This is a genomic window from Streptococcus sp. 1171_SSPC (assembly GCF_001069335.1).
GTDB classification, from domain to species: domain Bacteria; phylum Bacillota; class Bacilli; order Lactobacillales; family Streptococcaceae; genus Streptococcus; species Streptococcus xiaochunlingii.
Genome location: NZ_JWAK01000015.1, coordinates 111,514 through 153,464 on the forward strand (window position 1 = coordinate 111,514; position 41,951 = coordinate 153,464).

The window sequence follows — 41,951 nt, forward strand, 5'->3', positions numbered from 1 at the left end:
AATCCAAAGACAATTGAGAGGCTAGGACTTTTGTCCCAGCCTCTTTGCTTATCATGAATTTTTGCGCATAAAGTAGAGAAGGGTTTGCAATTCACTGGTTAGATCGACATATTGGACTACCACATCTTTTGGAACTGTTAGGTGTACTGGAGAAAAGCTAAGGATTCCCTTGATACCAGCTTCAACCAGTAAATCTGCAACTTCTTGAGATTTTACACTTGGAACGGTTAAAATGGCTGTTTGAATCTCTTGTCCCTCAAGTTTTTCTTTTAGTGTGGAGATGCCGTAAATCGGAATACCATCTTTACTTTTAGTGCCGACTAACTTATGATCATCCGTATCAAATGCCATGACAATTTTCATTTTGTTTCGCTCATGGAAGCGATAGTGAAGAAGGGCACTCCCCATATTTCCAATCCCGACGATAGCAACATTGGTGATGGAGTTATCATTCAAGAGATCAGCAAAGAAATTCATTAACTTTTTGACATCATAACCAAAACCACGTCGTCCTAGCTCTCCAAAGTAGGAGAAGTCACGACGAACAGTTGCGGAATCAATCCCGATGGCTTCAGCGATTTGTTTTGAATTTGCTCGCTCAATTTTCTCTGCATTAAAGCGTTTGAAAATGCGGTAATACAAGGAGAGTCGTTTAGCAGTAGCACGAGGAATTGGATTAGTCTTATCTTGTTTCACAATATCACAACCTTTCAAATCTATTTTATAAAAAGTTTGTGAAAAAAGCAACTATCTTATACTAAAAAAACACCAAAATGGTGTTTTTCTTAGTTAATTAGAATTTCTTAAACTCTGATCAAACTGAATCAGATAGCGATAGAAGTCACCGATTCTTCCAGTAAAAGGTAAGGTGTGCCCCTTGTAGGTCACAGAAACAACCTGATAGGAATCTGGAATGGTCACACAGCCTGAGAAGGCTAATAGACAGTGATCGATGTTGTCGTAGCTAACCTGACGTTCCTTTTGGTATGCATCCAAATAGGTGAGGACTACAGGACCATTGGTCATTACTTTTCAATCCTTTCAAAGATCTCACGTTCAACTAAACTGTCCATGAGGAAGTAGAATTTTTGTTGGATAATCTTGTTTTCTGGATTTTTGAAAATATTCACCAAACGAAGGCCTGACTTATCAGTAATGTTAATTTTAAATCCTGTTAAATCCTTATTGATGATAATTTTTAACTTAAAGCCATCTCCGCTATTTGGAATAGCTTCTAATAAACGATTTAATTCGTAGTTACCAACCTTTGTTTGTGCAAAGGTATTGTCGCGTAGGGTATATTTTTTAATATTTGGATGGATTGCGTATGTGTAATCACAGTTTGTTAATGAGACAGATGTTTCAAATGCCATGTAATTCTCCTAAAATTTTATGAATGTTTGTAATAAAAATATCGACTTCATCAGAAGTATTGAATTCGGATAAACTAATGCGAATAGATTCCTTCAAGCGATGAGAATCTTCGCCGTAATACGCTGCAAGGACATGACTTGGCTGAACAGTCCCCGCAGTACAAGCAGAGCCAGTTGAGACTGAAATCCCTGCCATATCTAAACGAAGCAGTAGGATATCATTGCTGATACCAGGGAAGCCAATGTTCAAGACATGAGGAAGCTTGGAGTCTGTGCCATTCAGATAGAAATCTAAATCTTCTAGGCCAGTTAGGATACGATCAGATAAGCTCTGAATATACTGATAATTTGCGTCTAACTGATCAGTTGCTTCTTTGAGGGCTTGAGCCATTCCAGCAATTGAAATCAAGTTCTCTGTACTAGCTCGACGCTTGTCTTCTTGGTCACCCCCGTGTAAGAGATTGAAGAAGTCAGGTATTTTAGCATAGAGAAGTCCAACTCCCTTAGGCCCGTGAAATTTATGGGCGGATGCGGTTAGAAAATCAACTCCTAGATCTTCAGGGGCTACAGTAAGTTTACCAACGGCTTGAACAGCATCGACATGAAAAGCAGCAGGATGGTCTTTTAAAAGGTCAGAAATTGCCTTGATAGGCAAGAGATCACCCGTTTCGTTGTTGGCATACATGGTGGATACTAAAATTGTATCGGGACGAAGTGCAGCTCGAATATCTTCAGGGCGAATTTTTTGATCGACCGGTTGAATGATGGTTACTTCAAATCCATATTCTTTAACTAAGTACTCAATCGGTTCCAGTACGGCATGGTGCTCAATAGCCGTGGTAATAATATGCTTCCCTTGCTGTCTATGTTTGAGACAGTAGCCTTTTATAACGGTGTTATTGCTTTCGGTCCCGCCAGAAGTGAAGATAATCTGTTGACTAGAGGTCTTTAAACAAGTTGCAACACATTCCCTAGCATCTCTAAGAATCTTTTTCGCTTGACGACCATGGGAGTGGAGACTAGAGGGATTACCGAAACTAGTTTCCATCGTTTCTGTCATCACCTTGATTACTCCTGGGCTTAGGGGAGTGGTTGCCGCATTGTCAAAATAAATCACGCCATCACCTTATTTCTTGTGGTATGCAAAGAGTGGACTAACTGGTTTACGCTCTTGGATACGAACAAGGGCATCTCCAATCAATTCGCTTGCAGTAATGTATTTTACATTTTTTGGTTTTTGTTCTTTGGTTGCTACAGAGTCTGTAACTAAAATTTCTTTAATCGGTGCTTGGTCTAGTAATTCCGCAGCTCCCTTAACGAAAAGTCCGTGACTTGAAACGGCATAAATCTCAGTAGCGCCGTCGCGTTGAACAATTTTTGCAGCTTCAGAGAAGGTTTTTCCTGTATTTAGAATATCATCGATCAGGATTGCTTTTTTACCTTTAACATCCCCGATGATGTAGCCCTCATCACGACTAGAGTCGTCTTGGGCGTAGTCGATGATAGCAATTGGGGCATCTAGATATTCTGCAAGATTGCGTGCGCGTTTCACTCCAGAATTTTTAGGGCTGACAACCACTACATCTGAACCGGTTAAACCTTGTTTGATATAGTGATCAGCAAATAGAGGAATCGTGAACAAATTGTCTACTGGGATATCGAAGAAGCCTTGTACTTGAACCGCATGAAGATCGAGGGTTACAACACGGTCTACCCCTGCCTTGACAAGCATGTTGGCAACCAATTTTGCTGTAATTGGTTCGCGAGGAGCAGCAGTGCGGTCTTGACGAGCGTACCCAAAGTATGGAAGGACCACGTTTACGGTATGGGCACTTGCTCGTTGGCAAGCATCTACCATGATTAACAATTCCATTAAGTGATTGTTCACTGGGAAGCTAGTAGATTGGATGATGTAAATATCATATCCACGCACACTTTCTTCGATATTAATTTGGATTTCACCATCTGAGAATTGACGTGAAGAAAGCTTTCCGAGTGGGATGCCAGCAACTTCCGAAATTTTTTGTGCAATTTCTTGATTGGAGTTGAGTGCGAAGAGCTTCATATTGTTTTTTTCTGACATGTGTTTGATCCTCATTTAGATATTTTTGTCTAGTCTTATTTTAGCAAAAAAATTCAGTAATTTCAGCTTTTTAGCAAACTTTGGGCCAATCTTGCTACTTTACTTTTGGCTGGCTTGTATTCAATTTGTTTTTCCTTTAGAAATTCGTGAAAATAAGTTTCATCTGAGGCGTCATCTACCTCCATCTCCAACTCATAGTCCTCGATAGAGTTATAGCGACTACGGTCAAAAGCTAATAAACCTTTAGGGATTCTTTTCTCCCGTCTCTCTGTTTCTAGGCTTCCCCAGACATCTAAGGAAGTTAGAGGAATGTCTAAATCAGTGAGAAAGCTGGCAATCTCACCTTGAGGGAGTTTCTTCTTGGAGAGAAAGGTTTCTACTTGTTCAAAAGTAAGGGCTTGATTGTATTCAAAATGTCCCGCATCTTGCGGCACTTTAAGGGTTAGCTCAGCCCGATCAGCTAAGGTACGAATTCGCAAGGCCATCCGATGATTCCGGATAGCATGGTCGGGCGTGTCAATATAGTGATTGGTTTGCCGGATAGGAGGTTGGTCCTTGAAAAAGTCTTCTAGAGAATGGTACTCTTCCTTGGTTAGTAAGGTTTTAAATTCAATTTCTAAATGATTCATAGCTACGTCCTTTTCTTTCGTTTGCAAGCTCTTTATGATATAATAATAGATGTGTTTATTTTATACAAAAAACTTTGAGATGACAAGGTGATTCAATGGCGATTGATTGGGAAAATTTTTTAGATCCCTATATCCAAGCAGTTGGGGAATTGAAGATTAAACTTCGTGGGATAAGAAAGCAGTACCGCAAACAACAAAAGCATTCCCCAATCGAGTTTGTGACCGGTCGTGTGAAGCCGATTGAGAGTATTCTCGAAAAGATGGAACGCAGAAGTATTTCTGAAGAGAACCTGGCTCAAGATATGCAAGATATTGCTGGTCTGAGAATCATGGTTCAATTTGTAGACGACGTAGACGAAGTCCTAGAAGTCTTGCGAAAGCGTCAGGATATGCGCGTGGTTCAAGAACGAGATTATATTCGTCACAAGAAATCAAGTGGGTATCGAAGCTATCATGTAGTGGTAGAGTATCCAGTAGATACCATTAATGGCTATGAAACGATTTTGGCAGAGATTCAGATTCGTACTCTGTCTATGAATTTCTGGGCCACCATTGAACACTCATTAAATTACAAATATAAAGGAGATTTTCCGGACGAGATTAAGAAGCGTCTTGAAGTCACCGCGAATTTGGCTTATCAACTCGATGAGGAAATGGGTGCCATTCGTGATGCCATTCAGGAGGCGCAAGCTCTTTTTGATCCAATGCATCGTAAATTAAACGATGGCGTCGGAAATAGTGATGATACAGATGAGGACTACAGGTAAAAAGGTTTCGATTATTCGAAATCGAAAACGCCAGAGCGAAGAGGTTTTTCAACAACTTCGTTATAAATTAAAAAAGAATAATTTTATCTTAACTGAGAAGCATCCGGATATCGTGATCTCTATCGGTGGGGATGGTATGTTGCTCTCGGCTTTTCATAAGTACGAGAGTCAATTAGATCGGGTTCGTTTTGTTGGAGTGCATACGGGGCATCTTGGATTTTATACGGACTATTTAGATGATGAGATTGACAAGTTGGTAGAAAATCTCAAGTTCGATACAGGTGCTAAGGTATCTTACCCAATCCTTAATGTCAAAGTGACTTTTGATAATGGGGATACGAAGATTATGCGAGCCCTTAACGAAGCGACAATCAAACGCAGCGATCGAACCATGGTGGCTGATTTAACCATCAATGGCGTTCATTTTGAGCGATTCAGAGGGGATGGCATTACGGTTTCGACCCCTACAGGTAGCACAGCTTATAACAAATCTTTGGGAGGAGCTGTGCTTCACCCGACGATCGAAGCGCTTCAAATTGCTGAAATTGCTAGTCTGAATAATCGTGTCTATCGAACTTTGGGGTCATCGATTATTGTTCCCAAAAAAGATAAGATTGAAATCACGCCTAGCCGGCCAGGTTTTCACATTCTCTCTGTCGATAATTCAACCTATTCCTATCGAAATATCGCCCATATTGAGTACCAGATTGATAATCACAAGATCAATTTCGTAGCGAGCCCAAGCCATACCAGTTTCTGGAATCGGGTCAAGGATGCCTTTATCGGAGATATTGACGAATGAGGTTCGAGTTTATTGCAGATGAACATGTCAAGGTTAAAACCTTTCTGAAGAAACATCAGGTTTCAAAAGGCTTATTGGCCAAGATCAAGTTTTCTGGAGGCCAAATTTTAGTCAATGGCGTCGAACAAAATGCCATTTATCTTCTGGATATCGGAGATAAGGTAACGATTGATATTCCCTCTGAGGAAAGTTATGAAGCCTTGGATGCCATTGATCGTGATTTGGAAATCTTGTACGAAGACGATCATTTCTTGGCCATCAACAAACCAGCAGGAGTGGCATCCATTCCTAGCTCCCTTCATTCCAACACCATTGCAAACTTTGTCAAGGGTTACTATGTTCGCAATCAGTATGAAAATCAGCTCGTTCATATTGTCACCCGTTTAGACAAGGATACCAGTGGGATCATGCTTTTTGCCAAACATGGCTATGCCCATGCTCGCTTGGATAAGCAACTTCAGGCTAAGACGATTCAAAAACGTTACTTTGCATTGGTAAAGGGCAAGGGTGAGTTGGAAAGCAAAGGGGATATCATTGCCCCCATTGCGCGTGATGAAGACTCCATTATTACCCGAAAGGTAGCAAAAGGTGGCAAGTATGCTCATACCAGCTACCAAATTGTCCAGTCTTTTGGTGATATTCATCTAGTGGATATCCAGTTGCATACAGGCCGGACCCATCAGATTCGCGTACATTTTTCTCATATTGGTTTCCCCCTTTTGGGAGATGATCTCTATGGAGGTTCGTTAGAAGATGGAATTCTTCGACAAGCCTTGCATTGCCATTCCTTGGCTTTTTATCATCCTTTTTTGGAAGAGGAGCTCCGAATTGAAAGCTCTCTGCCAGATGATTTTAGCCAAGTCTTAAAACAGTTATCAAATATTTAATTTTTTTCAAAGGAGAAACTCATGGAAGTTTTTGAAAGCCTCAAAGCCAACCTCGTTGGTAAGAATGCTCGTATTGTGTTACCAGAAGGGGAAGAACCCCGTATTCTGCAAGCAGCAAAACGGATTGTAAAAGAAACAGACGTTACACCTGTCTTGCTTGGTAATCCAGATAAGATTCGTATTTACCTTGAAATTGAAGGAGTTTTGGAAGGATACGAAGTTATCGACCCGCATTCTTACGCAGGCTTTGATGAGATGGTAGCTTCCTTGGTAGAACGTCGGAAGGGTAAAATGACAGAAGAAGAAGCGCATCAAATTTTGCAAGACGATGTCAACTACTTTGGTGTTATGCTGGTACATCTGGGAATCGTTGATGGTATGGTTTCAGGTGCGATTCACTCAACAGCTGCAACTGTTCGTCCAGCCCTTCAAATTATCAAAACTCGTCCGAATGTCAAACGCACTTCAGGTGCCTTCCTCATGGTTCGTGGATCTGAACGCTACTTGTTTGGAGACTGTGCCATCAATATCAATCCAGATGCTGAAGGCCTGGCTGAAATTGCCATCAACTCTGCTATCACAGCCAAGATGTTTGGCATCGATCCAAAAATTGCCATGTTGAGCTATTCAACCAAAGGTTCTGGTTTCGGTGAAAGTGTTGATAAGGTTGTTGAAGCAACAAAAATCGCTCATGAACTTCGTCCAGACCTTGAAATTGACGGGGAATTGCAATTTGATGCTGCCTTTGTACCAGAAACAGCAGCTTTGAAGGCTCCAGGAAGCAAGGTGGCAGGACAAGCTAATGTCTTTATCTTCCCAGGTATTGAGGCGGGTAACATTGGGTACAAGATGGCAGAACGTCTTGGTGGCTTTGCTGCAGTAGGACCAGTTTTGCAAGGGTTGAACAAACCAGTTAACGACCTTTCTCGCGGATGTAATGCAGATGACGTTTACAAATTGACCTTGATCACAGCAGCTCAAGCTGTGGAACAATAAGAATGATTGAAAGGCTTAGGGATTTCCTAGGCCTTTTTATGGTAGAGTCAGAATCTCTAAAGTAGAAGTCATTCTATGGTATACTAGGAATATGATGGATTTAAAAGATTACGGGATTATCATGTGGGAGGAGGAAAAAATTGCCTCTTTCCGAGAAAAATTATTAGCCTGGTATGATGCCAATAAACGCGATCTCCCCTGGAGACGGACACAGGATCCTTATAAAATATGGATCTCAGAGATTATGCTCCAGCAGACACGTGTCGATACGGTTATTCCTTATTATGAACGTTTTTTAGATTGGTTTCCGACGATTGCTGATCTGGCTCAAGCCCCTGAAGAAAAACTATTAAAAGCTTGGGAGGGATTAGGCTATTACTCGAGGGTCCGCAACATGCAGAAAGCTGCCCAGCAAATCATGGAGGACCATGGGGGTGTTTTCCCATCAAGCTATGAGGCTATCTCTAAACTCAAGGGAATTGGACCTTATACAGCTGGTGCCATTGCCAGTATTGCTTTTGGCTTGCCAGAGCCAGCAGTGGATGGCAATGTCATGCGGGTTTTAGCTCGTTTGTTTGAGGTTGACTACGATATCGGAGTTCCGACTAATCGTAAGTTTTTTCAAGCCATGATGGAAGTCTTGATCGATCCAGAGCGTCCGGGTGATTTCAATCAGGCTTTGATGGATTTGGGCTCAGATATCGAGTCCCCTGTCAACCCACGGCCGGAAGAGAGTCCTGTCAAGGAGTTTAGTGCGGCCTACCAACATGGGACCATGGATCGCTATCCCATCAAGGCTCCTAAGAAGAAACCAGTACCAGTCTATCTTACAGCCTTTATTATCAAGGATAGTCAAGGGCGCTACCTGCTGGAAAAAAATGAGCGGGAAGGACTCTTGTCAGGCTTCTGGCATTTTCCCTTGATTGAAGTGGATAGTCTAACTGAGAACCTGGGCCAATTGTCTCTACTGGATGAGAAAGAACAAGCAGAGGACAATTTAGAGATTCTCTCCTTTGAACAGGACTATGACTTGGTCATTGATTGGCAAGAGAGAACTTATCCCATGGTCCAGCATGTCTTTTCGCATCGCAAGTGGCAGGTTCAACTTCGTTACGGCCTAGTAAAAGAAGGAGAACAAGCAACCAGTGAATCGACTGTTTGGTTGCAACCAGAAGAATTTTCGGCCTATCCTTTTGCCAAACCCCAGCAAAAGATTTGGACGACTTTTACAGAAAATGAAAATTGAGAGTGGGACAGAAATCGGTAATTCGTTAGAATTCGATTTCGTCGTCCCACCTCCGCACAGTTGAGGAGGGCTGTAAAAGCAGATGAAATCAGCGTAGTAGAGCCCACTCAACCACTGCGTATTGTGCTCGACAATCCAAAAACAATTGAGAGGCTAGGACTTTTGTCCCAGCCTCAATTTTTTTATAGATGAGCGAATGTTTTAATTTCTTCTTCTGACATGGATGAGTCGCAGCGAACGGTAACTTCACCGGCTTCGACATGTAAAAATCCAGGAACAGTTGGAATGCCATAGGTAGAGCGGAAGACTTGCAAAGCATCCAGTTGACTTGGTTCTTCACTATTAATGAAGTAGATATGGGCTTTAGTTTCGGCTACTACAGTTGCTAATTTAGCAGCGAACTTCCGGCAATATGGGCAAGTCTTGCGTCCAATAAAGAAGGTTGCTGTTTCTTTTTGGTCGATGGCTTCTTGCGCGCGCGCAACAGTGGTTACTTCAAGATCTTTAATATCTTCTAAAAATTGTTCCATGAGATTACCTCGCTTTCTTATAAATCTAGTATGCCATAAAGGGCGAAAAAATGCTGTATTTTGATACGAAAAAAAGATGAGATTGGTTGATCTCATCTTTTGTGGTTGCTTATTTTACAAAGGCATTGATTTCAGCTTCGATGTTAGCAATTTTAGCTTGAGAATCTTCGTTGCTTTCACCAACAACGGCAATGTAGAATTTGATTTTTGGTTCTGTGCCAGAAGGGCGAACGGCAATCCAAGAACCATCCGCAAGTGTGTATTTCAATACATCACTTGGAGGAGTTGTCAAGGTTGTTACAGTGCCATCAGCAGCAGTAGATGTTTGTGCTTTGAAGTCTTCAGTGATTGAAACTGCTGTTGCGTTAAATTCTTTTGGACCGTTTTCACGGAATTTCGCCATGATTGCTTTGATTTGCTCAGCTCCGTCAACACCAGAAAGAGTAACAGAGATTGTCTTTTCAGCATAGTAGCCGTACTCTTTGTAGATTTCTTCAATACCATCTGCAAGAGTCAAACCACGAGAGCGGTAGTAAGCAGCAAGCTCAGCAACGACAAGGACAGCTTGAATCGCATCTTTATCACGTACGAATGGTTTGATCAAGTAACCGAAGCTTTCTTCAAATCCCATCATGTAAGTGTGATTGTGTTTTTCTTCGAATTCTTGAATCTTTTCAGCGATGAATTTGAAACCAGTCAAGACGTTGAACATAGTTGCGCCGTAGCTTTCAGCAATCTTCGTTACCAAGTCAGTTGATACGATAGATTTGCAAAGGGCTGCATTTTCTGGAAGAGTGCCAGCATTTTTGTGAGCTTCCAAGATGTACTTAGCCATGATAGCACCGATTTGGTTCCCTGAAAGGTTAAGGTAGCTACCGTCTTTTTGAAGAACTTCAACACCAACACGGTCAGCGTCAGGGTCAGTTGCGACAAGAACATCAGCGCCTACTTGGCGACCAAGTTCTTCAGCAAGTGCAAAGGCTGCTTGGCTTTCTGGGTTTGGTGATTTTACAGTTGAGAAGTCTGGGTCTGGAGTTGCTTGAGCCTCAACGACCTGAACAGAGTCAAATCCTGCTTGAGCAAGAGCACGACGAGCCAACATTTCACCAGTACCATGAAGTGGAGTGTAGACAATCTTCATGTCTTTACCGAATTCTTCAATTAAAGCAGGGTTGATGTTAACATCTTTGACTTCTTTGAGGTATTCAGCATCAATAGCTTCACCGATGACTTCAATCAAACCAGATGCTTTTTCAGCTTCTACATCCGCAACTTCTACAGCGAAAGGATTGTCAATGGCACGGATATAAGTTGTCAATGCGTCCGCGTCGTGTGGAGGCATTTGGCCACCATCTTCACCGTAAACCTTGTATCCGTTAAACGGAGCAGGGTTGTGGCTAGCTGTAATCATGATCCCTGCAAAACAGTTGAGGTGACGAACAGCAAATGAAAGTTCTGGAGTTGGACGGAGACTTTCAAAGACATAGGATTTAATACCGTGTTTTGCAAGAACGGCTGCTGATTCAAAGGCAAATTCTGGAGAGAAGTGACGGCTATCGTAGGCGATGGCTACACCACGTTCTTTTTCATTTCCACCTTTAGATTCAATCAAACGAGCCAAACCTTCGGTTGCTTGACGGACTACATAGATGTTAATACGGTTTGTACCCGCACCAATCAGTCCGCGCATACCTGCAGTACCGAATTCAAGGTTTGTGTAGAAGGCATCTTCCTTCGTTTTTTCATCCATGTTTTCCAAATCACGACGAAGGTAGTCTGGTAGATCAGCAAAATCAGCCCATTTTTGGAAGTTTTCTTGATAAGTCATAGTGCAACTCCTTATTTCTATAAATTAATCGCTTACATTATAGCATTTTTTTTCTGAAAAAACTAGATTCAATAGCAATTGTTTTCAAATTTAAATGCTGAGTGTCCACAAAAAAATCACACCTTCATTTGAAAAGTGTGATAAACGAAAATGACTTATAATGAATTCTTAACTTTTGAGAGAGGTGGGATGATTGCTAGAGTCAAAATGACTGTCGCAAGGACCTCAATCAATGAGTTGGTGGTTAAAACAGCACCGAGGAAAGCTTGGATACCACCTGGATAATTTTTTGAAAAGAAGATGAAAATACCTGAAAGCACAAAGAAAGTGTTGGTGAAAGATCCAACCGCTGCAGCGATTGCCAGTCCGGATTTATTATGGATCAACTTGTACACAAAGTAGGGGGTGATCCCGATGAGGATACGGGGAACCAGTACGATAATCAGAGAGTAAAGGTTTCCTTTTTCAACAAAAGGACTGAATAAATAACTACTTGGTAGCTGAACGATGGTGTTGATGGTGAGGCTAAAGAGTCCCATCAAGAGTCCCAAGGTCCCACCAATACGAGGTCCATAAAGAATAGAGGCAATGACCACTGGAATATGGACGAAGGTCGGTGGAATTAGAAAGGGGAAGAATTGAAAGATCATGGTTGATGTAAAATGAATGGTCACCATGATAGCGAAGAAGATAGAAATTTGTGCAATGGATGAAGAAGATTTTCTCATTTAAGGGACTCCTGTATAGTAGTTAGAATGGTTTCGATGGAAGCTAAAGCGCCAGATCCCTGATCGCCACAAGCTAGTAAAGCTTCACGCGGTGGGATGATTTGGTAGCCGTAGCTTTTTAGAGTTTCAAGATTGTTTTGTGTAGCGGGGTGGTCCAACATCTTGGTATTCATAGCGGGTGCTAGGAATTTCTTCACCTCAGACGGGAGGGCCAAAGCAGTGCTTGTTACGATATTATCTGCAAAGCCGTGGGCTAATTTTGCAATGGTATTGGCACTTGCAGGAGCGACTAGAAAAAGATCAGCCTCTTTCCCCAAGTCAATATGTTGGATTTGTTTTGGATCGTCTTCTGTCATGACCTCTACCAGGACAGCTTGTTTGGAGAGGACCTGAAGTGTTAGAGGGGTAATAAAAGCTGTAGCTGCAGGAGTCATAAGAATCTTTACCTGGTGACCGAGCTTGGTCAATTGACTGGTGAGGTCTGCTGCCTTGTAGGCAGAAATGCTCCCAGTTACAGCCAGTAGTATATTCGCCATAGGTTTTATCCTTTGTTCCTAATGTGATGATAAATTTTTTGAGCAATATCCAATTTCGTTTCGGCTATTTGAGTAGCATCTTTCGTAACTAAGTAAGCTCGATGTTTTCCGTCTTGAATTTCGCTTAAGTCATTGGCAACAATCATTTCTGCCTGATTTTTTTCGAGACTTGCACGAGCAACGGCTAGGAGTTGATCCTGTGCTACACCAACCAGCAGTTTAAAGCCGATCAAGCGAATGTCTGGATTCCATGTTTTTACTAAGGAAATCAACTTAGGATTTTTCTTTAAAAAGAGAACTTGGTAATCTTCCTCTGAAGAAATTTTCGATTCCTGGTTGGTTTGATGAAGAAAATGCTCTAAATTGCTAGCTTCTTTGACAGCCTGGAAACCTGACATATAGACAGGGCTGTAGTCAGAGACAGCCATAGCATGGATGAGCACCTGGTGAGTTGGAGTTTCTTTTTCAAGGACTGTTTGAAGTTCAGCGACATCTTTGATAAATATCTTTCTTAAATGAGGATGTTCTTTAGGCTGAACCGCAGTTGGAGTTGTCACCAGAGTCACAGAAAAACCTGCCTCTAAAAAACGTTTGGAAATGATTTTTCCAAGTTGACCAGTGGAATGGTTGGTAATCGAACGAACCTGATCAATCTTTTCACTCGTCCCACCGGAAGTAATCAAAATATTCATAGGCTTATTTTACAAGAATTTTATATTTTAGTAAAGCCAAGAACACGGCTCTTGCGATTGTTGGTCAAGGGGATACAAAGGCGGTAGAGTAGACGACGAAGGGACTCATAGTTATTTCATATAGAGGGGTATAAGAAATTGGAATAAAGGCTGAAAAAGCAGAGTTACTAAGCAAAAACCGAACGAATGAGAAAAGTTTGAGATTTAAAATATATATCCTTGTGAAATTTCTGTATAATAGGATTATTAAATAGTGAGGAGATTCAGATGAAGACAGATATCGAGATTGCACAAAGTATTGAATTGAAACCAATCACAGATGTGGTAGAGAAATTGGGTATTCACTTCGATGACCTAGAACTCTATGGAAAGTACAAGGCAAAATTAACCTTTGACAAGATCCAAGCCGTTCAGAAGGAAGAACCAGGAAAGCTCATCTTGGTAACCGCCATTAACCCGACTCCAGCAGGGGAAGGAAAGTCTACCATCACCATTGGTTTAGCAGATGCTTTAAATAAAATTGGCAAACAAACCATGATTGCCATTCGCGAACCTTCTTTAGGTCCTGTTATGGGGATTAAAGGGGGAGCAGCAGGTGGAGGTTATGCACAAGTTCTACCAATGGAAGACATCAACCTTCATTTCACGGGTGACATGCATGCCATTACAACAGCAAATAATGCACTTTCAGCTTTGATCGACAATCATTTGCATCAAGGAAATGAGCTAGGCATTGACCAACGTCGGATTATCTGGAAACGGGTAGTGGACTTGAATGACCGTGCTTTGCGTCACGTATCGGTCGGTCTTGGTGGACCGCTCAATGGGATTCCTCGTGAAGACGGGTTTGATATCACCGTTGCTTCTGAGATTATGGCCATCCTTTGCTTGGCGACAGATATTGAAGACTTGAAACGTCGTTTGGCCAATATTGTGATTGGTTACCGTTATGATCGTAGTCCAGTTTATGTCCGCGATTTAGAAGTAGAAGGGGCGCTTGCCTTGATTCTGAAAGATGCGATCAAGCCAAACTTGGTCCAAACCATCTATGGAACGCCAGCCTTTGTTCATGGTGGACCTTTTGCTAATATTGCCCATGGATGTAATTCTGTTTTAGCTACCTCAACCGCTCTTCGTTTAGCCGATTACGTAGTGACAGAAGCAGGTTTTGGCGCGGATTTGGGAGCTGAAAAATTCTTGGATATCAAAACACCAAATCTTCCTGTTAGCCCATCTGCAGTGGTGATTGTCGCAACGATTCGTGCTTTGAAGATGAATGGTGGAGTTGCCAAAGATGCTCTTTCTGAAGAAAATGTAGAAGCTGTTCGTTCAGGTTTTGCGAACTTGGAGCGCCACGTAGAAAATATGCGTAAATTTGGAGTTCCTGTAGTAGTGGCTATTAATGAATTTGTCACAGATACAGAAGCTGAAATTGCAGCTCTGAAAGAACTCTGTGCTTCTATTCAAGTTCCTGTTGAATTGGCGAGCGTTTGGGCTGATGGTGCTGATGGAGGATTGGCCCTAGCAGAAACAGTAGTGGAGACACTTGAAACAAGTCCAGCCAACTACACTCGTCTTTATGATAATGACCTTTCTGTTGAAGAAAAGATCACTAAGATTGCCCAAGAAATTTACCGGGCCGACAATGTTGTCTTTGAGAAGAAAGCCAAAACTCAGATTGCTCAAATCGTGAAAAATGGCTGGGACAAGTTGCCAGTTTGTATGGCTAAGACCCAATATAGTTTCTCAGATGATCCAAGTCTCCTCGGGGCGCCGTCTGGTTTTGACATTACCATTCGCGAATTGGTACCTAAGACTGGTGCAGGCTTCATTGTTGCTTTGACAGGTGAAGTGATGACTATGCCTGGATTACCAAAACGTCCTGCTGCTTTGAACATGGATGTAGCAGAAGATGGGACTGCTTTAGGATTGTTCTAATAAAATATATAGAGGTTGGCGGACAACCTCTATTTTTGTGCTTTTGGGGTATAATAGAGAAATAGAAAGCGAGAAGACCATGCTGAAGATACGACCAGTCACCCTTGAAGATGCTCCTGAACTTGTCAGGATTTATGCTCCCTATGTTGAGAAAACAGCCATCACTTTTGAATACCAGGTTCCGACCATTGAGGAATTTGAAGGGCGTATCGAAAAGATCCTTCAACGTTTTCCCTATTTAGTAGCAGAAGTAGACGGTCAAGTCCTTGCTTATGCCTATGCCTCAAGCTATTATGATCGATCAGCATATGATTGGGCGGTGGAAGTATCCGTCTATGTGGATCAAGATCGTCGTGGGCAAGGTCTGGGTTCTCGATTGTATGAGGCATTAGAGTCGGAGTTGGAGGCGCGTGGTTATTTACGTTTCTTAGCTTGCATTGCCCTGCCAAATCCAGCTAGTATCGCCCTCCATGAGAAACGTGGCTATGTGAAAGTTGCTCATTTTCCTAAAATTGGCTATAAATTTGATCAATGGCATGATATTGTCTGGATGCAAAAGACGATCGAAGGGCCTGTGAAGCCCCTAATGTAAAAATTAGAAGGAGCTTAGCTTTGCTCAATTTCTTTTAAGTTATTTAAAAGGAAGTCTAGAACGAGCCTCTTGACTTTTTTGGGCCGTTCATGGTACACTAAGTTTATGCGATGAGTCGATTGGCTCTTAGGAGCCTTTTGCGCTGAGGAGGTCTACATTTAATTGTAACGCAGGAGCGGACCTTGAACAGTTGTGTGAACCTGCTGTTCTCATCGAAAGATGCCTCGAATCCCTTACCATGTGGTAAGGGATTTTTTTTGTAAAAATTCATAGTAAGCAAATACATAAATTTGTTTGCCTCTTATGACTACCGGTGATATAATGATGTAAATAAATGGATTCATTTGTGTTTGAAAGGAGATGGTTATAGTGTATGATCAAAACAGTCCAAACAACAAGTGGTCACAAGAAACGTTTCAACGTATCAGTGAACTGGAAAAATTAGAACAATATCAGGCTAAGTTGCTCATTATGAAGTAACAAATGAAGAATAATCTTCATTGGAGAAACGCCACTATTCTTGGTGGTATTCTAGCTTTTCTCTCCTTCCAACTTGTTAGATGGCGAGCAGCGATTGTTATCATTCTTCTTGTAGTGGTGTTTTATTATTTACCGGCATACAAAAAACGAAAAGCCTTATTCGGAGATCAGGTTCGATCCAATGAAGAGATTTATATTACAGATTTTCTTTGTCCCATCCTGAAAGAAGTTTTTCCTCAAGCGGAGCTAACTCTGACAGCTGACTACCCAATGAATGTCCTGCAGGTCATTAGTCCGAGATCGACTAAGTTTGATCTCTTTCATCAATTGTCTTTCCATGATGAAAAGAATCTCGTAGTAGCCAATCTCTATGCTTATCATATTGAGACGCGAACAAAGAGAGACTCAAGTGGGGAAACTCATACGGTCAGAGAAGAAGTTGAAGATTTTGCTGGTCAGATTTTTTCTTTAAAAGCTCCTATCTCATTTCCAGGGCACTTGAGAGTTGTTCCAACCAAGAAATCTTTGTTTTTAAAAAGAGAACTAAAAGGTGCCTATCCGGGTGCTGGACCTAATGAAGTTCAAATTGAAACAGAAGATATCCGAAACAATGAAAATTACAATATCTATTGTACAGATGAACTGGCTGCTCGAAAATTCTTAAAACCCAAGATCCTAGAATGGTTTGATCAGCAAATTTCTCAAAATGCTATGTGTGTGTATTTAGTACAAGATACACTCTATATTTCCTTATATACTAACCGCTACCTTTTCCCAACACCGAATAGAAAAGATGCAATCGAAAGTCTTTCGATTGCTGCAGAGTATCAAAAACTCTGTAGGGAGATTGATCTCATTGATGAATTAACCAATATATTTAAAGGAGAATAACTATGTTAGGATTATTTATTGCCATCGTCGTTTTTGCTCTTGTCATTGTTATGTGGTTTATCGGTGAAAGCAATCGCTTGAATCGTTATCAGGTCATGATTGAAGAAGCAAAGAGAACGGTTGATATAATTCTTGTCAAACGCTACGATACCATTTCTGAAATGTTGAAGGCAGCTAAGGCCTACGCCAAACATGAAGAGAAAGTCTTTACCGAATTAGTAGCCCTTCGTCAAGGTGCCTCTATCCAAGAATCCAACCAAGTTATTGCCAATCAAAATGATGTCTTGGCACAAATCCGAGCAGTAGGTGAGAATTATCCAGATCTCTTATCTTCTAACCAATTCTTGGCCTTGCAAAAAGAAATTGCAGACGAAAATGAAGATTTGGCAGCTTCTAAACGTATTGTTAATAGTAATATTAGCCAAATCAACCAAGCAATAGTAACCTTCCCAACTTCACTAGTGGCGGGTATCAAAGGGATGCAACAGGTGCCATTTTTATTGGAAGATACTCAAGGCAAGAAGAATTTGAATGATTTGGATTATGAAATCCATTAATTTTCAATAAAAGCTATTCGATATCTAGAAACTATCCCGGTCTTAGATCGGGATTATTTTGTTTTTATAAGTGTAAAATACACTTTTCATTTGTAGGGAAAAATAGTATAATAGATAAAATTCACAAATTTTTAGAAAATTCCGAAAGAGGTTTTATTATGGGATATACAGTTGCTGTTGTCGGTGCTACAGGTGCCGTTGGTGCACAAATGATCAAAATGCTGGAAGAATCAAGTCTTCCAATTGATAAGATTCGCTACCTTGCATCTGCGCGTTCAGCAGGGAAGGTCTTGCAATTCAAAGGGCAAGACGTGACCATTGAAGAAACAACTGAAGAGGCTTTTGCAGGAGTAGATATCGCTCTCTTCTCAGCTGGAGGATCAACTTCAGCTAAATATGCACCATATGCTGTTAAAGCTGGTGCGGTCGTAGTAGATAACACTTCTTACTTCCGTCAAAATCCAGATGTACCATTGGTTGTTCCTGAAGTAAATGCACATGCGCTTGATGCCCATAACGGAATCATCGCCTGTCCTAACTGTTCAACCATTCAAATGATGGTAGCTCTTGAGCCTGTTCGTCAGAAATGGGGCTTGGACCGTATCATCGTGTCTACTTACCAAGCTGTCTCTGGTGCTGGTATGGGAGCCATTCTTGAAACCCAACGTGAATTGCGTGAAGTATTGAATGATGGAGTGGATCCACGTGATTTGCACGCGGAAATCTTACCTTCAGGTGGCGATAAGAAACATTATCCAATCGCCTTTAACGCCCTTCCTCAAATTGACGTCTTCACTGATAATGACTACACATATGAAGAAATGAAGATGACGAACGAAACTAAGAAAATCATGGAAGACGATAGCATTGCCGTATCAGCAACATGTGTACGTATTCCAGTCTTGTCAGCTCACTCAGAGTCAGTTTACATTGAGACCAAAGAAGTAGCACCAATCGAAGAAGTAAAAGCTGCTATTGCTGCCTTCCCAGGAGCAGTGTTGGAAGATGATGTGGCTCATCAAGTATACCCACAAGCTATCAATGCGGTTGGTTCTCGCGATACCTTTGTTGGTCGTATCCGTAAAGACTTGGATGCTGAAAAAGGGATTCATATGTGGGTGGTTTCTGATAACCTTCTTAAAGGAGCTGCTTGGAACTCAGTTCAAATTGCAGAAACCCTTCATGAACGTGGACTCGTGCGCCCAACAGCTGAGTTGAAGTTTGAGTTGAAATGATTCATTAACTAAATAAATTGTAATAGGGGACAGCTATCAACTTTTGGTGCTGTCCCTCTTCCCTATGGTTGTCTCAAGAAGGAGTATGTATGTCTTATCAAGATTTAAAAAATTGTAGAATGATCACTGCCTTTATCACTCCCTTCCATGAAGATGGTTCGATTAATTTTGAGGCTATTCCTCCGCTTATTGAACATCTTTTGGCTCATCACACAGATGGGATTCTTTTAGCTGGTACCACAGCTGAAAGTCCAACTCTAACACACGATGAAGAATTAGAACTTTTTGCAGCGGTGCAAAAGGTAGTCAACGGACGGGTTCCTTTGATTGCTGGTGTCGGGACCAATGAAACTCGCGACTCGATTGAGTTTGTAAAAGAAGTCGACCAATTTGGTGGTTTTGCTGCCGGATTAGCGATTGTCCCTTATTACAACAAACCTTCTCAAGAAGGTATGTACCAGCATTTTAAGGCTATTGCAGACGCTTCTAACTTGCCAATCATAATCTATAACATTCCTGGGCGCGTGGTTGTCGAAATGACACCAGAAACCATGCTTCGTTTGGCAGAACATCCAAATATCATCGGGGTAAAAGAGTGTACAACCCTTGCCAATATGGCTTATTTAATTGAGCACAAGCCAGAGGAGTTCCTCATTTATACGGGAGAGGATGGAGATGCTTTCCATGCCATGAACCTTGGGGCAGATGGGGTGATTTCAGTAGCATCTCATACCAATGGGGATGAAATGCACGAAATGTTCCTAGCCATTGAAAATAATGATATTAAAAAAGCGGCGGCCATTCAGCGCCAATTTATCCCGAAAGTCAATGCTCTCTTCTCTTATCCAAGTCCAGCTCCAGTTAAAGCAGTCTTGAACTATATGGGCTTTGAAGCAGGGCCAACTCGTTTGCCATTAGTGCCAGCTCCTGCTGAGGAAGCGAAGCGCATTATCAAGGTTGTAGTGGATGGGGATTACCACGCGACCAAAGAAATCATTACGGGAGTTCTTCGTCCGGATTATTGACGTTTTAGATTCTTGACAAATCCCCTATTTATTTAGATAATAGAAGTATATTGATGATCAAGGAGAATAAGATGGAAGTCATTAAACGTAGTGGTGAAGTTGTAGAATTTGATCCAGATAAAATCTATCAAGCTGTTTTGAAGGCAGCACAAACAGTCTATGTCTTGACCGATGATCTTCGCCAAAACTTGGCGCAAGTGACTAAAAAAGTTGTGATGGATTTGGAAGAAGCGAAAGTGGAACGTGCCACAATCAGCATGATCCAATCAATGGTTGAGCACCGTTTACTTGGTGCTGGTTATATTACCATTGCTGAACACTATATTTCTTATCGTTTGCAACGCGATTTGGAACGAAGTGGCTATGGAGACCACATCGCTGTTCACTTGCACTTTGAGCAAATTCGCTAAGCTAAACCACTAGTTAGTAAATCACTCGTGGAGTAAATACCATAGAGTCTAACCACCCTTCATAGGGTGGTTTTGATTGTCTAGCAATTTATTTTTCTTGAAAGGGCTATATTTATGCAGAATCCAACCATCTTTACCTACCTTAATAGGGATTTCTCTGCTATTCCACTTTTTAATGGCTTAAGCGTTGATGGTATATCTCAAGGGAGTCAGGCAGATTTGCATCTGGCTGATGATTATCAGTCCCCTTCTATTGCTGTCTTCCGTTTTCTTGATGATCAATGGTTTCTTGATTGTTTGTCTGGGATGATTGAGGTGGATGGTGTGATCTATCAGAAAAATCAACGTGCTCTATTAAATCATCGTTCCATTATCAACCTTTGTGATGCTGACGGCCATGTTTTTCGCTCAAAATTCATCATTGTAGAAATGCAATCCCTAGAATGGAAGACCATTGAAAAAGATGCATTTCCGGTGGATTTGTCCTCGCTTGCTAGGATTGATTGTGTAGTTTTATCAAATCAGTTGGTTGTCAGACTAGGAGATCAGATCATTTACCAAGATCTTCAGTCAGCAGCTGCAGATCCATCTGTTTCAACTAGAGAGTGCCAGGACTTTTCTCATTCATCACTGACGATTGCTATTCAAGATGTAACAGTCGGAAAGCTCTTAAACCGTAAAACCATTCTTAAGGACATTCAGGTAGAATTTAAACCTAAGGAGATGATACTTATTCTGGGTGGTTCTGGTGCTGGGAAATCAACCTTTATGGAAGCAGTGACAGGACTTGTTTATTCAAATACCACTGCTTATTTTAATGGAGTGGATTTATTAAGTGATGGGAAGAAACAAGGGGTGATCACCCTCGCTCCTCAATCTCCGGATGAGCATTACCGAATGGAAGATACGGTCTATAAGAATTTAGAAGATGCAGCCAAACTCTATGGCCCATCTGAATTAGCAGAAAATCCTGAACTTCGAAAAGAAGAAGTCCTATCAGTTCTGAAAAAGTTGGATTTAGAATCGGTAAAAGGATCTAAGTGTTCTTCTCTTTCAGGTGGCCAGAAGAAAAAACTTACAATAGCAATGGAATACATCACGCGCCCTGAGATTCTCTTTATGGATGAGCCGGATTCCGGTGTTGATGGGAGCATGGTCATGGAGGTCATGACCACACTGAGAGAGATTACGGATGAAGGAAAAATCTTATGTGTTATCACTCATACACCCGATCGTATTCGTCATCTCTTTGACAAGGTCATGGTGGTTGGAAAGAGTTCGGAAGGATGCGGAAGACTTTGTTACTTTGGATCTGTTGACAATGCGCTAAAAGTCTTTGCGGCTAATAGCTTAGAAGACATCGTCCATAAAATTTCAGGAGCTGAAAATGCAGCTCTTGTTGACCGATATGTGCTATGGTTTGAAAATGAAAGGAGAGGTGTCCATGCTGGATAAGAAGCAAGTCTCGATTTATTTTAGTAAATTCCTTCGACTCCTCATCAACAAAAAATCCCTATTTTTTGTATCAGAAGCGATTCTCCTTCCTTTCATCATTTCGATCGCTTTTAATGCTAATGAAGTTTTTAATAAATACCACATTACCAGAACTTCTTCGATCATGTTTATTTCTGCAGCTCTCTGGATTGGTCTCTTTAACTCAGTGACCAGTATTTGTAATGAGAGAAAAGTCATCAAGTTTGAGTACCAAATTAAAGGCTTGTCCTTACCTTCTTATGTAGCGGCACGTGTATTAACAGAGTTGGTTCTTTGTTTAGCCGAAGCTGTCTTAATGATAGGAACCATTGTTATACTTTATCCACATGCTCAAGGAAATGGAAGTCAGATAGTTCTTTTTGGGGTTACTTTGTTCTTGGTGATTTTTACTTCCGATATGTTGGCCTTATTGATTTCGGCATTTGTCAAAAAATCGTCCCAAGCGATGACAGCCATGCCGCTAGTATTGATGGTTCAACTGCTGTTTTCAAATTTTCTCCAATCTTTGGATGAAAAAATTCCATTTTTAGTGTGGATCTCACATGCAACGATTACGAGATGGGGAACAACGGCCTTCTTTCGGATTGCAAACATGAACAATTTGGTCCCGTCTCAAGGTCATACTGACTGGCAAGTTTATCAAAAAGATGGGGTAGGAACCTATGCTTATGATCTACTTGCGATTCTTGGAAATTGGGGAGTCTTGATTGCTTTTTCAGCTCTATTTATGGTCGCAACTTCCCTAGTATTGACTTCTGTCCGTAAGGACGCTCGATAAATAATAAGGAGATGATTTATGAAAAACTGTACCAATTGCCAGGCACCCATCAATGCTGGTGATGCCTTTTGTTCTAAATGTGGTGCTAAAGTTCAAGTAGCTGCCAAAGCTGAACCAAAAGCTGTTGCTTTTCAACCAAAGACAGTTCAATTAGGGCCAAGTCCAACTCAAGCCCCAGAACCTAAAAAACCAAAAAGAAACATTAGAGGAATTTTAGCAGGGATTTTTGTCCTTCTTGCTGTCATTGCTGTTGCAAGTTATTTCCTATTGAACCGTGGAAGCAGTGACACCATTAATTTAGAGGATTATGTAAAGCTGGAAATCAAAGGGAATGATGGTGAAGGATTTATTGTTGAGAAGTCAGTTAGTTTAAATAAGGAAAATTTAGACCGGGATATCAAGAAGAAACTTAAAGCGGATCACTCCAAAACGGAGAGTTCAAATTACAATATTGATCAGTTAGTTTCAAAAGTAGAATTTAGCGTTTATAAAGGGGATGAGCTGATAGATGTAAAAGAGCGAAAGAACCTAAACAACCACGATAAAATTACGGTTAAATTACTTTACGATAAAAGTGATCTTGAAAACATGATACCTGGCCTTCACTTTACTGGTACATCTGTAACTCAGGAGGCAGATCTAATCCCGCTTGTAGGTGTTGACCCCTTTAAGGGTTTTTATCCAAAAATCAAGGGCATTTCTCCAAATGGAACTTTATCAAAACCTTCTCAATTTGAAGGAAAAGATGTAGAAATTGTTGCAAAGGCAACCGCTAAATATGGTTTTCCATTTGATTATTATCTGAATGGAAAAGAAGTTTCAAGTAATGATCCCATTGCAGTTGGAGATGAAATTGAAATTCGTCTCAATGAAAGTGGTAAAAATGCGTTGAAAGAAAACGGTCAAACTGTTGAGAAAGGAAAAGACAGTATGAAATACAAGGTCACTTTGGCTGATTTTGAGGAAGGGGCTTATGTGACTTCCTTGTCAAAAGTGGATGAGGATACACAAGAAGCCATCTCTAAAAATGTAGAGGATGCAGCAAAGGCTTATGTGGCTGATCGCAATTACAAAGTCCTTCCAAAATTTGAAGGGATGGCTTTTGCGGCAATAAAAGATGGAGTTGACTGGGGAGGTACATTTGATTCCAAAATCCCACAGCTAATCTATGTATACTCTATTACCAATACCTCCTATGGTAAAACAAAAACAAGTTATATTGTAATTTCGAAAATTACAGTTATTGAACAGGTTGAAAATCATGGGAAAGACAATGCTCATGAAAATCCTGGAAAAACTATTCAGACTTTTGAAAAAGATTCTAAGAAGTATAATTTTCAAAACTTTTCTGACCAGAATGATTTGAAGAACTCCTTTACTAGAAATATAGATACTTTTACCTATACAATGGACGATCAATTGAAATCGTTGATTAATTGGACGGAATAGAAAAAAATGAAGTTACCTAGGTAGCTTCATTTTTTGTATTCTCATTTGACGCTGAGAATTCAATAAAACATGTTATAATATAAAAGACTGAACTGGAAAGGAATGGAGAACATGGCAACTATTCAATGGTTTCCTGGACATATGTCCAAAGCTAGAAGACAAGTACAAGAAAATATTAAATTTGTGGATTTTGTGACAATTTTGGTGGACGCTCGTTTGCCTCTATCAAGTCAAAATCCCATGTTAACAAAAATTGTTGGTGATAAGCCTAAGTTGATGATTTTGAACAAGGTAGACTTGGCCGATCCTGTCGCTACAAAAGAATGGCAGGAGTATTTTGAGTCAAAAGGAATCAAAACTTTGGCTATTAACTCCAAAGAGCAATCTACGGTTAAGAAAGTCACAGATGCTGCTAAGTCTTTGATGGCCGATAAAATTGCCCGCCAGAAAGAACGGGGGATTCAAATCGAAACCCTTCGGACCATGATTATTGGGATTCCCAACGCTGGTAAATCAACGCTGATGAACCGCCTAGCAGGGAAAAAGATTGCTGTTGTTGGAAATAAACCAGGAGTGACCAAGGGGCAACAGTGGTTGAAAACCAATAAGGACCTCGAAATCTTGGATACCCCAGGGATTCTTTGGCCAAAATTTGAAGATGAAGATGTAGCTCTAAAATTAGCTTTAACGGGTGCCATTAAGGACCAGTTATTGCCAATGGATGAGGTGACTATTTTTGGTCTTGAGTATTTTAAATCCCATTACCCAAAAGAGTTACAAGAACGCTATAAACAAATGGATTTGGAGCAGGAAGCGCCAGAAATCATCATGGAAATGACTCAACGCTTAGGCTTCCGAGATGATTACGATCGCTTTTACAGTTTGTTTGTCAAGGATGTACGTGATGGTCGTTTGGGTCGCTATACCCTTGATCGTGTAGGTGAAGTGGATGCCAACGATTAAAGAAATCAAAGAGTGTTTAGCAACGATTGATGAGCTAGATCATCCCTTATTTGAAGAGTTGATCCTTGATGGTCGAGCGGGCGTTCAAGCGGCTATCAGCAAACGAAAACGCGAACTCCAAAAACAAGTGGACGAAGACTTGCGTTTAGAAAAAATGCTAGCCTATGAGAAAGAACTCTATGCTCGAGGGATTCATCTTATTGCAGGTGTGGATGAAGTAGGGAGAGGCCCTTTGGCTGGCCCTGTCGTCGCAGCAGCCGTTATTCTGCCGGAAAATTGTAAGATTCCAGGTTTAAACGATAGTAAGAAAATTCCAAAATCGAAGCACTATGCTATTTATCAAGCGGTTTTAGGCCAGGCTCTCTCTGTCGGGATTGGGATAAAAGATAATCAGGTCATTGATCAGGTTAATATTTATGAAGCAACCAAATTAGCCATGCTAGAGGCTATTCAAGAATTGGATCCTCAACCTCAACACCTCTTGATTGATGCTATGAAATTGGCTCTCCCTATTTCTCAGACATCCATCATCAAAGGAGATGCTAATTCTCTGTCTATCGCTGCGGCTTCTATTGTGGCGAAGGTGACACGAGATCAGATGATGGCAGCCTATGACCAAGAGTATCCAGGTTATGATTTTGCTCAGAATGCGGGGTATGGGACAAGCAATCATCTTGAGGGCTTGGAAAGACATGGGGTCACTCCTATCCATCGCCGAAGCTTCGAACCCATTAAGTCCATGACGGATGTTGATTAGGAGGGAAGGAAATGCTATTAGCCTTTGACATTGGCGGGACCTTTATTAAATATGCCTTAGTGGATGAAGCCTATCAGGTGAGTGATTCCTCTAAAGTTCCGACACCAGCTACTATTGAGGAATTCTGGGAAGCTCTTGAGCGCGTGATTTGCTTGTTCCAGAATCGAATCACTGGGATCGCCATCTCTTGTCCGGGTGAAATCAATAGTCGACTGGGATTTGTCTTCAAAGGTGGCCTCATTCCTTATTTAAGGAATATTCCTTTAGCTTCTCGTTTAAATAAGACTTTTCAAGTCCCTGTGACCGTCCTCAACGATGGGGATGCTGCAGGCTTGGCAGAAGCACGAATTGGAAACCTCCAGGATTGTGATTGTGGCGCAACCTTTGTTTTAGGAACTGGGGTAGGCTTAGCCTTGACTTCCAACGGTTCCTTAATTTCCACCTGGAATCTCAAGGATTATCTTCGTTGGCCAAGCTTAGGGGAGAAGCAAGTGACTCCTGAACAAAAGCAATATCAGACCGAGATTTTGAGACATGGGATTTCCAGTTTGGTTCAAAATTTAGGCTCTGCAGTCAATTTTGTGGCTAATGCTAGTCGGCTCTTAGAATTGCCTGAAGAAGATGGAGTTCAAGTTTTTGAAGTCCTTGAAGCTGGTCATCATGAGGAATTGCAAGACTTATTTGCTTCTTATTGTCGGGAAATTGCGATCCTAATCTATAATCTTCAGTCTTTGGTTCGGCTTGAAAAAGTGACGATTGGTGGGGGAATTAGTAGTCAACCCCTTCTTTTAGAAGAGATTAACCATCAGTATAAAAGCCTGATGGAGGAAAGTGGGGAGCAACGATTTTCTTTAGTGGAGATTCAAGCAGCTCGTTACCACAACTCAAGTAATCTTTTGGGGGCAGTTTGTCATTTTAACATCTTAGAAAATCATTAAAAAGTTCTATTTTTAGAGCTTTTTTTGTTTTCTTTTACGAATATTATAAATAGATAGTAGAAAATGAGGTTTACAAATGAACAAATATGAACTTTATAAATTAAAGGTTGCTGGCCTGTCAAATTTACAGGTTTTTAACATTGTCAATTACTGGGAAATGAATGGGGAGTGGCCCTCTTTAGAATTAATGGCAAAAATTGCAGGTTGTCGCAATCAAACACTATTTATGGAACGGTATATCCGGATTGATGACAAGGTCTTGAGAGAAGAGTTTAAGGAGTTTGATTCGATTTCCATTATGGATCCGGAATATCCTGAAGAGCTTCTCTGGATGCATAACCCACCTGTTTTGTTGTTTTACTTAGGCAATATTGATCTTCTTAAACAGCCAAAGATTGCGGTTGTAGGGAGTCGATCCTGTAGCCGTACAGGGATTCAATCCGTTGAGAAAATCATTAACGAGTTAAATAATGAATTAATTGTGGTGAGCGGATTAGCCAAGGGAATTGATGCTGCAGCCCATTATGCTGCAATTCGAAATGGAGGAAAGACAATTGGAGTGATTGGTACTGGCTTAGATGTCTTCTATCCTAGATCCAATAAACAATTGCAGAAGTACATGAGTGGGAGCCATTTAGTTTTAACAGAATACGGTCCAGGTCAAGGTCCTCAGAAGCACCATTTCCCAGAGCGCAATCGGATTATTGCTGGCCTTTCTAGAGCGGTGATCGTGGCGGAAGCGCGGATGCGGTCTGGAAGTCTGATCACCTGCGAGCGTGCTATGGAAGAAGGGCGAGATGTCTTTGCTATTCCTGGTTCGATCTTGGATGGACGTTCAGATGGCTGTCACCACCTCATTCAAGAAGGTGCAAAGCTGGTCACCAGTGGAAAAGATGTCCTAGATGAGTTTGAATTTTAAAATGAGTTTTCCTATAGGAGAACTTCACGGTTGACATCCCGAAAAAAATAGTTTACACTCTATGAGGTTTATTACAAAATAGAGGTAAAAAAGTGGCTACTAAAACAAAAAAGAAAACCACAACAACTAAAAAGAATTTAGTCATCGTGGAGTCTCCTGCGAAAGCGAAGACGATTGAAAAGTATCTTGGTAGAAATTATAAGGTCATGGCCAGCGTGGGTCATATTCGTGACTTGAAAAAATCTACCATGTCTATTGATTTTGAGAACAATTACGAACCAGAGTACATCAATATTCGCGGAAAAGGTCCTTTGATTAATGATTTGAAAAAAGAGGCTAAAAAAGCCAAACAAGTCTTTCTCGCAAGTGACCCGGACCGTGAAGGAGAAGCTATTTCTTGGCATTTGGCGCATATTCTTCAGTTGGATAAGGAAGATAAGAACCGCGTTGTTTTCAACGAAATTACCAAGGATGCGGTAAAAAATGCCTTTCAAGAACCCCGTAAGATTGATATGGATCTGGTAGATGCTCAACAAGCGCGCCGTGTCTTGGACCGGATTGTTGGGTACTCCATCTCACCAATTCTATGGAAAAAGGTGAAGAAGGGACTTTCGGCTGGTCGGGTGCAATCCGTTGCTCTTAAATTGATTATTGACCGGGAAGAAGAAATCAATGCCTTCCAACCAGAAGAATATTGGACAATTGATGGAACCTTTAAAAAGGGGACCAAGCAATTCCAAGCCAATTTCTATGGAATGAATGGCAAGAAGATGAAGCTTCAAAACCAGGAGGATGTGAAAGCCGTTCTTTCACATCTCGATGGGAAAGAGTATATCGTTGAAAAGGTAGAGAAGAAAGAGCGCAAACGCAATGCGCCGCTTCCTTACACAACTTCTTCCATGCAGATGGACGCAGCCAATAAGATTAACTTCCGTACACGTAAGACCATGATGGTGGCCCAGCAATTGTACGAAGGAATCAATATTGGATCTGGTGTTCAAGGTTTGATCACTTATATGCGTACGGATTCGACTCGGATTAGTCCAGTCGCTCAAAATGAAGCAGCTAGCTTTATCATTGATCGATTTGGAGACAAGTATTCTAAGCATGGTAGTCGGGTTAAGAATGCTTCTGGTGCTCAAGATGCTCACGAAGCTATTCGTCCTTCAAGCGTCTACAATACGCCTGAGAAAATTGCCAAGTATTTGGACAAGGACCAGCTTAAGCTTTATACCTTGATCTGGAATCGTTTTGTGGCTAGTCAAATGACAGCAGCTGTTTTTGATACTATGAATGTTCGTTTGGGGCAAAATGGGGTTCAATATACAGCAAATGGTAGTCAGGTGAAGTTTGACGGCTATTTGGCGATCTACAATGATTCGGACAAAAATAAGATGCTACCGGACATGGAAGAAGGGGATACCGTCACTCAGGTCAACAGCAAACCTGAGCAGCACTTTACCCAACCACCAGCTCGTTACTCTGAAGCGACCTTGATTAAGACTTTAGAAGAAAATGGTGTTGGTCGTCCTTCAACCTATGCACCGACCATTGAGACCATTCAAAAACGCTATTATGTGAAGCTTGTAGCCAAACGCTTCGAGCCAACCGAATTAGGAGAAATCGTCAATAAACTGATCGTTGAATTCTTCCCAGATATCGTCAATGTAACCTTTACCGCAGAGATGGAAGGGAAACTCGATGATGTCGAACTCGGAAAAGAGCAGTGGCAAAAGGTCATTGATTCCTTCTACCAACCCTTTAAAAAAGAAGTAGCCAAAGCTGAAGAGGAAATGGAGAAAATCCAAATCAAGGATGAGGCTGCTGGATTTGACTGTGAGGTTTGTGGAAGTCCGATGGTTATCAAGTTGGGTCGATTCGGTAAGTTCTTCGCTTGTAGTAATTTCCCTGATTGCCGTCATACGCAAGCCATCGTCAAGGAGATTGGTGTGGAATGTCCAGACTGTCACCAAGGGCAAATCATCGAGCGTAAAACCAAAAGGAACCGTCTCTTCTATGGCTGCAATCGTTACCCAGACTGCGAATTCACCTCTTGGGACAAGCCAATTGGCCGTGATTGTCCAAAATGTGGTCACTACCTAGTTGAGAAAAAAGTTCGTGGTGGCGGTAAGCAGGTCGTATGTAGCAACGGCGACTACGAAGAAGAAAAAGTAAAATAAGATTTTAGGATCATGCGATGTCTATTATAACGGCAATTTTAATAAATGTCTGTTATAATAGACATTTTTGTTTTTTTTCGTTATAATAGACACAAGGAGGTGGGCTTATGTATCTTGCTTTGATTGCAGATGTCATTGATTCCAAAATGGTTCAAGAACGTTTTGACCTGCAAAAACAGTTAGAAAAAACGCTTCAAACGATGAATGAACTATTTGGAGAATTCTTAGCATCTAGTTTTACCTTGACCCTGGGTGATGAGTTTCAGGCGCTCTTAAAGGTGGATGCTCCGGTTTTTCAAATGATCGATACCCTGCGTTCTTTACTAACTCCTACTCAACTTCGTTTCGGGATTGGTCTCGGGGAGATTGTAACGGATATCGATCCCTTACAAAGTATCGGTGCGGATGGGCCAGCTTATTGGAATGCACGCGCCGCCATCAATCTGGTCCATCAGAAAAATGACTACGGCAATACCCAGATTTATTTTTCATGCGGGAAGGAAAAGCAAGACTTCTTTGTGAATTCCCTCATCGCTTCCGGGGAAGCTATTCGTTCGGGTTGGCGTGGCAGTCAGGAAGAAATCCTGCTAGATCTTCTTAAGAGATGTGTATATAGTGAGAATTTTAGCCAGCAGGATTTGGCCCAATCGCTGGAGATAAACCCCAGTGCTCTCTCTAAACGGCTGAAAAGTAGCAGTATCCGTGTTTACTTGCGGGGGCGAGCAGCAGCGCTAGCGAGTATTCAAAGTTTAGCGAAAGGAGAGGCTTATGACAGGATTATCTAGTATCGTAACAAATCCATACTTGCTTCTCTTGTTAAGTTGTCATTTGTTGTCGGATTATTATTTTCAAAGTCAAAAGATGGCGGACCACAAGGATCAGGATAAGAAGGTGCTCGGCCTTCACATTCTGTATGTAGCTCTGCCTCTATTCGTCGTTTCCCTCTGCCATCTGGATTTGTGGTGGATTTGCTTGGCCATTTTGCTGACTCATGCAGGGATTGATTACGGAAAACCTTTGGTGCAGAAGCAATTGAATTTAACAGCAGCATGGACTTTTGCATTGGATCAAGTCTTGCATGTCGCTATCATTAGTTTCCTAGTTCTTTGGGGAGCTAAAAATGGCACGACTTATTTGCCTAGTGACAGTTTAAAGCTAATCTTTTATGTCCTCTTAGTGGGAAAACCGACCAATATCGTCTTTAAAATTCTTTTTGCTAAGTACCAGCCGACGATGGAGGAGAAAATGGATACCATCACTGGGGCTGGTTCCATGATTGGCTTCTTAGAGCGGTTGATTATCGGTGCCTGTCTTGTCTACGGCCAATTTGCTTCTATCGGTCTGGTCTTTACGGCCAAATCCATCGCCCGCTACAATAAAATTTCGGAGAATCCAGCCTTCGCAGAGTATTATTTAATCGGGTCCTTATTCAGTATCCTATCAGCCCTCTTTGCTGCTTGGTTGTGTCTATAAGAAAATTAATAACAGACTTAGGTCTAAGACAGGAAGGAAAACCCTCCCTGTTTTTTTACTTGGCTTTCTGGTATAATGGACCAAGTAGAAAATTAGAAAGATTTGTGGGTGTCTAACAGTCCAGTGGGGTGTTTGTATACCCAAAGAGGTATTAGTGTCATGTCTCAATCTTATATCAATGTCATCGGTGCGGGCCTTGCTGGCTCGGAAGCAGCTTATCAGATTGCCCAACAGGGAATTCCGGTCAAGCTTTACGAAATGCGTGGGATCAAATCCACTCCGCAACACAAAACAGACAACTTTGCTGAGTTAGTCTGTTCCAACTCTCTCCGAGGGGATTCTCTAACCAATGCTGTCGGGCTCCTCAAAGAAGAAATGCGACGTTTAGGTTCTGTTATCCTTGAAGCTGCAGAAGCGACTCGTGTGCCGGCTGGTGGAGCATTGGCAGTGGACCGAGAAGGCTTTGCTAGTCGGGTAACGGAGAAGGTATCTCAACACCCGCTCATCGAAGTGATTCGCGATGAAATTACAGAATTGCCGACAGACGCGATCACAGTGGTCGCAACGGGTCCTCTAACCAGTGATGCCTTGGCGGAAAAGATCCACGCGCTCAATGGTGGCGATGGCTTCTATTTCTACGATGCAGCAGCTCCTATTATCGATGTCAATACCGTCGATATGAATAAGGTTTACCTCAAGTCTCGTTATGACAAAGGAGAAGCGGCTTATCTCAACTGTCCCATGACCAAACAAGAGTTTATGGACTTCCATGAGGCTTTGGTGAATGCGGAAGAAGCCCCGCTCAACTCTTTTGAAAAAGAAAAGTATTTCGAAGGTTGTATGCCAATTGAAGTCATGGCCAAACGAGGCATCAAAACCATGCTCTATGGTCCTATGAAACCAGTTGGTCTCGAGTATCCAGATGACTACAAAGGACCTCGTGATGGGGAGTTTAAGACCCCTTATGCGGTAGTCCAATTGCGCCAAGACAATGCAGCTGCTAGCCTCTACAATATCGTTGGCTTCCAAACTCACCTTAAATGGGGCGAGCAAAAACGAGTCTTTCAAATGATTCCAGGTTTGGAAAATGCGGAATTTGTCAGATATGGCGTCATGCACCGTAATTCCTACATGGACTCTCCAAATCTGCTTGAACAGACTTATCGTTCTAAGAAGCAAGCCAACCTCTTCTTTGCGGGTCAAATGACAGGAGTAGAGGGCTATGTCGAGTCAGCGGCTTCAGGTTTGGTGGCTGGGATCAATGCGGCACGTCTTTTCAAAGGAGAAGAAGCAGCGATTTTCCCAGAAACAACAGCCATCGGAAGTCTCGCTCATTATATTACCCATGCCGACAGCAAGCATTTCCAACCCATGAATGTCAACTTCGGAATTATTAAGGAGCTGGAAGGCCCACGCATTCGGGATAAAAAGGAACGGTATGAGAAAATTGCCGAACGTTCCTTGCAAGATCTGGCTACATTTATTGGAAAATAAAGTCAATCAATGAAAAAGTTTGGAGAAATCCAGACTTTTTCTTATAAAAATGGTATAATAAATAAAAATTTAGAATATAGAGAGTTTTCTGACAATGAATAAATCCTACTTTTATTTAGAGATGAAGACACACGAGTTGAAAGTGCTTTATACCGGAAAACTCCGTCGTGTGCGAGTCTTATTACCTAAGAATTATGAATTAGATACAGATCGTCGCTACCCTGTGGTTTATTTCCACGATGGGCAAAACGTTTTGTATAGCAAGGAAGCCTATGCGGGTCATTCTTGGAAGGTCATTCCAGCCATCAAGCGAAATCCAGACATTAGTCGCATGATTGTCGTTGCCATTGATAACGATGGTTTGCAACGGATGAACGAGTACTCTGCCTGGAAGTACAAGGAGTCCAATATCCCTGGTATGCAATTCGGTGGCAAGGGTGTCGAGTATGGGGAGTTTGTCATGGATGTCGTCAAACCCTTCATCGATCAAGAATATCGAACCCTTGCTGATAGAGAACATACAGCCATGATTGGATCTTCGCTTGGTGGGAATATCACCCAATTTTTGGGCTTGGAATACCAAGACCAAATCGGTTGTCTGGGAGTCTTCTCCTCTGCTAACTGGTTGCACCAAGAGGCCTTTGACCGCTATATCGAGCGGAAGAAGCTTTATGCAGATCAACGGATCTACATCTATGTAGGGACTGAAGAAGCTGATGATACGGATAAAACGCTGATGGCGGGAAATATCAAGCAAGCCTATATCGACTCATCCCTTCGTTATTATCACGATGTCATTCAACAAGGAGTGGCTTTGGAAAATATTGCTATTCGGATACAATCTGGGGCTATTCACCACGAAGAAGCCTGGGCTGAGAATCTTCCAGAATGCCTTCGTTTTTTGGCAGAAAAATGGGATTAATAGACTGTAAATAAAGAAATAAAGAGAAAGAGGGAATTTATGAATATTGAACATCTAAGCCACTGGAGTGGCCAGCTCAACCGCGAAATGTATCTAAACCGCTATGGACATGCAGGGATTCCTGTTGTGGTCTTTGCTTCATCAGGTGGGAGCCATAACGAGTACTATGACTTTGGTATGATTGATGCTTGTGCTCAGTTTATCGAAGAAGGTCGGGTTCAATTCTTCACCGTTTCGAGTGTCGATAGTGAAAGCTGGCTTTGTGATTGGAAAAATCCTCATGATCGAGCAGAGATGCACCGTGCTTACGAGCGCTATGTGATTGAAGAGGCCATTCCTTTCATTAAGCACAAAACGGGATGGTTTGATCCGATGATGACGACGGGTTGTTCTATGGGAGCCTACCACGCGCTTAATTTCTTCTTGCAACATCCAGATGTCTTCAACAAGATGATTGCCTTGAGTGGTGTCTATGATGCTCGTTTCTTTGTTGGTGAGTTTGGTGGTGACGAAGCGATTTATCAAAACTCGCCATCTGATTATATTTGGCATCAAAATGACGGCTGGTTTATTGACCGTTACCGTCAGGCGGAAATTGTCATTTGTACCGGTCTTGGCGCTTGGGAACAAGATGGACTTCCATCTTTCTACAAACTAAAAGAAGCCTTTGACCACAAAAATATTCCTGCATGGTTTGCTGAGTGGGGCCATGACGTCGCTCACGATTGGGACTGGTGGCGCAAGCAAATGCCTTATTTCTTAGGTCAGATGTATTTATAAGCTAAAAAGGAGGAGACCTCTATGAATTATCTTGTTATTTCACCTTATTATCCGCAAAACTTTCAACAATTTACCATCGAGCTGGCTAACAAAGGCATCACGGTCTTAGGGATTGGACAGGAGCCTTATGAACAGTTAGACGAGCCATTGCGCAATAGTTTAACAGAGTATTTCCGAGTTGATAACATGGAAAACTGGGACGAAGTGAAGCGCGCAGTCGCCTTCCTCTTCTACAAACACGGGCCAATCGACCGCATCGAATCCCACAATGAATATTGGTTGGAATTGGATGCAGCGCTTCGTGAACAATTCAATGTCTTTGGTGCCAAACCAAAAGATTTGAAGAAAACCAAGTTTAAATCAGAAATGAAAAAACTCTTCAAGAAAGCTGGAGTCCCAGTCGTTCCTGGTGCAGTGGTCAAAGCCGAAAAAGACATTGACAAGGCTGTGAAGAAGATTGGGTTGCCATTGATTGCTAAGCCTGACAATGGGGTAGGAGCAGCAGCAACCTTCAAGCTTGAAACTGCAGAAGATGTAGACCATTTCAAGGCAGAATGGGATGGACATACTGAGTATTTCTTTGAGAAATTTGTCACTTCTAGTGAGATTTGTACCTTTGATGGTCTGGTCGATCGCGATGGCAACATTGTCTTCTCAACGACTTTTGACTATGCTTATACGCCACTTGACTTGATGCTCTACAAGATGGACAATTCTTATTATGTCCTAAAAGAGATGGATCCAAAATTGCGTCAATACGGAGAAGCGATTGTTAAAGCTTTTGGCATGAAGGAGCGTTTCTTCCACATTGAGTTCTTCCGTGATGGGGATGACTATATTGCGATTGAGTACAATAATCGTCCTGCAGGTGGCTTCACCATCGACGTCTACAACTATGCTCACTCGATTGATTTGTACCGTGGCTATGCAGCCATCGTAGCCGGAGAACCATTCTCAGCTTCTGAGTTTGAGCCACTTTATTGCTTGGCGACTTCACGCCGTGCCAATGCAGCTTATGTCCTTTCTGAGGATGAAGTTTTAGCTAAATACCGAGATCAATTCCGCGTGAAGAAAGATATGCCTGCTGCCTTTGCCGAGCTTCAAGGTGATTATCTTTACATGTTAACAACGTCAAGTCGTGAGGAGTTAGAACAAATGATTCATGACTTTGGCCAACGCCATCAATAAAATATTCCGATAGGTCTTCCCTATCGGTTTTTTGATTTTCCATAATAAAAAACGACTTTGTGAATCTTTTATATAACAGTTTGGGAATTCATATCTATCAGTATTCTAGACGGATTAGTTTGTGAAAGGAAATGAGCATTTATTTTGACAGTGTTTTCATAGTGAGATAGAATAAAAGAGAATGAATAATTGCTTAGAAAGGCGAAATAATGGCAACATTAGATAAAAGTCTCTTATTGGAAATGTTCCGTAAAATGGAAGAAATCCGTCGCATGGACTTAAAAATTGCACAGTTAGTAAAAAAAGGGAAAGTGCCAGGAATGACGCACTTTTCTGTTGGGGAAGAAGCGGCTAACGTTGGAGCGATGTTGGCTTTGAACGAGGATGATCTGCTAACTTCAAACCACCGTGGTCACGGACAAGCCATCGCTAAGGGAATCGATTTGAATGGTATGATGGCAGAAATCCTTGGTAAGTATACCGGTACTTGTAAAGGGAAGGGTGGATCAATGCATATCGCCGACCTTGATGCTGGTAACCTTGGTGCCAATGGTATCGTCGGTGGTGGTATGGGGATTGCCGTAGGTGCAGCCCTTACTCAACAAATGCACAAGACTGGCAAGATTGTTGTCTGCTTCTTTGGGGACGGCGCAACCAACGAAGGTGTCTTCCACGAAGCAGTGAATATGGCTTCCATTTGGAACCTTCCAGTTATTTTCTACTGTATCAATAATGGTTACGGAATCTCTGCTGACATCAAAAAAATGACCAATGTCAAGCATATCCACGAGCGTAGTGCTGCTTACGGCATTCCTGGAATGTTTATTCCTGATGGAAACAATGTTATCGATGTCTATGAAGGATTCCAAAAAGCTGTTGAACACGTCCGCTCTGGTAAAGGTCCTGTCTTGATTGAAAGTGTCACTTATCGTTGGCTTGGTCACTCATCTTCAGACCCTGGTAAATACCGGACCCGTGAAGAAGTCGAAGAGTGGAAGAAGAAAGATCCAATCGAAAACCTTCGCAAGTATCTCCTTGAAAATGAGATTGCAAGCGCAGAAGAATTGGATCAGATCCAAGAAGAAGTAAAAGAAGCAGTCGAAGCTTCAGTGAAATTTGCGGAAGAAAGCCCATTCCCTCCACTCGAATCAGCTTTCGAAGATATTTACGCAGACTAAGGGGGAGTAGAGAATTATGGAAACTAAATTAATGTCTTTCCGCGATACCATTATCCTTGCTATGTCTGAGGAAATGCGTCGCGACGAAAACGTATTGTTGATGGGGGAAGATGTCGGAGTGTTCGGTGGAGACTTCGGAACTTCAGTAGGAATGCTTGAGGAATTCGGTCCAGAACGTGTCCGTGACTGTCCGATTTCTGAGGCTGCGATTTCAGGTGCAGCAGCAGGTGCAGCCATGACTGGACTTCGGCCAATCGTTGATATGACTTTCATGGATTTCTCTGTAATTGCCATGGATGCTATTGTCAACCAAGCTGCTAAAACTCGCTACATGTTTGGTGGAAAAGGGCAAGTGCCGATGACCGTTCGCTGTGCTGCTGGTAATGGAGTTGGATCTGCAGCTCAACACTCCCAATCTTTGGAATCATGGTTTACTCATATTCCTGGTTTGAAAGTTGTTGCTCCTGGTACGCCAGCGGATATGAAAGGACTTCTCAAGTCTTCTATTCGCGATAACAACCCTGTAATCATTCTTGAGTACAAATCAGAATTCAACCAAAAAGGTGAAGTGCCAGTTGATCCAGACTACACGATTCCACTTGGTGTCGGAGAAATCAAACGCGAAGGAACTGACGTCACTGTCGTAACCTACGGGAAAATGCTTCGTCGCGTGATGCAAGCATCTGAAGAATTGGCAGAAGAAGGCATCTCAGTAGAAGTAGTAGACCCACGGACCTTGGTCCCACTCGATAAAGAGATCATCATTAATTCTGTCAAGAAGACAGGAAAAGTAGTCCTTGTCAATGATGCCCATAAAACAAGTGGCTATATCGGTGAAATTTCAGCTATTATCTCTGAATCAGAAGCATTTGATTACTTGGATGCACCGATCCGCCGTTGTGCGGGGGAAGATGTGCCAATGCCTTACGCACAAAACCTTGAGAATGCAATGATACCAACAGTTGAAAGTATCAAAGAAGCCATTCGTAAAACGTATAACAAAGAATAATACATAACATAAATTATGTAACATATTCGTGGTTTTATCTTTCATTTTGAAATAGAAAAAATGCGACATGAGTGAGTCGAATCGATGATATTCGACGAACGAATTAGTAAGTCTACTAGGTTGACCGCCTGATAGCGGCAACCGTAGCAACTTGAGATACGTGTGTATCCAAGTTGCTTGTAGAATTGAACTCGGGCTAAAGTCTGGGTGAAAAAGATAAACTTTCCTAGAAACTAAAGTTTCTTCGTCAAGTTTCCTATTTTCACTGAGACTTTTGACGCCCTTAGTATCTTATAATAGAATAGGAGAGGTCATGGCTGATGATAAGCTAAGAGCGACTCCTGCGGCTAGAAAATTAGCGGATGATCTTGGGATCAACCTCTATGATGTTTCTGGTTCAGGCGCAAACGGTCGTGTCCACAAAGAAGACGTGGAAACATATAAAGACACAAATGTGGTTCGCATTTCACCACTTGCAAAACGAATTGCTTTAGAACACAATATTGCTTGGCAAGAAATCCAAGGAACTGGTCATCGTGGTAAGATTATGAAGAAGGACGTCCTTGCTTTCCTTCCTGAGAATATTGAGAATGAGACCATTAAGTCACCTGCTCAAATTGAGAAAGTCGAAGAAGTTCCTGATAATGTGACACCTTATGGTGAGATCGAGCGGATTCCGATGACACCAATGCGTAAGGTGATTGCTCAACGGATGGTGGAATCTTACTTGACAGCACCAACCTTTACTTTGAACTATGACGTTGATATGTCTCAAATGTTGGCCCTTCGTAAGAAGGTATTGGATCCAATTATGGAGGCCACTGGCAAGAAAGTCACTGTAACAGATTTGCTTTCTCTAGCAGTGGTTAAGACCTTGATGAAACACCCATACATTAATGCGTCATTGACGGAAGATGGCAAAACCATCATCACTCACAACTATGTCAACTTGGCTATGGCGGTTGGGATGGACAATGGGCTGATGACACCGGTTGTCTATAACGCAGAAAAGATGACTTTATCAGAGTTGGTGGTAGCCTTCAAGGACGTTATCGGACGTACCTTGGACGGTAAATTAGCACCAAGCGAATTGCAAAATTCAACCTTTACTATCAGTAACTTGGGAATGTTTGGTGTTCAATCTTTTGGACCGATTATCAACCAACCAAACTCTGCCATTCTTGGGGTTAGCGCAACTGTTGAAAAACCAGTTGTAGTTAATGGTGAAATCGTCATTCGTCCAATCATGAGCTTGGGCTTGACCATTGACCACCGCGTTGTCGATGGTATGGCTGGGGCCAAATTCATGAAAGACTTGAAAGCCTTGATTGAAGACCCGATTTCAATGTTGGTCTAATCAACGAGAGAGAATAGAAACAAGAAAAAGAGGGAAATAAAATGGCCTTAGAAGTAATTATGCCAAAAGCCGGCGTAGATATGACCGAAGGACAAATCGTTCAGTGGAATAAAAAAGTCGGCGAATTTGTAAAAGAAGGAGAAATTCTCCTTGAAATCATGACAGATAAAGTCAGCATGGAATTGGAAGCTGAAGAAGATGGCTACTTGATTGCTATCTTAAAAGGGGACGGCGAGACTGTTCCTGTAACAGAAGTTATCGGTTACCTTGGTGAAGAAGGGGAGAACATCCCAACAGCTGGAGCAGTAGCACCAGAAGCGAGTCCTGCACCAGCCTCAGCAAGTGCTTCAAATGATGACAATAAGAGCGATGATGCTTATGATATCGTAGTGATCGGTGGCGGTCCTGCTGGTTACGTATCTGCTATCAAGGCAGCTCAATTGGGTGGTAAGGTTGCCCTTGTTGAAAAATCTGAACTTGGTGGAACTTGCTTGAACCGCGGATGTATCCCAACTAAGACTTACCTACACAACGCTGAAATCATTGAAAATATCGGTCATGCGGCAAACCGTGGGATTATCATTGACAATCCTAGCTTCACAGTGGATATGGACAAGGTTCTTGAAACCAAGAACAAGGTCGTAAATACTTTGGTTGGTGGTGTTGCAGGACTTCTTCGTAGCTACGGAGTTGATGTTCATAAGGGGATCGGTACCATTACGAAAGATAAGAATGTTTTGGTCAATGGTTCTGAGTTACTTGAAACTAAGAAGATTATCCTTGCTGGTGGTTCAAAAGTCAGCAAGATTAACGTTCCTGGCATGGAATCATCCCTTGTAATGACGAGTGATGACATCTTGGATATGAATGAAGTCCCAGAAAGCCTTGTGATCATTGGTGGTGGGGTTGTCGGTATCGAGCTTGGTCAAGCCTTTATGACCTTTGGTTCAAAAGTAACGGTTATTGAAATGATGGACCGCATTGTTCCAGCTATGGATGCTGAAGTATCTAAAAACCTTCGCTTGATCCTTGAACGTAAGGGTATGACTATCTTGACAGGTACTAAACTGCAAGAAATCATTGAAGAAGATGGCAAACTCCGTATCAAGGTTGAAGGAAAAGATGATATCATCGCAAATAAAGCTCTTCTTTCAATCGGTCGTGTTCCAGATCTTGAAGGAATCGGAGAAGTTGAGTTTGAATTGGATCGTGGTCGTATCAAGGTTAATGAATACATGGAAACTTCTGTTCCAGGTATCTATGCACCAGGTGATATCAACGGTACTAAGATGTTGGCTCACGCTGCCTTCCGTATGGGTGAAGTAGCGGCTGAAAACGCCCTTAAAGGAAATCACGCTGTTGCCAAATTGAACTTGACTCCTGCAGCTATCTACACACTTCCAGAAGTTGCGGCTGTTGGTTTGACAGAAGAACAAGCTCGTGAGAAATATGATGTCCAAATCGGTAAATTCAATTTTGCCGCAAACGGACGTGCCATTGCATCAGATGCGGCTCAAGGTTTTGTTAAGGTCATTGCAGACAAGAAATATGGTGAAGTTCTTGGGGTTCACATCATTGGTCCAGCAGCAGCTGAATTGATCAACGAAGCTTCAACTATCATTGAGATGGAAATCACTGTAGAAGAAATGCTCAAGACCATCCATGGGCACCCAACCTTCTCAGAAGTGATGTACGAAGCCTTTGCGGATGTACTTGGAATGGCCATCCATTCACCTAAGAAAAAATAAAAATAGATAGATTAGACTGGAATTATTTTCCAGTCTCTATCGTATTAGAAGGTATCTTATGAAATACATTATCAATCATTCAAACGACACTGCTTTTAATATTGCTTTAGAGGAATATGCTTTTAAACACCTTTTGGACGAGGATCAAATCTTCCTTCTTTGGATTAACAAACCATCTATTATTGTAGGACGTCACCAAAATACCATCGAGGAAATTAACCGTGACTATGTTCGTGAAAATGGAATTGAAGTAGTCCGTCGAATCAGTGGTGGTGGAGCTGTTTACCATGATTTGAACAACCTAAACTATACAATCATTTCAAAAGAAGATGAAAACAAGGCCTTTGACTTCAAGAGCTTCTCTACTCCAGTTATCAATACTTTAGCTGAACTTGGTGTTAAAGCTGAATTTACAGGCCGTAACGACTTAGAAATCGACGGTAAGAAATTCTGTGGCAATGCCCAAGCCTATATCAATGGCCGGATCATGCACCATGGTTGTCTGCTTTTTGACGTTGATTTGTCTGTCCTTGCTAATGCGCTTAAGGTATCTAAGGACAAATTTGAGTCTAAAGGGGTTAAATCCGTTCGTGCACGTGTGACCAATATCATCGATGAGTTGCCAGAAAAGATCACTGTTGAAGAGTTCCGTGACTTGCTTTTAGACTACATGAAGAAAGAATATCCTGAGATGACAGAATATGTCTTCTCAGATGAAGAATTGGCTGAAATCAACCGTATCAAGGAAACCAAGTTCGGTACCTGGGATTGGAACTATGGGAAGTCCCCTGAATACAATGTCCGTCGTGGCACTAAATTCCCTAGCGGTAAGGTGGAAATCTTCGCGAATGTTATTGAATCCAAAATCCAAGACATCAAGATTTATGGAGACTTCTTTGGTATCGAAGATGTAGCAGCAGTAGAAGATGTCCTTCGTGGTGTCAAATACGAACGCGAAGACGTTCTTAAAGCCCTACAAACCATTAACCTAGGTCGTTACTTCGCAGGAATCACTGCAGAAGAAATTGCTGAGGCTGTGGTGGAATAAAATCATAAGAGAGTGGGACAGAAATCGGTAATTCGTTAGAATTCGATTTCG

Annotated in this window: 42 protein-coding genes; 31 read left to right on the forward strand and 11 right to left on the reverse strand. The window is 41.8% G+C overall.

Translation table 11 applies throughout. From position 1 onward, the window contains the following. Nucleotides 1-51 precede the first annotated feature (51 nt). From ADF75_RS02210 to ADF75_RS02235, 6 genes are all read right to left on the reverse strand, one after another. Nucleotides 52-696, reverse strand: a complete 645-nt coding sequence (locus tag ADF75_RS02210; RefSeq protein WP_048690030.1) for a redox-sensing transcriptional repressor Rex — start codon at nt 694-696, stop codon at nt 52-54. A gap of 93 nt (nt 697-789) precedes the next feature. Next, nucleotides 790-1,026, reverse strand: coding sequence for a DUF4649 family protein (locus tag ADF75_RS02215; protein ID WP_048788985.1), 237 nt, complete (start codon nt 1,024-1,026; stop codon nt 790-792). Further along, nucleotides 1,026-1,373 carry a DUF1831 domain-containing protein gene (locus ADF75_RS02220; RefSeq protein ID WP_048689998.1) on the reverse strand — a complete coding sequence of 116 codons (348 nt, stop codon included), beginning with the start codon at nt 1,371-1,373 and terminating at the stop codon, nt 1,026-1,028. Before ADF75_RS02220 ends, ADF75_RS02215 begins: the two co-directional genes overlap by 1 nt. Further along, complete coding sequence (locus tag ADF75_RS02225; protein WP_048788986.1) at nt 1,363-2,490, reverse strand: cysteine desulfurase family protein; 1,128 nt, start codon at nt 2,488-2,490, stop codon at nt 1,363-1,365. The genes ADF75_RS02220 and ADF75_RS02225 overlap by 11 nt, the downstream gene beginning before the upstream one ends. A 9-nt stretch (nt 2,491-2,499) precedes the next feature. Then, nucleotides 2,500-3,456, reverse strand: a complete 957-nt coding sequence (locus tag ADF75_RS02230) for a ribose-phosphate diphosphokinase (RefSeq protein ID WP_048788987.1) — start codon at nt 3,454-3,456, stop codon at nt 2,500-2,502. 62 nt (nt 3,457-3,518) lie between these two features. Next, nucleotides 3,519-4,085 (reverse strand): CYTH domain-containing protein, encoded by a 567-nt coding sequence (locus ADF75_RS02235; RefSeq protein WP_048789043.1) that lies wholly within the window; start codon nt 4,083-4,085, stop codon nt 3,519-3,521. Between the two features lie 95 nt (nt 4,086-4,180). Here ADF75_RS02235 and ADF75_RS02240 point away from each other — a divergent pair, with 95 nt between their 5' ends. The 5 genes from ADF75_RS02240 to mutY all read left to right on the forward strand — a co-directional run bounded on the left by ADF75_RS02240 (nt 4,181) and on the right by mutY (nt 8,783). Beyond that, entirely contained in the window at nt 4,181-4,852 is a 672-nt protein-coding gene (locus ADF75_RS02240; protein ID WP_048690012.1) for a GTP pyrophosphokinase, read from the forward strand. Next, nucleotides 4,836-5,654, forward strand: a complete 819-nt coding sequence (locus ADF75_RS02245) for an NAD kinase (protein WP_281281320.1) — start codon at nt 4,836-4,838, stop codon at nt 5,652-5,654. Before ADF75_RS02240 ends, ADF75_RS02245 begins: the two co-directional genes overlap by 17 nt. After that, complete coding sequence (locus tag ADF75_RS02250) at nt 5,651-6,541, forward strand: RluA family pseudouridine synthase (protein ID WP_048788988.1); 891 nt, start codon at nt 5,651-5,653, stop codon at nt 6,539-6,541. The genes ADF75_RS02245 and ADF75_RS02250 overlap by 4 nt, the downstream gene beginning before the upstream one ends. 21 nt (nt 6,542-6,562) lie before the next feature. After that, complete coding sequence (gene pta, locus ADF75_RS02255; protein ID WP_048788989.1) at nt 6,563-7,537, forward strand: phosphate acetyltransferase; 975 nt, start codon at nt 6,563-6,565, stop codon at nt 7,535-7,537. A 91-nt stretch (nt 7,538-7,628) separates the two neighbouring features. Then, nucleotides 7,629-8,783, forward strand: a complete 1,155-nt coding sequence (gene mutY, locus ADF75_RS02260) for an A/G-specific adenine glycosylase (protein ID WP_048788990.1) — start codon at nt 7,629-7,631, stop codon at nt 8,781-8,783. A gap of 182 nt (nt 8,784-8,965) precedes the next feature. Here the strand turns inward: mutY and ADF75_RS02265 are convergent, their stop codons facing one another. The 5 genes from ADF75_RS02265 to ADF75_RS02285 all read right to left on the reverse strand — a co-directional run bounded on the left by ADF75_RS02265 (nt 8,966) and on the right by ADF75_RS02285 (nt 13,097). Further along, complete coding sequence (locus ADF75_RS02265; protein ID WP_048788991.1) at nt 8,966-9,313, reverse strand: thiol reductase thioredoxin; 348 nt, start codon at nt 9,311-9,313, stop codon at nt 8,966-8,968. A gap of 109 nt (nt 9,314-9,422) precedes the next feature. Beyond that, nucleotides 9,423-11,141, reverse strand: coding sequence for a phospho-sugar mutase (locus ADF75_RS02270; RefSeq protein WP_048788992.1), 1,719 nt, complete (start codon nt 11,139-11,141; stop codon nt 9,423-9,425). A 155-nt stretch (nt 11,142-11,296) separates the two neighbouring features. Next, nucleotides 11,297-11,869 (reverse strand): ECF transporter S component, encoded by a 573-nt coding sequence (locus ADF75_RS02275; RefSeq protein ID WP_048690457.1) that lies wholly within the window; start codon nt 11,867-11,869, stop codon nt 11,297-11,299. After that, nucleotides 11,866-12,405, reverse strand: a complete 540-nt coding sequence (gene coaC, locus ADF75_RS02280; protein WP_048690459.1) for a phosphopantothenoylcysteine decarboxylase — start codon at nt 12,403-12,405, stop codon at nt 11,866-11,868. Before coaC ends, ADF75_RS02275 begins: the two co-directional genes overlap by 4 nt. Before the next feature lie 5 nt (nt 12,406-12,410). Then, nucleotides 12,411-13,097 (reverse strand): phosphopantothenate--cysteine ligase, encoded by a 687-nt coding sequence (locus ADF75_RS02285; RefSeq protein ID WP_048715952.1) that lies wholly within the window; start codon nt 13,095-13,097, stop codon nt 12,411-12,413. Nucleotides 13,098-13,364: 267 nt separating this feature from the next. Here ADF75_RS02285 and ADF75_RS02290 point away from each other — a divergent pair, with 267 nt between their 5' ends. The 26 genes from ADF75_RS02290 to ADF75_RS02415 all read left to right on the forward strand — a co-directional run bounded on the left by ADF75_RS02290 (nt 13,365) and on the right by ADF75_RS02415 (nt 41,900). After that, nucleotides 13,365-15,035 (forward strand): formate--tetrahydrofolate ligase, encoded by a 1,671-nt coding sequence (locus tag ADF75_RS02290; RefSeq protein ID WP_048788993.1) that lies wholly within the window; start codon nt 13,365-13,367, stop codon nt 15,033-15,035. Between the two features lie 79 nt (nt 15,036-15,114). Then, complete coding sequence (locus ADF75_RS02295) at nt 15,115-15,627, forward strand: GNAT family N-acetyltransferase (protein WP_048715955.1); 513 nt, start codon at nt 15,115-15,117, stop codon at nt 15,625-15,627. A 483-nt stretch (nt 15,628-16,110) separates the two neighbouring features. Continuing rightward, entirely contained in the window at nt 16,111-16,998 is an 888-nt protein-coding gene (locus ADF75_RS02300; RefSeq protein WP_229102040.1) for a DUF3137 domain-containing protein, read from the forward strand. Between the two features lie 2 nt (nt 16,999-17,000). Further along, nucleotides 17,001-17,555 carry a LemA family protein gene (locus tag ADF75_RS02305; protein WP_048715957.1) on the forward strand — a complete coding sequence of 185 codons (555 nt, stop codon included), beginning with the start codon at nt 17,001-17,003 and terminating at the stop codon, nt 17,553-17,555. Between the two features lie 158 nt (nt 17,556-17,713). Further along, nucleotides 17,714-18,790 carry an aspartate-semialdehyde dehydrogenase gene (locus ADF75_RS02310; RefSeq protein ID WP_048715959.1) on the forward strand — a complete coding sequence of 359 codons (1,077 nt, stop codon included), beginning with the start codon at nt 17,714-17,716 and terminating at the stop codon, nt 18,788-18,790. Between the two features lie 89 nt (nt 18,791-18,879). Beyond that, nucleotides 18,880-19,815: a 4-hydroxy-tetrahydrodipicolinate synthase gene (gene dapA / locus ADF75_RS02315; RefSeq protein WP_048715961.1), complete on the forward strand. Its 936-nt coding sequence runs from the start codon at nt 18,880-18,882 to the stop codon at nt 19,813-19,815. Nucleotides 19,816-19,886: 71 nt separating this feature from the next. Next, complete coding sequence (locus tag ADF75_RS02320) at nt 19,887-20,225, forward strand: ATP cone domain-containing protein (protein WP_006597242.1); 339 nt, start codon at nt 19,887-19,889, stop codon at nt 20,223-20,225. 114 nt (nt 20,226-20,339) lie between these two features. Beyond that, complete coding sequence (locus tag ADF75_RS02325; RefSeq protein WP_048788994.1) at nt 20,340-21,680, forward strand: ATP-binding cassette domain-containing protein; 1,341 nt, start codon at nt 20,340-20,342, stop codon at nt 21,678-21,680. Further along, on the forward strand, nt 21,670-22,497 hold the full coding sequence (locus ADF75_RS02330) for an ABC transporter permease (RefSeq protein ID WP_048788995.1): 828 nt from the start codon (nt 21,670-21,672) through the stop codon (nt 22,495-22,497). The genes ADF75_RS02325 and ADF75_RS02330 overlap by 11 nt, the downstream gene beginning before the upstream one ends. A gap of 18 nt (nt 22,498-22,515) precedes the next feature. After that, nucleotides 22,516-23,946 (forward strand): zinc-ribbon domain-containing protein, encoded by a 1,431-nt coding sequence (locus tag ADF75_RS02335; protein WP_048788996.1) that lies wholly within the window; start codon nt 22,516-22,518, stop codon nt 23,944-23,946. Nucleotides 23,947-24,057: 111 nt separating this feature from the next. After that, entirely contained in the window at nt 24,058-24,909 is an 852-nt protein-coding gene (gene ylqF, locus ADF75_RS02340) for a ribosome biogenesis GTPase YlqF (protein ID WP_048788997.1), read from the forward strand. Beyond that, nucleotides 24,896-25,666, forward strand: coding sequence for a ribonuclease HII (locus ADF75_RS02345; protein WP_048788998.1), 771 nt, complete (start codon nt 24,896-24,898; stop codon nt 25,664-25,666). The genes ylqF and ADF75_RS02345 overlap by 14 nt, the downstream gene beginning before the upstream one ends. A gap of 11 nt (nt 25,667-25,677) precedes the next feature. Beyond that, nucleotides 25,678-26,604 carry an ROK family protein gene (locus ADF75_RS02350; RefSeq protein WP_048788999.1) on the forward strand — a complete coding sequence of 309 codons (927 nt, stop codon included), beginning with the start codon at nt 25,678-25,680 and terminating at the stop codon, nt 26,602-26,604. 76 nt (nt 26,605-26,680) lie between these two features. Next, nucleotides 26,681-27,523 carry a DNA-processing protein DprA gene (gene dprA / locus ADF75_RS02355; RefSeq protein ID WP_048789000.1) on the forward strand — a complete coding sequence of 281 codons (843 nt, stop codon included), beginning with the start codon at nt 26,681-26,683 and terminating at the stop codon, nt 27,521-27,523. A 92-nt stretch (nt 27,524-27,615) separates the two neighbouring features. Next, a complete protein-coding gene (gene topA / locus ADF75_RS02360; RefSeq protein WP_048789001.1) occupies nt 27,616-29,703 on the forward strand; it encodes a type I DNA topoisomerase in 2,088 nt (695 codons plus the stop codon). A 107-nt stretch (nt 29,704-29,810) separates the two neighbouring features. Then, complete coding sequence (locus tag ADF75_RS02365) at nt 29,811-30,488, forward strand: SatD family protein (protein ID WP_048789002.1); 678 nt, start codon at nt 29,811-29,813, stop codon at nt 30,486-30,488. Next, a complete protein-coding gene (locus ADF75_RS02370; RefSeq protein WP_048789003.1) occupies nt 30,472-31,176 on the forward strand; it encodes a DUF3307 domain-containing protein in 705 nt (234 codons plus the stop codon). Before ADF75_RS02365 ends, ADF75_RS02370 begins: the two co-directional genes overlap by 17 nt. A 159-nt stretch (nt 31,177-31,335) precedes the next feature. Beyond that, complete coding sequence (gene trmFO / locus ADF75_RS02375; RefSeq protein ID WP_048789004.1) at nt 31,336-32,670, forward strand: methylenetetrahydrofolate--tRNA-(uracil(54)-C(5))-methyltransferase (FADH(2)-oxidizing) TrmFO; 1,335 nt, start codon at nt 31,336-31,338, stop codon at nt 32,668-32,670. Between the two features lie 94 nt (nt 32,671-32,764). Beyond that, nucleotides 32,765-33,592, forward strand: coding sequence for an alpha/beta hydrolase (locus tag ADF75_RS02380; RefSeq protein WP_048789005.1), 828 nt, complete (start codon nt 32,765-32,767; stop codon nt 33,590-33,592). A 39-nt stretch (nt 33,593-33,631) separates the two neighbouring features. Then, nucleotides 33,632-34,372 (forward strand): esterase family protein, encoded by a 741-nt coding sequence (locus tag ADF75_RS02385; RefSeq protein ID WP_048789006.1) that lies wholly within the window; start codon nt 33,632-33,634, stop codon nt 34,370-34,372. 21 nt (nt 34,373-34,393) lie between these two features. After that, nucleotides 34,394-35,560 carry an ATP-grasp domain-containing protein gene (locus ADF75_RS02390; RefSeq protein WP_048789007.1) on the forward strand — a complete coding sequence of 389 codons (1,167 nt, stop codon included), beginning with the start codon at nt 34,394-34,396 and terminating at the stop codon, nt 35,558-35,560. Nucleotides 35,561-35,769: 209 nt separating this feature from the next. Then, nucleotides 35,770-36,738 (forward strand): thiamine pyrophosphate-dependent dehydrogenase E1 component subunit alpha, encoded by a 969-nt coding sequence (locus tag ADF75_RS02395; protein ID WP_048789008.1) that lies wholly within the window; start codon nt 35,770-35,772, stop codon nt 36,736-36,738. Nucleotides 36,739-36,754: 16 nt separating this feature from the next. Further along, a complete protein-coding gene (locus tag ADF75_RS02400; protein WP_048789009.1) occupies nt 36,755-37,747 on the forward strand; it encodes an alpha-ketoacid dehydrogenase subunit beta in 993 nt (330 codons plus the stop codon). Nucleotides 37,748-38,060: 313 nt separating this feature from the next. Next, nucleotides 38,061-39,104 (forward strand): dihydrolipoamide acetyltransferase, encoded by a 1,044-nt coding sequence (locus ADF75_RS02405; RefSeq protein ID WP_048789010.1) that lies wholly within the window; start codon nt 38,061-38,063, stop codon nt 39,102-39,104. A gap of 41 nt (nt 39,105-39,145) precedes the next feature. Continuing rightward, nucleotides 39,146-40,852: a dihydrolipoyl dehydrogenase gene (gene lpdA, locus ADF75_RS02410; RefSeq protein ID WP_048789011.1), complete on the forward strand. Its 1,707-nt coding sequence runs from the start codon at nt 39,146-39,148 to the stop codon at nt 40,850-40,852. Between the two features lie 58 nt (nt 40,853-40,910). Continuing rightward, nucleotides 40,911-41,900, forward strand: a complete 990-nt coding sequence (locus ADF75_RS02415; protein WP_006596373.1) for a lipoate--protein ligase — start codon at nt 40,911-40,913, stop codon at nt 41,898-41,900. The last annotated feature ends 51 nt before the right edge of the window (nt 41,901-41,951 follow it).

Coding starts and splice junctions, on each gene's coding strand:
- ADF75_RS02215 (WP_048788985.1), bottom strand. CDS start 1,026: ATGACCAATGGTCCTGTAGTCCTCACCTATTTGGATGCATACCAAAAG.
- ADF75_RS02305 (WP_048715957.1), top strand. CDS start 17,001: ATGTTAGGATTATTTATTGCCATCGTCGTTTTTGCTCTTGTCATTGTT.
- ADF75_RS02310 (WP_048715959.1), top strand. CDS start 17,714: ATGGGATATACAGTTGCTGTTGTCGGTGCTACAGGTGCCGTTGGTGCA.
- ADF75_RS02240 (WP_048690012.1), top strand. CDS start 4,181: ATGGCGATTGATTGGGAAAATTTTTTAGATCCCTATATCCAAGCAGTT.
- ADF75_RS02320 (WP_006597242.1), top strand. CDS start 19,887: ATGGAAGTCATTAAACGTAGTGGTGAAGTTGTAGAATTTGATCCAGAT.
- ADF75_RS02245 (WP_281281320.1), top strand. CDS start 4,836: ATGAGGACTACAGGTAAAAAGGTTTCGATTATTCGAAATCGAAAACGC.
- mutY (WP_048788990.1), top strand. CDS start 7,629: ATGATGGATTTAAAAGATTACGGGATTATCATGTGGGAGGAGGAAAAA.
- ADF75_RS02295 (WP_048715955.1), top strand. CDS start 15,115: ATGCTGAAGATACGACCAGTCACCCTTGAAGATGCTCCTGAACTTGTC.
- ADF75_RS02325 (WP_048788994.1), top strand. CDS start 20,340: ATGCAGAATCCAACCATCTTTACCTACCTTAATAGGGATTTCTCTGCT.
- ADF75_RS02345 (WP_048788998.1), top strand. CDS start 24,896: ATGCCAACGATTAAAGAAATCAAAGAGTGTTTAGCAACGATTGATGAG.
- ADF75_RS02285 (WP_048715952.1), bottom strand. CDS start 13,097: ATGAATATTTTGATTACTTCCGGTGGGACGAGTGAAAAGATTGATCAG.
- ADF75_RS02230 (WP_048788987.1), bottom strand. CDS start 3,456: ATGTCAGAAAAAAACAATATGAAGCTCTTCGCACTCAACTCCAATCAA.
- trmFO (WP_048789004.1), top strand. CDS start 31,336: ATGTCTCAATCTTATATCAATGTCATCGGTGCGGGCCTTGCTGGCTCG.
- ADF75_RS02415 (WP_006596373.1), top strand. CDS start 40,911: ATGAAATACATTATCAATCATTCAAACGACACTGCTTTTAATATTGCT.
- ADF75_RS02390 (WP_048789007.1), top strand. CDS start 34,394: ATGAATTATCTTGTTATTTCACCTTATTATCCGCAAAACTTTCAACAA.
- ADF75_RS02330 (WP_048788995.1), top strand. CDS start 21,670: ATGCTGGATAAGAAGCAAGTCTCGATTTATTTTAGTAAATTCCTTCGA.
- pta (WP_048788989.1), top strand. CDS start 6,563: ATGGAAGTTTTTGAAAGCCTCAAAGCCAACCTCGTTGGTAAGAATGCT.
- ADF75_RS02385 (WP_048789006.1), top strand. CDS start 33,632: ATGAATATTGAACATCTAAGCCACTGGAGTGGCCAGCTCAACCGCGAA.
- ADF75_RS02395 (WP_048789008.1), top strand. CDS start 35,770: ATGGCAACATTAGATAAAAGTCTCTTATTGGAAATGTTCCGTAAAATG.
- ADF75_RS02275 (WP_048690457.1), bottom strand. CDS start 11,869: ATGAGAAAATCTTCTTCATCCATTGCACAAATTTCTATCTTCTTCGCT.
- dprA (WP_048789000.1), top strand. CDS start 26,681: ATGAACAAATATGAACTTTATAAATTAAAGGTTGCTGGCCTGTCAAAT.
- ADF75_RS02235 (WP_048789043.1), bottom strand. CDS start 4,085: ATGAATCATTTAGAAATTGAATTTAAAACCTTACTAACCAAGGAAGAG.
- lpdA (WP_048789011.1), top strand. CDS start 39,146: ATGGCCTTAGAAGTAATTATGCCAAAAGCCGGCGTAGATATGACCGAA.
- ADF75_RS02220 (WP_048689998.1), bottom strand. CDS start 1,373: ATGGCATTTGAAACATCTGTCTCATTAACAAACTGTGATTACACATAC.
- ADF75_RS02380 (WP_048789005.1), top strand. CDS start 32,765: ATGAATAAATCCTACTTTTATTTAGAGATGAAGACACACGAGTTGAAA.
- ADF75_RS02405 (WP_048789010.1), top strand. CDS start 38,061: ATGGCTGATGATAAGCTAAGAGCGACTCCTGCGGCTAGAAAATTAGCG.
- ylqF (WP_048788997.1), top strand. CDS start 24,058: ATGGCAACTATTCAATGGTTTCCTGGACATATGTCCAAAGCTAGAAGA.
- ADF75_RS02335 (WP_048788996.1), top strand. CDS start 22,516: ATGAAAAACTGTACCAATTGCCAGGCACCCATCAATGCTGGTGATGCC.
- dapA (WP_048715961.1), top strand. CDS start 18,880: ATGTCTTATCAAGATTTAAAAAATTGTAGAATGATCACTGCCTTTATC.
- ADF75_RS02250 (WP_048788988.1), top strand. CDS start 5,651: ATGAGGTTCGAGTTTATTGCAGATGAACATGTCAAGGTTAAAACCTTT.
- ADF75_RS02370 (WP_048789003.1), top strand. CDS start 30,472: ATGACAGGATTATCTAGTATCGTAACAAATCCATACTTGCTTCTCTTG.
- ADF75_RS02400 (WP_048789009.1), top strand. CDS start 36,755: ATGGAAACTAAATTAATGTCTTTCCGCGATACCATTATCCTTGCTATG.
- ADF75_RS02270 (WP_048788992.1), bottom strand. CDS start 11,141: ATGACTTATCAAGAAAACTTCCAAAAATGGGCTGATTTTGCTGATCTA.
- coaC (WP_048690459.1), bottom strand. CDS start 12,405: ATGGCGAATATACTACTGGCTGTAACTGGGAGCATTTCTGCCTACAAG.
- ADF75_RS02350 (WP_048788999.1), top strand. CDS start 25,678: ATGCTATTAGCCTTTGACATTGGCGGGACCTTTATTAAATATGCCTTA.
- ADF75_RS02290 (WP_048788993.1), top strand. CDS start 13,365: ATGAAGACAGATATCGAGATTGCACAAAGTATTGAATTGAAACCAATC.
- ADF75_RS02265 (WP_048788991.1), bottom strand. CDS start 9,313: ATGGAACAATTTTTAGAAGATATTAAAGATCTTGAAGTAACCACTGTT.
- ADF75_RS02365 (WP_048789002.1), top strand. CDS start 29,811: ATGTATCTTGCTTTGATTGCAGATGTCATTGATTCCAAAATGGTTCAA.
- ADF75_RS02300 (WP_229102040.1), top strand. CDS start 16,111: ATGAAGAATAATCTTCATTGGAGAAACGCCACTATTCTTGGTGGTATT.